At 57.0% G+C, this 46,589-nt stretch carries 61 protein-coding genes, 1 other RNA gene and 1 pseudogene; 15 read left to right on the top strand and 48 right to left on the bottom strand.

The features are described from left to right. Window positions 1-648 precede the first annotated feature (648 nt). From smpB to B5E67_RS11500, 4 genes are all read left to right on the top strand, one after another. Window positions 649-1,128: an SsrA-binding protein SmpB gene (gene smpB / locus B5E67_RS11485; protein ID WP_087249431.1), complete on the top strand. Its 480-nt coding sequence runs from the start codon at window positions 649-651 to the stop codon at window positions 1,126-1,128. Between the two features lie 122 nt (window positions 1,129-1,250). Beyond that, window positions 1,251-1,599: a transfer-messenger RNA gene (gene ssrA, locus B5E67_RS11490) on the top strand. A 333-nt stretch (window positions 1,600-1,932) separates the two neighbouring features. Next, window positions 1,933-3,324: an ATP-binding protein gene (locus B5E67_RS11495; protein WP_087385411.1), complete on the top strand. Its 1,392-nt coding sequence runs from the start codon at window positions 1,933-1,935 to the stop codon at window positions 3,322-3,324. Further along, complete coding sequence (locus tag B5E67_RS11500; protein ID WP_087385412.1) at window positions 3,317-3,889, top strand: hypothetical protein; 573 nt, start codon at window positions 3,317-3,319, stop codon at window positions 3,887-3,889. Before B5E67_RS11495 ends, B5E67_RS11500 begins: the two co-directional genes overlap by 8 nt. Window positions 3,890-4,065: 176 nt before the next feature. Here B5E67_RS11500 and B5E67_RS11505 read toward each other — a convergent pair whose 3' ends face one another. The 34 genes from B5E67_RS11505 to B5E67_RS11675 form a co-directional block, all read right to left on the bottom strand. Further along, window positions 4,066-4,311 carry a phage holin gene (locus B5E67_RS11505; protein WP_087385413.1) on the bottom strand — a complete coding sequence of 82 codons (246 nt, stop codon included), beginning with the start codon at window positions 4,309-4,311 and terminating at the stop codon, window positions 4,066-4,068. A gap of 15 nt (window positions 4,312-4,326) precedes the next feature. Next, on the bottom strand, window positions 4,327-4,560 hold the full coding sequence (locus tag B5E67_RS11510; protein ID WP_087385414.1) for a hypothetical protein: 234 nt from the start codon (window positions 4,558-4,560) through the stop codon (window positions 4,327-4,329). Next, window positions 4,560-5,189: a GH25 family lysozyme gene (locus B5E67_RS11515; RefSeq protein ID WP_158098889.1), complete on the bottom strand. Its 630-nt coding sequence runs from the start codon at window positions 5,187-5,189 to the stop codon at window positions 4,560-4,562. Before B5E67_RS11515 ends, B5E67_RS11510 begins: the two co-directional genes overlap by 1 nt. Further along, window positions 5,186-5,623 carry a hypothetical protein gene (locus B5E67_RS11520; RefSeq protein ID WP_343286523.1) on the bottom strand — a complete coding sequence of 146 codons (438 nt, stop codon included), beginning with the start codon at window positions 5,621-5,623 and terminating at the stop codon, window positions 5,186-5,188. Before B5E67_RS11520 ends, B5E67_RS11515 begins: the two co-directional genes overlap by 4 nt. Continuing rightward, window positions 5,620-6,237, bottom strand: a complete 618-nt coding sequence (locus tag B5E67_RS11525; protein WP_087385416.1) for a hypothetical protein — start codon at window positions 6,235-6,237, stop codon at window positions 5,620-5,622. The genes B5E67_RS11520 and B5E67_RS11525 overlap by 4 nt, the downstream gene beginning before the upstream one ends. A gap of 5 nt (window positions 6,238-6,242) precedes the next feature. Continuing rightward, on the bottom strand, window positions 6,243-7,028 hold the full coding sequence (locus B5E67_RS11530; protein WP_143405422.1) for a fibronectin type III domain-containing protein: 786 nt from the start codon (window positions 7,026-7,028) through the stop codon (window positions 6,243-6,245). A gap of 608 nt (window positions 7,029-7,636) precedes the next feature. Then, window positions 7,637-7,849: a hypothetical protein gene (locus tag B5E67_RS11535; RefSeq protein WP_087385418.1), complete on the bottom strand. Its 213-nt coding sequence runs from the start codon at window positions 7,847-7,849 to the stop codon at window positions 7,637-7,639. Between the two features lie 2 nt (window positions 7,850-7,851). After that, window positions 7,852-8,259, bottom strand: a complete 408-nt coding sequence (locus tag B5E67_RS11540; protein ID WP_087248996.1) for a hypothetical protein — start codon at window positions 8,257-8,259, stop codon at window positions 7,852-7,854. Window positions 8,260-8,279: 20 nt separating this feature from the next. After that, window positions 8,280-8,933 (bottom strand): hypothetical protein, encoded by a 654-nt coding sequence (locus B5E67_RS11545; RefSeq protein ID WP_087385419.1) that lies wholly within the window; start codon window positions 8,931-8,933, stop codon window positions 8,280-8,282. An 18-nt stretch (window positions 8,934-8,951) separates the two neighbouring features. Next, window positions 8,952-9,938 (bottom strand): hypothetical protein, encoded by a 987-nt coding sequence (locus B5E67_RS11550; protein ID WP_087385420.1) that lies wholly within the window; start codon window positions 9,936-9,938, stop codon window positions 8,952-8,954. Beyond that, complete coding sequence (locus B5E67_RS11555; protein WP_158098890.1) at window positions 9,931-10,599, bottom strand: phage tail protein I; 669 nt, start codon at window positions 10,597-10,599, stop codon at window positions 9,931-9,933. The genes B5E67_RS11550 and B5E67_RS11555 overlap by 8 nt, the downstream gene beginning before the upstream one ends. Continuing rightward, window positions 10,592-11,749 carry a baseplate J/gp47 family protein gene (locus tag B5E67_RS11560; RefSeq protein WP_087385422.1) on the bottom strand — a complete coding sequence of 386 codons (1,158 nt, stop codon included), beginning with the start codon at window positions 11,747-11,749 and terminating at the stop codon, window positions 10,592-10,594. Before B5E67_RS11560 ends, B5E67_RS11555 begins: the two co-directional genes overlap by 8 nt. Then, window positions 11,742-12,032 (bottom strand): hypothetical protein, encoded by a 291-nt coding sequence (locus B5E67_RS11565; protein ID WP_087248986.1) that lies wholly within the window; start codon window positions 12,030-12,032, stop codon window positions 11,742-11,744. The genes B5E67_RS11560 and B5E67_RS11565 overlap by 8 nt, the downstream gene beginning before the upstream one ends. After that, on the bottom strand, window positions 12,032-12,424 hold the full coding sequence (locus B5E67_RS11570) for a phage tail protein (RefSeq protein WP_087385423.1): 393 nt from the start codon (window positions 12,422-12,424) through the stop codon (window positions 12,032-12,034). The genes B5E67_RS11565 and B5E67_RS11570 overlap by 1 nt, the downstream gene beginning before the upstream one ends. Before the next feature lie 15 nt (window positions 12,425-12,439). Further along, window positions 12,440-13,213, bottom strand: coding sequence for a hypothetical protein (locus tag B5E67_RS11575; protein WP_087385424.1), 774 nt, complete (start codon window positions 13,211-13,213; stop codon window positions 12,440-12,442). Then, window positions 13,210-14,214 (bottom strand): hypothetical protein, encoded by a 1,005-nt coding sequence (locus B5E67_RS11580; RefSeq protein WP_087385425.1) that lies wholly within the window; start codon window positions 14,212-14,214, stop codon window positions 13,210-13,212. The genes B5E67_RS11575 and B5E67_RS11580 overlap by 4 nt, the downstream gene beginning before the upstream one ends. Continuing rightward, window positions 14,211-14,420 carry a tail protein X gene (locus B5E67_RS11585; protein ID WP_087385426.1) on the bottom strand — a complete coding sequence of 70 codons (210 nt, stop codon included), beginning with the start codon at window positions 14,418-14,420 and terminating at the stop codon, window positions 14,211-14,213. Before B5E67_RS11585 ends, B5E67_RS11580 begins: the two co-directional genes overlap by 4 nt. Before the next feature lie 12 nt (window positions 14,421-14,432). Then, complete coding sequence (locus B5E67_RS11590) at window positions 14,433-16,676, bottom strand: phage tail tape measure protein (RefSeq protein WP_087385427.1); 2,244 nt, start codon at window positions 16,674-16,676, stop codon at window positions 14,433-14,435. A 120-nt stretch (window positions 16,677-16,796) separates the two neighbouring features. Continuing rightward, entirely contained in the window at window positions 16,797-17,198 is a 402-nt protein-coding gene (locus B5E67_RS11595) for a phage tail assembly protein (protein WP_087385428.1), read from the bottom strand. Continuing rightward, window positions 17,198-17,722 carry a phage major tail tube protein gene (locus B5E67_RS11600; RefSeq protein WP_087385429.1) on the bottom strand — a complete coding sequence of 175 codons (525 nt, stop codon included), beginning with the start codon at window positions 17,720-17,722 and terminating at the stop codon, window positions 17,198-17,200. Before B5E67_RS11600 ends, B5E67_RS11595 begins: the two co-directional genes overlap by 1 nt. After that, complete coding sequence (locus B5E67_RS11605) at window positions 17,719-18,819, bottom strand: hypothetical protein (RefSeq protein ID WP_087385430.1); 1,101 nt, start codon at window positions 18,817-18,819, stop codon at window positions 17,719-17,721. The genes B5E67_RS11600 and B5E67_RS11605 overlap by 4 nt, the downstream gene beginning before the upstream one ends. 13 nt (window positions 18,820-18,832) lie before the next feature. Continuing rightward, on the bottom strand, window positions 18,833-19,153 hold the full coding sequence (locus B5E67_RS11610) for a DUF2190 family protein (RefSeq protein WP_087385431.1): 321 nt from the start codon (window positions 19,151-19,153) through the stop codon (window positions 18,833-18,835). A gap of 12 nt (window positions 19,154-19,165) precedes the next feature. Beyond that, a complete protein-coding gene (locus B5E67_RS11615) occupies window positions 19,166-20,674 on the bottom strand; it encodes a hypothetical protein (protein WP_087385432.1) in 1,509 nt (502 codons plus the stop codon). Between the two features lie 7 nt (window positions 20,675-20,681). Further along, window positions 20,682-21,302 carry an HK97 family phage prohead protease gene (locus tag B5E67_RS11620; RefSeq protein ID WP_343286524.1) on the bottom strand — a complete coding sequence of 207 codons (621 nt, stop codon included), beginning with the start codon at window positions 21,300-21,302 and terminating at the stop codon, window positions 20,682-20,684. Continuing rightward, complete coding sequence (locus B5E67_RS11625; protein WP_087385464.1) at window positions 21,241-22,737, bottom strand: phage portal protein; 1,497 nt, start codon at window positions 22,735-22,737, stop codon at window positions 21,241-21,243. The genes B5E67_RS11620 and B5E67_RS11625 overlap by 62 nt, the downstream gene beginning before the upstream one ends. A gap of 5 nt (window positions 22,738-22,742) precedes the next feature. Beyond that, window positions 22,743-22,964: a peptidylprolyl isomerase gene (locus B5E67_RS11630; RefSeq protein ID WP_204246551.1), complete on the bottom strand. Its 222-nt coding sequence runs from the start codon at window positions 22,962-22,964 to the stop codon at window positions 22,743-22,745. A gap of 15 nt (window positions 22,965-22,979) precedes the next feature. After that, window positions 22,980-24,812 carry a terminase gpA endonuclease subunit gene (locus B5E67_RS11635; protein WP_242956960.1) on the bottom strand — a complete coding sequence of 611 codons (1,833 nt, stop codon included), beginning with the start codon at window positions 24,810-24,812 and terminating at the stop codon, window positions 22,980-22,982. A 252-nt stretch (window positions 24,813-25,064) separates the two neighbouring features. Beyond that, window positions 25,065-25,472, bottom strand: a complete 408-nt coding sequence (locus tag B5E67_RS11640) for a hypothetical protein (protein ID WP_087385435.1) — start codon at window positions 25,470-25,472, stop codon at window positions 25,065-25,067. A gap of 70 nt (window positions 25,473-25,542) precedes the next feature. Then, complete coding sequence (locus tag B5E67_RS11645; RefSeq protein WP_087385436.1) at window positions 25,543-25,797, bottom strand: hypothetical protein; 255 nt, start codon at window positions 25,795-25,797, stop codon at window positions 25,543-25,545. A 204-nt stretch (window positions 25,798-26,001) separates the two neighbouring features. Further along, window positions 26,002-26,415, bottom strand: a complete 414-nt coding sequence (locus tag B5E67_RS11650) for a hypothetical protein (RefSeq protein WP_087385437.1) — start codon at window positions 26,413-26,415, stop codon at window positions 26,002-26,004. Next, entirely contained in the window at window positions 26,409-26,903 is a 495-nt protein-coding gene (locus B5E67_RS11655) for a type II toxin-antitoxin system HicB family antitoxin (RefSeq protein WP_087385438.1), read from the bottom strand. The genes B5E67_RS11650 and B5E67_RS11655 overlap by 7 nt, the downstream gene beginning before the upstream one ends. Continuing rightward, on the bottom strand, window positions 26,900-27,163 hold the full coding sequence (locus tag B5E67_RS11660; protein WP_087385439.1) for a type II toxin-antitoxin system HicA family toxin: 264 nt from the start codon (window positions 27,161-27,163) through the stop codon (window positions 26,900-26,902). Before B5E67_RS11660 ends, B5E67_RS11655 begins: the two co-directional genes overlap by 4 nt. A gap of 422 nt (window positions 27,164-27,585) precedes the next feature. Then, window positions 27,586-28,773, bottom strand: coding sequence for a DnaB-like helicase C-terminal domain-containing protein (locus tag B5E67_RS11670; protein ID WP_087385441.1), 1,188 nt, complete (start codon window positions 28,771-28,773; stop codon window positions 27,586-27,588). Next, window positions 28,770-29,501 (bottom strand): DUF6291 domain-containing protein, encoded by a 732-nt coding sequence (locus B5E67_RS11675; RefSeq protein WP_158098891.1) that lies wholly within the window; start codon window positions 29,499-29,501, stop codon window positions 28,770-28,772. Before B5E67_RS11675 ends, B5E67_RS11670 begins: the two co-directional genes overlap by 4 nt. 87 nt (window positions 29,502-29,588) lie before the next feature. On the opposite strand from B5E67_RS11675, the gene B5E67_RS15475 reads away from it, so the two are divergent. Continuing rightward, window positions 29,589-29,969 (top strand): hypothetical protein, encoded by a 381-nt coding sequence (locus B5E67_RS15475; protein ID WP_143405423.1) that lies wholly within the window; start codon window positions 29,589-29,591, stop codon window positions 29,967-29,969. A gap of 65 nt (window positions 29,970-30,034) precedes the next feature. Here B5E67_RS15475 and B5E67_RS11680 read toward each other — a convergent pair whose 3' ends face one another. From B5E67_RS11680 to B5E67_RS11705, 6 genes are all read right to left on the bottom strand, one after another. Further along, window positions 30,035-30,421 (bottom strand): hypothetical protein, encoded by a 387-nt coding sequence (locus B5E67_RS11680; RefSeq protein WP_087385443.1) that lies wholly within the window; start codon window positions 30,419-30,421, stop codon window positions 30,035-30,037. Continuing rightward, window positions 30,418-30,690: a hypothetical protein gene (locus B5E67_RS11685; protein ID WP_087368011.1), complete on the bottom strand. Its 273-nt coding sequence runs from the start codon at window positions 30,688-30,690 to the stop codon at window positions 30,418-30,420. The genes B5E67_RS11680 and B5E67_RS11685 overlap by 4 nt, the downstream gene beginning before the upstream one ends. 98 nt (window positions 30,691-30,788) lie before the next feature. Further along, window positions 30,789-31,109, bottom strand: coding sequence for a helix-turn-helix transcriptional regulator (locus B5E67_RS11690; RefSeq protein ID WP_143405424.1), 321 nt, complete (start codon window positions 31,107-31,109; stop codon window positions 30,789-30,791). Then, window positions 31,072-31,362: a hypothetical protein gene (locus B5E67_RS11695; protein WP_087385445.1), complete on the bottom strand. Its 291-nt coding sequence runs from the start codon at window positions 31,360-31,362 to the stop codon at window positions 31,072-31,074. The genes B5E67_RS11690 and B5E67_RS11695 overlap by 38 nt, the downstream gene beginning before the upstream one ends. A gap of 94 nt (window positions 31,363-31,456) precedes the next feature. Next, the gene (locus tag B5E67_RS11700; RefSeq protein WP_087385446.1) at window positions 31,457-32,161 is read right to left on the bottom strand and encodes a hypothetical protein; all 705 of its coding nucleotides are present in this window, start codon (window positions 32,159-32,161) and stop codon (window positions 31,457-31,459) included. Between the two features lie 814 nt (window positions 32,162-32,975). Beyond that, window positions 32,976-33,281 (bottom strand): hypothetical protein, encoded by a 306-nt coding sequence (locus B5E67_RS11705; protein WP_087385447.1) that lies wholly within the window; start codon window positions 33,279-33,281, stop codon window positions 32,976-32,978. Window positions 33,282-33,395: 114 nt separating this feature from the next. On the opposite strand from B5E67_RS11705, the gene B5E67_RS11710 reads away from it, so the two are divergent. Continuing rightward, the gene (locus B5E67_RS11710) at window positions 33,396-33,833 is read left to right on the top strand and encodes a DUF2513 domain-containing protein (protein WP_087385448.1); all 438 of its coding nucleotides are present in this window, start codon (window positions 33,396-33,398) and stop codon (window positions 33,831-33,833) included. Here the strand turns inward: B5E67_RS11710 and B5E67_RS11715 are convergent. Both B5E67_RS11715 and B5E67_RS11720 read right to left on the bottom strand, forming a co-directional pair. Continuing rightward, window positions 33,819-34,010 (bottom strand): hypothetical protein, encoded by a 192-nt coding sequence (locus B5E67_RS11715; RefSeq protein WP_087385449.1) that lies wholly within the window; start codon window positions 34,008-34,010, stop codon window positions 33,819-33,821. The two genes, B5E67_RS11710 and B5E67_RS11715, sit on opposite strands and share 15 nt — an antisense overlap. A 39-nt stretch (window positions 34,011-34,049) precedes the next feature. Further along, the gene (locus B5E67_RS11720) at window positions 34,050-34,256 is read right to left on the bottom strand and encodes a hypothetical protein (RefSeq protein ID WP_087385450.1); all 207 of its coding nucleotides are present in this window, start codon (window positions 34,254-34,256) and stop codon (window positions 34,050-34,052) included. Window positions 34,257-34,384: 128 nt separating this feature from the next. Between B5E67_RS11720 and B5E67_RS11725 the strand changes: the two genes are divergently transcribed. The 9 genes from B5E67_RS11725 (at window position 34,385) to B5E67_RS11765 (ending at window position 41,649) form a co-directional block, all read left to right on the top strand. Beyond that, complete coding sequence (locus B5E67_RS11725; protein ID WP_275539317.1) at window positions 34,385-35,041, top strand: LexA family transcriptional regulator; 657 nt, start codon at window positions 34,385-34,387, stop codon at window positions 35,039-35,041. A gap of 28 nt (window positions 35,042-35,069) precedes the next feature. Beyond that, the gene (locus tag B5E67_RS11730; protein ID WP_087385451.1) at window positions 35,070-35,495 is read left to right on the top strand and encodes a hypothetical protein; all 426 of its coding nucleotides are present in this window, start codon (window positions 35,070-35,072) and stop codon (window positions 35,493-35,495) included. 1 nt (window position 35,496) lies between these two features. Beyond that, window positions 35,497-35,919, top strand: a complete 423-nt coding sequence (locus tag B5E67_RS11735) for a hypothetical protein (RefSeq protein ID WP_087385452.1) — start codon at window positions 35,497-35,499, stop codon at window positions 35,917-35,919. Window positions 35,920-35,962: 43 nt separating this feature from the next. Further along, window positions 35,963-36,721, top strand: a complete 759-nt coding sequence (locus B5E67_RS11740; RefSeq protein ID WP_087385453.1) for an SHOCT domain-containing protein — start codon at window positions 35,963-35,965, stop codon at window positions 36,719-36,721. A gap of 53 nt (window positions 36,722-36,774) precedes the next feature. Continuing rightward, window positions 36,775-38,622, top strand: coding sequence for an NACHT domain-containing protein (locus tag B5E67_RS11745; protein ID WP_143405425.1), 1,848 nt, complete (start codon window positions 36,775-36,777; stop codon window positions 38,620-38,622). A gap of 26 nt (window positions 38,623-38,648) precedes the next feature. Then, the gene (locus B5E67_RS11750; protein ID WP_087385455.1) at window positions 38,649-39,401 is read left to right on the top strand and encodes a hypothetical protein; all 753 of its coding nucleotides are present in this window, start codon (window positions 38,649-38,651) and stop codon (window positions 39,399-39,401) included. Window positions 39,402-39,452: 51 nt separating this feature from the next. Next, window positions 39,453-39,761 carry a DUF898 family protein gene (locus tag B5E67_RS11755; protein WP_087385456.1) on the top strand — a complete coding sequence of 103 codons (309 nt, stop codon included), beginning with the start codon at window positions 39,453-39,455 and terminating at the stop codon, window positions 39,759-39,761. Window positions 39,762-39,984: 223 nt separating this feature from the next. Beyond that, on the top strand, window positions 39,985-41,052 hold the full coding sequence (locus tag B5E67_RS11760) for a site-specific integrase (RefSeq protein ID WP_087385457.1): 1,068 nt from the start codon (window positions 39,985-39,987) through the stop codon (window positions 41,050-41,052). A gap of 315 nt (window positions 41,053-41,367) precedes the next feature. Then, the gene (locus B5E67_RS11765; RefSeq protein ID WP_087385458.1) at window positions 41,368-41,649 is read left to right on the top strand and encodes a hypothetical protein; all 282 of its coding nucleotides are present in this window, start codon (window positions 41,368-41,370) and stop codon (window positions 41,647-41,649) included. 25 nt (window positions 41,650-41,674) lie between these two features. On the opposite strand, the gene B5E67_RS15645 is transcribed toward B5E67_RS11765, so the two are convergent. The 6 genes and pseudogenes from B5E67_RS15645 to B5E67_RS15650 form a co-directional block, all read right to left on the bottom strand. After that, window positions 41,675-41,827, bottom strand: a complete 153-nt coding sequence (locus B5E67_RS15645; RefSeq protein WP_158098892.1) for a hypothetical protein — start codon at window positions 41,825-41,827, stop codon at window positions 41,675-41,677. 222 nt (window positions 41,828-42,049) lie between these two features. Continuing rightward, a complete protein-coding gene (locus tag B5E67_RS11770; RefSeq protein WP_087385459.1) occupies window positions 42,050-42,727 on the bottom strand; it encodes an HAD hydrolase-like protein in 678 nt (225 codons plus the stop codon). Further along, window positions 42,709-43,983, bottom strand: coding sequence for a TIR domain-containing protein (locus B5E67_RS11775; protein ID WP_158098893.1), 1,275 nt, complete (start codon window positions 43,981-43,983; stop codon window positions 42,709-42,711). Before B5E67_RS11775 ends, B5E67_RS11770 begins: the two co-directional genes overlap by 19 nt. Beyond that, window positions 43,970-44,947, bottom strand: coding sequence for a carbohydrate kinase family protein (locus B5E67_RS11780; RefSeq protein WP_087385461.1), 978 nt, complete (start codon window positions 44,945-44,947; stop codon window positions 43,970-43,972). The genes B5E67_RS11775 and B5E67_RS11780 overlap by 14 nt, the downstream gene beginning before the upstream one ends. A 360-nt stretch (window positions 44,948-45,307) precedes the next feature. Further along, window positions 45,308-45,754 (bottom strand): hypothetical protein, encoded by a 447-nt coding sequence (locus B5E67_RS15735; protein WP_204246552.1) that lies wholly within the window; start codon window positions 45,752-45,754, stop codon window positions 45,308-45,310. Next, a pseudogene (locus B5E67_RS15650) lies at window positions 45,732-46,589 on the bottom strand (relaxase/mobilization nuclease domain-containing protein); the annotation flags it as partial. The pseudogene B5E67_RS15650 and the gene B5E67_RS15735, both read right to left, overlap by 23 nt.

The raw sequence follows: 46,589 nt of genomic DNA on the forward strand, positions 1-46,589 counted from the left end.
CTGACCCGTTTAAACTTTCAAGGCCTCAAACGGCGGCACGGGTGTTTTTCTTAACGGCTTTTGCCCGCCGCTCCGATTGAGACCACATGCCCGCCTCAGCGGGCTGGCGGTTCGGTGAGCCTTTAGCTGCTGTAGGGCGCAGACTTTGAAACCGCTGCGCTCTACCCTATTTACGATCTAAACCCACCCAACCACCCAATAGCGGAACCCCCAGCCCTGCGGGCTCACCCCCATGGGGCTCGAAGTATTTAACTTCCCCTTCTCCTGCGGGTTGCTTCTACTTCATTCACTGGACGCGCCGGGCCAAAGCTGCCTCGGACTCACCGGGGCGCAGCCCGGGAGCCTGATAAAGAGGCTGAAACCTTACCGCCGGCAGGACCTGGTGAAGATTACAGCAGTCAGTGGTACCAGGTGAAACCTCTTGCGCTTAGCCGATTTTTGCGGCGCGCCGCGGAGGGCGCTTGCAAAAACCGGAGCGCTGCGCCAGCGGCGGCTCCCTGTTTCGTCCACTGGACGCGGTCGCCGCCGCTGCCTTTGGTTCCTTTTTCTCGAAAAAGGAACTTGCACTTTTGCGTAATTGTGGTACAATAATTTACACGCCCCAGCCGGGGGCGGTTTCCCATTTCATCGAGAAAGGAGGCGCGCTGGATGCCCGCCAAGGAAAAACCGGCCACCAAAACCATCGCCACCAACCGGGAAGCGCGCCACGAATACTTTGTGATGGAAGCGCTGGAAACCGGCATCGAGCTGAAAGGCACCGAGGTCAAGAGCCTGCGTGCCGGCGGCGTCAACCTGAAAGACAGCTGGGTGGACATTGACGGCGGCGAACTGATCGTCAAGGGCATGCACATCACGCCCTACGACCACGGCAACATCTTCAACGCCGATCCCCGCCGTGAACGGCGGCTCCTGGCCCACAAGAGCGAGATTCGCCGTCTGGGCCAGCAGTGCAAGCTGCAGGGCTACACCCTGATTCCCCTGTCGCTGTACTTCAAGCACGGCCGGGTCAAGCTGGAACTGGGCCTGTGCAAGGGCAAAAAACTCTACGACAAGCGGGCCGACGCCGCCCAACGGGACGCCAAGCGTTCCATCGACCGGGCCCTCAAGTCCAACGGCCGCCTGTACTGAGTCCGCCGGGCCCTCCGGGCCCATGGCCGGAAACCAGCCGGTTTCCGATTCTTCGCATCACTTTTACCGGGCAGAAATGCCCCTCCGCATTCACCTTCCCCGCGCTTTCGGGCGCGTATCATGGGGGCGTAAAGGTTTCGACGGGGGGAGCGAGGCCTGGGCAGCGGGTAGCAGCGGGGGACCTGCTCTAAAATCCTCCAAAACAATAACTGACAACAACAAGTATCAGTTGCTCGCAGCCTGAGTGCTGCGCGTTCCGCCCACTCTTGTGTCGTGTGGGGCCGGGGCGTCCTTTAGACACAGCACGTGAACGGACCTAAGCTTTGCGGACCGTCATGAACTCATGAAGCTACTGAAGCGTTAGCCTGGCGACCGGCGTGACGCGGAGGGAATGTCGTTGATCGCCTGCACCCGGAGATACTCACGCTGAACTCCTTTCGGACATGGGTTCGACTCCCATCGCCTCCACCATTAAAAGGAACGTGTTTACGCGAAATATGGTCTGTCAAGCGCAGCCTGTAACACGTTTTATAACACAGTTCCGAAATGAAAAAGCCCCCGCGCTGCTGAAACGGCAGCGCGGGGGCTTTTGCATATTACAATCTTTTCAATTAACCCCATTATCTGCTTTTCATCTATAAGCAACACATTTCTGCTCACGCAACAAATATGCAATTCAGGCATTTTTATTACTATATTCCAATTTCTTGTACTAATTTTGTGTAATATTGTTTTAATTTTTCTCTTGACAATGTTTACTTATAACATTTTTGGGTATATAATATACCAAAAGGAGGCAATGCGATGATTTCTTATATTGAACTTCATAACTTTAAATCTTTTTCAAATATCACATTTGATCTACGAGGACCCCATGGCATACCTAAAAAATTGGCTTTTCTTTATGGTGAAAATGGATCTGGCAAATCCAATCTCTGCGGTTCCCTCTTTTTTATCAATCAGTCCTTTGAAACTGTGAAAAACCAGCTTTCTATGCCTAACCTTGATTTATCTCAGTTCGATCTTTTAAATGATCCAAAAATGAAAGAAGAGTTTATCTCCAAATTCATTCATACTAGATATTATTCTCTTGAAGATCTTATAAGCAAATACTGGACCATTGATGGAACTGATCCAATGGAAATCAAAATTGGATTTTATCACGATAAAAAGGATGGTTTTTATTATTGCAAGTTTAATAAAAATTCAGTGATAGAGGAGCGCCTCTACTATACTGTAAACGAGAGAGCCGGCGATATATTTCTTATCAACTCGGAATGCACAATATTAAGTCCTTCCGCTTTCTCTAATACCAAATACCGTCGTGAACTTCTGGAAAATATTGAAAAGTTTTGGGGAAAGCATACTTTTATGGCTATTCTCTTTGGTGAGTTTGATTCAAAAAACCATAAATATGTATCTGATCGCATCTCTCCGAATCTTGAATCTGTTTTAAAATCCTTAAAAAACTGCAGTATTCTTTATAAAAGTACTGAGAGTGACAACTACAAGCTGGCTATTCCATTCCGCTTTCTCAGGCAGCTGGATTCTGGAGTTATTAATTCGACAAAGGATCCTGAACTTCTAGCAGTTGAGGAACTGTTGAACACCTGTTTCACGCAGCTTTATTCTGACATTAAAAAGGTATATTATAAATTTCAGAAAACAGATAACGGCTATCAGTATGAATTGTTCTTCAATAAAGTCTGTGCAGGTAAAGAATGCTCGGTTCCCATTTCACTCGAATCGACAGGGACACAAAAAATATTGGATTTAATTCCTCTGCTTTTCACATGCACATTAAACACTACTGTTCTCGTTGATGAAGTGGATACCGGAATTCATGATTTGCTTATGCAGGATATTGTGAATATACTACAGGACGCACTAGATGAAACTGATGAGGGACAATTTATTGCTACAACACACAATACACTGCTTTTGGATTCTCTCAAACCAGAAAATGTATATATTTTGCGGTCCGACATTTTAGGACATAAACAAATATCCTGTGTAAGTGAATATACTTTACGAACTCATAAAAATAACAGCATACGGCATCGCTATTTAAACGGTATATATCAAGGCATCCCTGAAATTGCATATATTGATTTTACCGAGCTAGTAGCTGATACGATGGACAAGGTTAAAAGTTCAAAAAAGAACGCTCTAACGGGAGGGAATGAAAATGCCTAATCCTTCCTATCAGCGAATTATCACCATCGTTCATGGGAAATCCGAATATGTTATATGCAATAATATAAAGTCTAATTTACGCTTACCTCAAGAGATCATTTCTAATAATAAGGGTCGGTCTAGTATTCAAATAACTGGACTAATGAATATATTACAAGATAAAAGATTTAAAACGCTCAGTTCTTTTAAAGCAGCTTTTCCAAGAGTTGAAATTCGTAAAAAGATTCTCGTAGATTTCAATCTTTATATTATTATGGATACAGATGACTGTACAGAGGAACAGAAGAAATCTTTTATTGATCGTTCAATGTTTAAAGATCACTGGTTATATCCCTATATAGTTCCTATATATAACTCTCCCAATTTGGAACAAACCATGAAAGAAGCTCATATAGAAATAATTAAAAAGAAGGATTATGTCGAAATTTTTCCAACAAACCATGGTGATGCAGATCTACCTCAAATTCAAGAACTTCTAAACAAATTAAAGCTATGCCGTCACAGCAATATGTCTTCCTACATTGAGCGATGTGTAGAATTAGCCAATCAAAATATTTTCACTTAATCTTGCTTTTTCCCGATAATCCTTGTTAATCAGCCCTCGCCCGCCAAGCCCCACCCCTGGCCCATCGGGGGCTTTTTTCATCCCTTCAAAACAAAAGCTCCCCGCCCCTGCTGGATGCAGAGACGGGGAAAGGATGTTCGTACTGCGGGAGGATGGCGCCGCCGGGCGCGGGATGTTTACTTGTCGGCGCTGCGGTAGGTCTTCAGATCGGCGTCCGCCTTGATGGCCGCCGGAGTAAAGCTGTTGTTCTTCCACCAGGCGGCGAGGGACGCGGCCACGGTGAGGCCAGAGGTCAATAGCTGTTCCAGCTGGCTGTCCTCGATAGGAAGCATCGGCTTGCCGGCGGCCGACAGCAGCTGATTGGTCAGAGCCAGGGCCAGACAGGCGGTGCGGGCGATGGTGCCAATGGAAATTTCGTTCATGGTGTGCTCCTTTCTTCAGGTGAGGTTTTCCAGTTTATTTTCCAGGTCGCCGATCCGATGGTCGGCGACCTTCATTTTTTCTTCCAGCACCGGTACACGCTGGGCGAAGTTGTTGTGCTCCCGGACCTCCCGGGTCAGCTCCTCCAGCTTGGTGTCGGTGACAGCCTGGCTCTTGCTGTTGGCGATCAGGACGCCGATCAGGGTCACTGCACCGGACACGGCGGCCGCGATGATGCTTTCCACCGGCATCACCCCCGCAGACAGGTCAGGCCCGCCCGGGCGATGATGGCCGGATAGTCCTTATAGGCGTGGGAGATGTCCACATTGCCGGCGACGCCGTCCAGCCGGCCGGTGCTGGTGTACTGCCACATCCCATGCTTGCGGGTGGGGCGGTTGGCCCGGTAATCCGCAATCCACAGATCGTAGGCCGACAGGCGGTCCATATCCAGCTCGGTGTTGGCGTAGTAGGTGTAAGTGTACACCATGGCGTACAGGCCCCAGCTCTCGATGGCGTCCGCCGCGGCGATCACCAGGTCGGTGAGGGCGTCGGCGGAAAGCGGCTTCAGCTTGTTGTCCTCCACGTCCACCGCCACCGGCAGCTCCAAGCTTTTGCCGGTCAGGGCCTCATGGAGCTTGTCCAGCTCGGCCTGGACGGTGGCGGCGTCCTGGGCATAGGTGTAGTAGTACACACCCACCGGGATGCCCAGCCGCTTACAGGCGGCGTAGTTCGATTCAAACATGGGGTCGATGTAGATGCCGCCGAAACTCTTGTTGGTGCTCACTGTTTTCAGCATGGCGCCGCCGATCTTCCCGGCCAACTTGTCCCAGTCGATCGTCCCCTGGTACCGGCTCACGTCGATGATGTCTTTCATGGTCATTTCCCTTTCCCCCATCGGATCAGTGTATAATGCGGTTTTTCCTCGCCAAACCAGCGCCACCGCAGCCAGTCATCCAGGACGGCAGCCGCCATGGCCACCAAAACCCAGAACAAACTGAACGGCAGGCAGATCTGACCCAGCAGGCTGCAGGGCAGGTCCGAATAATCCCAGACGCCCCAGCCCAGCCACAGGTTCACCACGCAGCCGGTGACGAATTCCAGCGGCGTGACGATGCAGGCCGAGCCGATCACCCCCTGGAGCACCAGGGGCATCTCCCAGGGGATGCCCTCGTTCAAGAGGCCGATCAGGACAAAGCAGACCCCACCCAGGAGGGCCATGGTCCAGTGGCTGCGGCCCCGCCACAGCAGTTCCAGCACCACATACAGACAGCCCCCGCACACTGCGAGGGCTGCTTCTTTTGCGATTGCCTTCACGCCGTCTCACCTCCCGGCAGGGGGACCGAATCATAGTCCACCGGGATGGCCTCCAGATCCTCCAGCGTGGCGGCGGCCTGCATGGCCACCTCCTGGGCCTGCTGGTAGCTCACCAGGCCCGTGACCCGGGCATCGATGGCGAAGGCCAGGGCCGTCAGGTTCTCCAGGGTCCAGGACTGGCACTCCTGGCCGGTGGCGTTCCAGGTCAGACTGTACGGGGTGCTGGTCTGGGCCGCCAGGGTGGCGCTCATGATTTTGCCGGTGAGCTGCTGCTGTTTTTCGGCGGTGATGGCGTAATACTGGCCATCGGTCCACTGCATGGGGTGGGTCAGCAGGTAGTCGGCCAGCTGGGCCTTGCTCTCCGCGATCCGCTCCAGCTTCCGGGCGGCCAGCTGCGCCGCCTGCCAGGCCTCAAAGGCCGGCTGGTTGGGCGTACAGCTCACCACCGTACCGCGGGCCACTTCCAGGGTCACAAAGCCCGCGTACTGGTCAAAGGTGCTACGATCCAGGCTGTCCGGCCACCAGTAGAAGCCATCCGGAGCCGTCAGGCCGGGCCAGGACTGAATCTTCTGGTACTGGCCCGCCTCGGATTTTTCTTTGCTCAGAATATACATGGATGTCACCCCTCCAAAGTCTTGACCCGGGCAGCCAGGGCGTCCATCTGGGCCTGGATGTCCACGCCGTCCCGGCCGATGCACCGCTGGGCCAGGGTGGTGTGGTAAACAGCCCGGCCATCGGGGCCCTGGGCCAGTGCACCCACGCCGCCGTCCGGCAGAACCACCGCCGGGACGGTAAAGGTATACCGCTTGGATGCCGGCAGATAGTCATCCTTGCTGGCCTGCACCTCGACGGTGTGGGTGCCGGCCCCCAACAGATGGGTTTTGATGGGGATTGTGACCTGCTCCCCGGCGCTGAGGGTACCGCTGTAAACCTGCTCCCCGTCCAGGGCGGCAGAAACCGTGATGGCATCGGCATCCGGCTCTCCTGTAACAGACACCGAAAATACAAAATCAAAAGGAGTCGGTTTGCTGCCCATGGATTCAGCCGGGCCGCCGATGGTCACCCAGCCAACGTTTACCGTTTCGGTATTGCTGGTGATATACGGCCCCTGCAGCCCCAGGTTGTCCACGGCTGCGGCTCGGTAGGCCACGGTGCCCCATTCTTCGCCGATGGTGTCGGTCTGGGTCAGGCTGTTGGCCTGGGCCACCTGCTGCCACTGGCCGCCGTCCACCTGCCGCTCATAGATGTAGCTTTTCACCGTGCCGTCCGGGTCGGTGGCAGCCGTCAGGGTGATGGTGGCGCTGCCTCCGCTGACCACGTTGGTCACCTCAATGGAGCCGGGAGCGGTGGGGGGAATATTCGTTGTAAGCGTTCCATCATCAAGGACGTACAATGTGTCAGGCAATACAATAGCCTCGACACAACCGTAGGTCCCACCGGTAGAAGTCTCTCCAGAAAAAGTCCCGTTTTTGTTGACATTTGCAGCCCGTGCGTTATAGTGGCTGTTCTTGGACCTTGTCCACCATCCGTTCGATGTGTTTTGACCAAACCAGGCTCGTCTTTCTTCAGGCTGAGCGAAGACAAAATATTCAAAAACAAAGCCGTCTTCGCTGACATAATCATCGTCGCTAGAGCTCAGGTCAGAACGGTTTAACTCATTAACAGACGGATTGAAAGCTTTATGTGTTCCACTTACACCTGGAACCTGAATATCTCGAAGAACCGCCTGAATATCAGGATCAAGCTGCCCAGGAAATGTGTTGACTGTATATTTAAACATATCACCACCTTCATATCCATTGCGGTAGCTATCTCCATCCCAGTCATATTCTTCGCTTGTAGCTTGACGAAAGAGAACAGTAGCATTATCAAACCCTACATAGCCAGATGCACCGGCAGGTGCCCCATGATGAACGATCTTAAATTCTGATGGGTTTCCAGAAACATTCAGCTTCACAATCGTCCCTTCTGCGGCAATGCCAAGTTTTTGTGCCATATCTTATCCCTCCTTTCTCATTTCCCGGTGCCGAAATCCACTTCGATCAGGCTGTACAAAGTATTGGCCTGGCGGTTTTCCACCGGAATCTCCTCGGTCATCTGGACAAAACCGCCGCCCATTTCGGGGATCAGCTGGGCGGGGATTTTGCCGTCGCTGCCGATGCCGGCCACGCCGCCGGGCTGATTGATTTCTACCGGATAGCCGACATTGATTGAACCATAACCCATGGTCATGCCTCCTTACTGGCCGGGCCGCGCAGGATGCGGTATTGGCCGGTCATAGATGTTTTGGGTGCGGACATGGCCCGGAATCGCAGCACTCCGCTCAGGGTTTCCACCATTGGGCACAGGCCGCAGGCTCGGGCTGCCTCTATGCTCTGGGACGAAAGGGTCACCGTCACGCTGTCGGCCGCTGTCACGCCGGCCGCCGACACGTCGATGTAGACTGCGAACGCCCCGTCTGTGCCTGTTTTCCATCCCGAGGACGGGATGGTAAGGCTGGCAGCGGGAAATACCACTGCCTCCGCCAGGGCTGAAAGAGCATTGTACACCGCTTCGCCGTCCCTCTTGGTCATACAGAGGCCGCGCAGAAAATCCACGACAAACGCCATGGCCTCCTTATCGATATAATCCAGCATCGGGACACCTCACTGTCGGGTCAGGCGTCCCAGCCGTCAAACATGGCCTGGATTTCCTCGGTGGTGACCGGCACAAGATCGGCCGACTTGACGTAGTCTGCCAGCTTGCCGTCGGTGCTGCTGTTTGCAGAGCTGATGGCCTCACTCTTTGCCGTAGCAATCGCGCTGTTCATGGCAGAGGTGGTGGCATAGCCGCTCAGGTCCACAAAGCCGGCCAGCACGTCGAACTTATAGGAGCCGCTGCCTGCATCCACCACCACGACATTGGTGCCTGCCGGGTACTTCTTCCCCGAGCCATCCACAAAGTCCGTGGTGGTGGTGAAAGCGTCGGTCACATTGTAGACCATGCCCAGCACGCTTGCGGAAAGCTCAGGCAGGGATGCAAAGGCAATGGAGCCGCCAGGCTTATAAACCGAAGAAACCTTGGCATTAATGGCAGAGGTAACCTGGCTTTCGGTTTGGTACTTGCTGTCGTTTTCCAGCTGGCTGACCTTGGTGGGGACGCTGATACTGTCTACTTTCTGGGCTGCCTGGTCGTATTTTGCTTTCAGTTCATCGGTCAGGTCATTGGTGGACAGCCCTTTGCCTGCTTCAGGGCGGACCACCCGTGTTTTCAGCTCATCCAGAGCAACCTGCAGGTTTTCGGGTGTAATGATGGGTTTAGACTGTGCCATTGTGTCTGCCTCCTTGTCTTATACATCAAAGATACCGGCCACCATGTCCCGCATTTCCTGGTCAGTGGCCGGCTGAAAGTCTATAGGGTCTTCGGCCGAGAGCCGGCCCTCCGGGGTGATGTTCAGGTTATCCCCGACCATCACGCCGCCCAGGGTGGTCTGGGTGGCGGGCGGCAGGACGTAGTCGCCCCCGCCGGCAGCGCCGCCGCCCGACCGGCGCTGCAGCAGCACGGTGGCCATCAAATCCCGCCGGGGCCGGTTTCTTGCCCAGAACCGGAGAGTGCCGTCTTCCGCCCGCGCAGCAGGACACAGCCCCGCCGCAAAAGCAGCCCCCATGGATTCCGGGTGGATGGTCACCACCGGGTAATGGCTGGCCCGAATGGCATCAGACGCCACCTCGGCGCAGTAGGGAAAATCCGTTTCTTCCTCCCCTTCTGCATCCGCCAGCGCCCAGGCATCCGCCGGGACGGTAATCTCCAGGATGTCGGCCCCCGCCGTTTGCTGGACCATGCTTTCCAGCAGGGCCTGGGCTTCCTCGGCGGTGATGAAGGCATCGGCGTGGAAGCTGATCTGGACGTTGACCTCGCTGCTGATCTGGATGGTCACCGGGTAATCCCGGACGTCCGGGGCCACGCCGGGGCTGTAGGGGTAGACCCACTGGGGGTGATCCCCCAGGCAGCCGTAGAAAATCAGGGTTTCGGCGCTCTCGTCCGTCTTGGCGAACAGGCCGTATTCGTTGATGGCAAAGCCCTCCTGCAGCCCGCCATTCATGTCCGAGCGGTACTCCACCGTCAGAGAGATGGCGTCCTCAGTGCGGACGGGGGTGGTGGAGGTGGCCTGGGCCACCGGCGCCACCAGGTCGGTGAGGGCCGCCATGGCTGCCAGGCTGTCGGGCTTGCCGCTGCCCACCATGGCCCGGGTGATGATGAGGGTTTCGCCGGCCAGCAGGCTGGCAATCAGCCCCCGGCCGGCATTGGTGGGTGTAAAACCGTAAAGATCAGGCATCTTGTCCCTCCTTGATGCGGGGAAGCGTTGTTGTTGTGATGGTGCCGCCGGGAGCGGCTGCCAGCTGGACCACCGTGGGGATCAGCACAAACACCGGCGGCAGGGTGGTTCTGGCGTAGCTGCCGCAGGGAGCCGCAGCCACCCGGACGGGACGGCTCTCCATGGGGGTGATGGTGGCGATGCTGTCCAGCCAGGAGGACAGCCGCTTGACCGAGGACAGCACCCGGCGGAAGGCGTCCAGCTCTGCTGGACCGATGGTGACTCTGCTCGCCCCGATGGCGGCCCGGAAGTGGTGGGGCTCGCCCCCGTACTGGTACCATTCTTCAATCTGTCCGCTGCCGAAGATAGTCTGAATCAGCCGGTCCACCGCCCCAGGAGTGCCCATAGTGGCATAAAACAGCAGAGACTGACGCACCAGGGTGCGCTTGGTCTCTACCGGGTAGTCCGCACTGTAGGCCGGGGTGCGCAGCTCGGCCGCCAGGTAGTCCAGCAGCTGTTCCGGCACCCGGTCCAGGTCGGCCCAGATCACCATCCGTTCGGCCATAACCAGGAGTTTATCCACCTGGATGCCGATGGCGTAGGCCAGGGCCCGGGTCTGGGTCTGGCTGGACAGGTTATAGGGCAGAATCTGGGTGAACCGGCTGCCTTTCAGCTCAATCATCTTCCAGCCCTCCATACCGGACCACGGCCTCCCCTTCCAGGGCCGCGATCTTGATCTTGCTGACGGCGGTGTAGACCGGGGCGGCGATTTCCAGCCGCTTGGCCCCGGCTTTCATCATCATCTCGTGGAGCTTGGAAGGGTTGATGTCCCGGCCGATGGTCCGCTGCCAGGTCTTGTAATCCTCCACCGCCTGATTCACCGCCTGCTGGATGGCCACCGCCTGAGCGGCCTGGCTGCGGTTGATCCAATAGGTGACGTCGATGGTGTAGGCCACCTTTTGGGGCGCCGATACATGAACCAAGTCGGTCATGGGCCGGCGCAGCCGGGCGGACAGGTGGTCCAGCATTCCCTGGATCATCTCGGGGCCCGGGTCGGAGCCGTCGGCCAGAATGAAAACCAGGTCCACCGTGCCGGCGGCCTGGTTGCTCTGGGTTTCCACGTCCCCCACCGCTGAAGAATAACTCATGGCGTGGTAGCGGTATGCGTCCTCGGGGCCGGCGGTGGAGTAGGCACCGGGGGCCAGGTAGATCCGCTCCTTGAAGTCGGCGTCGTTCTCGGCATCGGTGCCCCCGGCGGTGGGGGTGATGTTCTGGACGCTGGCCACATAGGGCACCGGGTCCACCAGGATGGCCAGCTCTCCCGGCTGATAGCCGTTGCCGGCGGCGCCGGGGGTGGTACAGGTGGCGGTGACATCCGCCGTCCGGCTGCCGGCAGGGATTTCGGTGTAGACGTCGGTGGCGAAATAGACGCTGCCATCCATGGACACCCGTGTCCCCGCCGGGATGGATACCGCCGACACCCGCAGGGCCGACAAGGTAAACCGCACCGTGGTGGAAGCTGCGGCGGCAGGGTTCCGGGTGGGGCCCTTGATGAGGGCCAGGTTGTCCAGAAAACCGCCGTAGCTGTATTTCAAAAGATTCACCTTGCCGCCCCGGTCGATGTACTGCATGGCCTGATAAATCTGGGCCGCGGCAGCGTACAGCTCCATCCGGTGGGGCGCGGCCCGGCCCAGGGTGTAGGGTTTGCCCTCGGCGGCGGTCATGTAGGCCTCATAGTCGGCCACCATCTCAGCTTTCACGTCCTCGATGGTCCGGCCGTCGATGAAAGAGATGTCCGGCGTACTGGCCAGAGCGGTTTCCCAGTCAGGCACGGTCGATCACCACCTTTGCCAGGACGCGGCCGTCGGCGCCGGCCTGCCATTTCACCTCCCGCACCCGGATGGCCGGGAGGAAGGTGCTCACCTTTTCCACCAGCTCGGCCACATACAGGCTTTTGGCCACCGCGGCGGGCCGGTCCAGATAGTCCATGGACAGGCCGAAGGTCCGGTCCAGGGGCATGGTGCCCACCCGGGTGGTCAGCAGCAGATTCAGCTGCCGGTCGATGTCGGCCAGCTTGTCATCCGAAAAGGTGTATTCCAGCTTGAAATCGTACATCAGGCGTACTCCTCCAGTGTAAGGGTAAGCTTTGCCCGGGCCAGCTCCCCCCGGTTGTAGATCACGTCCCAGGTCTCGCTGGAGCCGGTAACCCGGAAGCGGTTCTTCCCCACCGGCCGGAACCCCAGGATTAAATACTCGGCGTCGCCGGTCTCCACCATCTGTTCCACCAGGTCCAGCATCCGCCGGGGCTTCACGCCCAGGCCGGCCGACAGGGTGATGGGCAGGCTGACGCTTTGCAGCCCGGGGCCCAAAAACTCGGCCCGGGGCTTGATGCCGGGGGTCTCGTGGGTGGCCCACCGGCCCGATACGTCCCGGGTCATCCCGCTAAAGGTCAAAACGTAGTCATCGCTCACCGTGAAAATGAGATTGGGACCCAGTGTCCCGATCATGCTGCATCCCTCCCATCAAAGCGGCGGCGTCGTGGGGCTGCCCGGCGCGGCACAGGTGTGGGTGTGGTTCACCAGGCTCTTGCCCGTGATGGCGCAATCCCCTGCCCCGCCGGTGATGTTGACGGTGGCGCCGCTGATCTGCACCGTGGTACCCTCCAGTTTGAGGGTGGGCCCCGACAGGCTCACCTCGCTGGCGGCGGTCACCGACACGCGGCTGCCGTCGATCTGGACGGTACAACCTCCCACCTGCAGGGTCAGCTTCCCCGAGACGGTGATCGTTGCGTCCCCCCGAATGGCGGTGGTCTGGCTGCCCTGGACGGTCTTGGAGCAGTCCCCCTTGACGGTGGTGTCTGCGCTGCCATCGATGGCGGCGGTGCGGTCGCCCTTGATCCGGGTGTCCTGGCTGCCCTCGATACGCTCGGTGCAGTCGCCCTTGATCTCCACCGCGCTGTCTCCCTCATTGTGAAAGAGACTTTCAGGCCCCGCGGCGTCGTAGCGGAAATAACACTGGCCCGGGGTCAGGTCAAAGTCCTTGCGATAGAGGCCCTCGAAGCCTTCCGGAGGCGTCAGTTTGGCCGACCAGGGCCGGCCCAGCACCACCCCGGCCTCGGCGCCGTTGGACAGATGCACCACCGCCACCAGCGCCCCCACCGGGGGCATGGCGTATTCCGATGAAAACAGAGGGATCAGCCGGGTGACGTCGTCGTCCATGTCGGGATAGGTCACCCGGATCATCCCGCTGGGGTAGTCGATGCTGGACACCTTGCCCACACGGATTTCTGCGCTCACAGGCTGCCTCCTTCCACTTTGGACAGCTCCAGCTCCATGGTGTAGCCGCTGCCGATATGGCTGGCGGCGCTGTCGATGTAGTACTTGCCGTCGATGGCGCCGCCCATCCCCTCCACCGTCACGCATTGGGTGGCCACCAGCCCCGGCCGGCCCTGGATGGTCACCGTCAGGGTGGTGGCGCCGTGGTTGGCCTTGTTCACCAGGGCGGTGATCTTCCGCTGGGCGTCGGCGGCATTGTCCGCCTTGCCCGATTCCTTCAGGATGCGGTCCCCGCCGCCGACGGTGGCCTTGATCTCCTCCTCGGTGGTGGGGTCGGTGTAGGTGTACTCCCCGCCGGTGTAGGTGCCTTCCAGCTTGGTGTGCCAGTTCCAGGTCTGGATATCCTCCTTGCGGATGGTGTGGGCGGGTTCTTTGGCCTTGTAGGCCTCCCGGTCATACACCACCAGCTTCTGGGCGTAGAGCTTGAGGCAGAGGCCGTAGGTCCCGCACAACTGGGTGTAAAATTCGCAGTCGTTCTGCTCGGTCTGCTCCACCGTCTCGATGGGGACATCCCCGCCCTCCACGTCCCACACCAGGGAAATCCCTGCCCGGGCGGTGATTTCCTGCCCGATGGCCTGGAGGGTGGCTTTTTCCCAGGTCTTGGTGCGTTTGGTGGTCTTGAACGACGTGTCCGCCGGCACCGACACCCCTGAGATGGTGCCGGTCCGGGGCCAGCCCGAAAAGTTGTAATCGTCCAGGGTGAAGGACCCGCAGTCAAAGCTGCGGTCATCCCCCTCGGCGTCCCAGTCATAAATCAAAATCTGGGCCGTCAGGGTGTCCCCCTTCTGGGGCAGCCAGTCCCCCGCCCACTGGGCGTCCCGGTCGTTGATGGTGATGTCAATGGTGTCCGACTCGCCGTCCGCCGGGTCGGTGTAGGTCACCTCCCCCTTGGAGCCGATCATGTCGGTGGTCACCGCCGCCCCGTTCCAGGTCAGGGCGGCCTCCGCCCGCCGAGGCCTCACCGGGTCCTCCAGGCGGGCAGGCTGGAGGCGGCCTGTTCTGCCGGCAGGGGCGGGGCGTTGAGGACCGTCCCGGCGTCAAACACAAACACATCCAGCAGGGGGAAATTGTGCGCCATCAGCCAGCCGGTGTACTTCACATCCCCATAGACCCGGTAGGCGATCAGGTCCCAGGCGTCTCCCGCCCGGGTGGTATAGGTTGCTTCCATGAAATCCCCTCCTTAGACCGGCTCGGTGCGGAAATTCTTCCGGCGCTCCTCGGCTTTCATCTGCTTATACAGCCGCTTGAACTCGGCAAAGCTGATGCGGCCGGCCTCCTGGGCCTCCTCCCGGGTGGGGGTACCGCCGTAGAAGTTGAACACCGGGGCAAAGGTGATGCTGTCGCCTCCGGCAGCGCCGCCCCGGCCGTTGGGGCCGGGTTTCGGCCGCCGGTCCAGAAGTTCGGCCAGCTTGGACAGGGGCATCACCGCTTCCGGTTCCCCGCCCTCGCCGATCTCGGCCAGGGTGGGCCGGGTGGCGATGCCGCCCGCCGCCAGCTGGGGGATGGTGGGAATGGAAAAGCCCAGGGTTTTGCCCCCCACCACCGGCACCCAGTCGGGGATATCCACCGACAGGCCGTTGATCCCCTCGATGGCTTTGTTGATAAGGGCGATGACCCCATTGACGGGGGCCTTGGCGATGTTGCCCAGCATCCCGAAAATGTTGCCGAAGATGTTGACCACATTCTGCCAGGCGGCGGACCAGTTGCCGGCAAAGACGTTGCCCACAAAATCCAAAAGGTTCTGGATGATGGCCTGGGCATTGGCTGCCCCGGCCTGGATGGACTGCCAGAAGGCCTGGAGGAAGGCCCCCGCCGCCGGGAAACGTTCGCTTACCATGGCGATGAAGGACTGGACCAGGGCATCCACCTGGCCCCAGTTCCGGTACAGCAGCACCAGGGCGGCGCCGATGGCCAGAATGACCCCCAGGGGCCCCGCCAGGGCTGTGCCGGCGGCTTTCAGGATGGTGACAAACTGGGTCAGCTTGCCGGAAGCCTGGAGCAATGCTAGGAATGTTTTTGCTTTGCCAAAGGCATCCATTGCCTTTCCATAGGCGGCCATGCCTTTTGTGACGGTATTCACCGCCGGGCCCACGGTGCGCAGGGCCACCGCAAAGGCGGCCACCGTCCCCTTGTGCTGCCACAGGAAGGACAGGAAGGGCTGGGCGGCGTCGTAGGCCCCGGGCAGCCAGGCCACAAAGTCACGCAGGCCCGCCACCAGCTGGGGCAGGGCCTGGGCAAAAGCACCGGTGGCCATCTCGCCGAAATCCCCCGCGATCTCCTGGATCACGGGGGACATGGCATCCAAGGCGCCGGTGACCTCGGGCATGTGTTCCATCAGGGATTGATACACCGCGTCGGCAGCGGGCAGCATGGCCACCTCCAGGTGGCGGCGCACCCCTTCCAGGGCGCTGTCCAGATCGTTGTACTGGACCTGGTTGATCTGCTCCAGGGCCTCGCCGGTGCTGTAGGCCGCCGAGGAGGCGTCGGCCATGGCCTGCAGGGCCCCGGCCCCCAGGTCCTCCCACATGGTGCCAAACAGTTTGACGCCCACGGCATCCCGCTGAACCTGGTCGTCCATGGCCAGCAGCCGGTCCAGCACCTCAAAAAAGGCCTGGTTTGCCTTTTCGCCGCCGGCGGCGAAGGTGGCCATCATTTCATCGGCGCTGTAGCCCAGGGCCTGGAAGGCGCTGATGGTGGTGTCGCTGCCGTCGATGGCCCGGATCGAGAACTCTTTCACCGCGTCGCCCACCTTGTCCAGGTTCCAGGCGGTGCCGCTGGCACCCGACTGGAGGATCTGGAACATATCGTCGGCGGACAGGCCCAGTTTGGCGAACTGGACCGAGTACTCGTTGATAGTGTCGATCAGTTCTCCCGAGAAGTCCAGGCCGTTCTGGGCGCCGGCGGCGATCAGGTCAAAAGCCTTTTCCACCGAGACGCCAAAGTTTTTGCGGATGGCCTCGGCGGCCCGGGTGGATTCGGCCACGTCATAGCCCATGGCGTCCCGCAGGGCAATGGCCCCCTGGACGGCCTGCACCATGCCGTTCTTGCTGAGGCCGGCCATGTTTTTGTCCACCAGGGCCACCGCCTCGGCCACGTCGTTGACGTCGGCGCCGAAGTTGTTGGCGTAGACTGTCTCCATGACGCTGCGGAGCTTTTCCAGCTGGGCGCCCGCCGCACCGGTGGAGGTGGCCACCTGGTTGGTGGCCTTTTGCCACGCCCCGCCCAGGTCGGACAGATACTTGGTGGCGGCCGCGGCGCCGGTGCCCATGGCAGCCAGGCCGGCGGCGGTGACGTTGGACAGCCGGTTGGCGGTCTGGATGATGGTGTTCAGCTGCTTGGAGGAGGTTTTGACGCTGGTGCCCAGGGACTTGTCCACCTTACCGGCGATTTTGATGGCCAGTTCCATGACCTTGCTTTTTGGCATACTCCATCACCACCTTTGCCAGATCGTTCAGGTCCTCCAGGGACATTTCCAGAAAATAGTCAATGCCGCTGTGGAGCTGCAGGGACAGGGCCACGCAGGCTTTGCGGATTTCCGGCGGGGTTATTCCTCCCCATCCCCGCCGTAGAGAAAACCCGCCACAAGGTTTTTCAGCTTGATGGCCTCCTGGGCGGGCAGCCGCTGGAAAAACTCCAGGGGCTTGCCGGTGACCCGGGCCGCCATGTAGATGGCGTAGGGCAGGGACATTTCGGCGATGGGGTCCACGCCGTCGGTCTTTTTGACCATCTTGCCCACCTTGCACAGGTCGGCGGCCGAGATGTTCTCCAGGCCGCTGAGGTCCACCTCGGTGTAGGTCTCCCCCTCGAAGGAATAGGGCTTCTTGAAGCGGAGGACCAGGTCCTCCTGGTCCTCTGTGTCGTGGGCAGCTGCGGGGGTGATCTCGAAATTCTGGGGATTCTGGGCCGCAGCGTCCAGGACATTGGGGTCAGAAATGTGTGCGTTCATCAGGTCATCTCCCTCACTTTCTGCAGGATGTCAACGCCGTTGATCTTGAAAATGCCGTTGAGCTTGTCCAGCTCCACCAGCTCTTTGTCGTTCACCTCAATCTTGATGTAGGTGATGTTCAGGGTGACGCTGGAACTCATGGCGGTAGCCGCCTTGACGGTGCCGGATTTCAGGGTGGCGCACTTGCCCCGCACCACCACCCGCATGGAGCGGAACACGGTGTCTCCCTCGTCGCTCAGGGTCTGCTGGGCGCCCCGCAGGGTCAGCTTGACCGCTTTGGTGGTGTCCATCAGGCTGACCGGTTCCTCGTCCAGCACCCGGAAGGGAATCTCCATCTGCATATTGGAGAAGTGGCCGGGGGCCGGGTCGTCCAGCTCTCCCAGGATGCCGGCGCCGCTGAGGGTCTCGGTCAGGGCCTCGAAGTCGGGCAGGGTGCATTCATCACCCACGCCGAAAAACCGGCCCCCCCAGTCGTCGTTGTAGAGGTTATAGCTGTGGATTTTGCTGGGGATGTTGGTGTTCACGCTGCATCACCTCCAGTGAGCGCTGCCTCCAGGGCGTCGGTGTCGTATTCGTTGATGTTCTCGATGTACTCCGCCGGGACATAGGGCGCCAGGAAGGTGTGGGTGGTCAGGTGGCCGTTCAGCAGGTCGGTGACCGGGTTTTCCTCCGAACGGAACTCGCACCGGTACCCCGCCACATAGTCCTTGGCCACATAGCCGTTCCCCTTGATGTTCTGGCTGTCCACAATGGATCGGATCAGGCGGGTGTTGGCGGGGTTGTCCACCTTCTGGAAATAGGTCAGGATGAAGTTGTTGGCGTCCCAGTTGAAGAACCGCCGCACCGCCAAAAACCGGTCCTTGGGGTCGGTGGTGGAGGGATAGGCGGCGGTGTTGTTGCCCCAGGCCTTCCAGCCGTTGGCATTGATGGCGGTGATGACACCGTTGGCGTTGAGCAGGTCATTGGCCTGCTGCTGGTCCAGCAGCACCTCGGTGCCGTCGTGGAGGACGGTGCCGGTGATCCGCAGGTCCTTGTTGGAGGGGCCGTCGTAGGGCACGTCTCCATGGCTGGCGTCCACATAGGCGGTAAGGGGTGCCAGCATGGCCGAGAAGGCATAGATCTTGCTGCCCACCGCCACCATGGGCCAGAGGGCCGCTGCAAAGGCAGAGGCAACCCCCTGCTTTTCCTTGGCGGCCTTGACCTCGGTGTAGACGGCTGCGCCGCCGCTGGCCTTGTCGGTGGAGATGTCGATGTAGGTCTGGGCCCGGAACACTCCGCAGATGCCCTCGGTCTTGGCCTGGAGGGCGGCGGTGACCACCGGGTCCTGGCTCCAGCCGGGGGCCAGCAGGATGCCGGCGGTCAGGCCGAACTTGGGATAAATCCGGCGGACCATCTCGATGCCGGTTTCGGCGCCGGTCTCCACGTCCACGCCGCCCACGATGTCGGCATTGGTCACCCCGGCGGGGTTGAGGCTCTTGCTGGCGATCTTCACCGTCTCGGCCTCGGCGGCCTCATCCAGCAGGGTGATGGTCACCGAGCCGTCGGCGGCGGGCAAAGCCTCGCCGGGGGCGTACATCCGGTTCTGGTAGAGGATGGAGCGCTTTGCAATCAGCTGTTTCACGGCCCTCACCCCCTTACCCGATCTTCACCAGGACGTCGGGGTCCTCGCTCTCGGCGGGGGCCACCGCCCAGCCCGCCGGGGTGTTGCTGTCGGCGGTGGTGGTGAGGTTTTTGGCGGACTTGGCCCAGTAGAGGGCCTGGCCCACCGTCACGGCCCCGGTGGCCTTGGGAATCCGGTAGACGCCGGTCACCTGCACCGGGCCGGCGGCGTCCCTTGCGATGGCGGCACCGGCCACGCCGATGCGGGTGGACAAATCCACCACGTCCCCAAAGGACAGATCTTCGGCGGCGGTGTAGTCGATCACATCGCCCACCTGAACAAAAATCGCTGCCATAGCTGTACCTCCTTACTGCTTTGCGCCGGGGTTCTTGGCGATGCCCCGCCAGTCCACTACGCTGACGCCCCAGTCCATCCACAGGTCCCACACATAGCCCAGCCGGCCTGCGGGCTGGCTGCGGCGGATGGAGGGGGTTTTCATGCCGTTCAGGTAGTCCACCTGGATGGAGCGGCCGGTGGCGGGGTCGCCCGCCATGAACCAGGGCAGGGCCTCACCCTTGGCCAGGGTGTTGATGGTGCCCTCCTCCACCACCTGCAGGCGGTTGCGGTACTGATAGAGGGCGTTGGCGGTGTGGCTGCCGATGCCCTCCACGTCAATCTGGGGGCTCTCCAGGATCTGGGCCATCTTGAAGCCGTAGCCCACCGGCACGATCACAAACCGGGGCTGCACCATGATGCTCTCCCCAAAGGGGTCGGTCTGTCTCAGCAGCTTGAGCATGATGGCCTGCATGGTGTCGATGGAGGGGGCGCCGCCGGTCTCCATCAGGTTGCCGTGGGCGTTGTCGAACAGGGCCGCGCCATCAAAGATGGCGGGGTTGGTCATGAGGATGGTATAAACCTGCTTGTTGATGGTGCGCTTGGCCGCCGCGGCGTACTTGCCGGGCATCTCGGTGATAAGGCCGATGTCGTCGTTGACGAATGCCTCCCGGGTCATGGAGAACTGGCGGCCATAGGTGGACAGCTTGCGCTGGGGCAGCAGCTCGGTTTTCAGGGTGTCGTGCTTCAGCTCGCCGCCCTCGGGGACCTCCAGGAACTCCCCGGCGCCGCCCAGCAGGTACTCGTGGTCCTTGGAGGGCTTGAAGTCGTTCAGGGTGCCCTCGGTGGTCCAGACCTGGAAGGTGGTGGGGGCGGCCTGATACCGCTGGACGATGCTCTTGCGGATGGTGTTGTCCAGGATGGCGGGGAAAGCTGCGGTGGGGCTGAGGAACTGGCGCTGCAGCTGATCCCACAGGTCGTCCCGGCTCATCCGCAGCAGCTCGGTGGTGGTGCCCGCACCCTCCCGGGCCAGGCACTCGATGGCCATATCCCGCAGGGACAGCCGCTGCATCTGGTAGGCCTCCTCGGTGGGGCTGCTCACGGCAAAGCCGCTGCGCATCAGCAGGGCATCCGAGGCCGCCTGGCGGAAGTCCTGCTGCTGGTCCTGGTCGCTGAAACGGGCCCCCACCGGGCCGTGGTGTTGAATCATAAAGTTCACGGCGGCAGCCCGGACGGTGTTCATGTCCGAGCCGTCCCGGAGGTAGGGGGCGGCGTCCATCCCCACCTGACGGCACAGGCTGGTGATGTCGGCCGTCCGCTGGCGCTCGGCGGCCAGGGCCTGCTGGATGGCGTCCGGCCCGGCGGGTTCTGCGCCCCGCTGGCCCTCCGCTGCGCCCTGGCTGCCCTGGCCGGCGGGCTCGGCGTCGATGATCTGCTGGCAGCGGTCGAACTCGGCCTGTTCCTCGGCGGTGAGGCCGCGGTTCTCGGTGCGGGCCTGGTTCACCAGGGCCTGCTGACGGGCAAGTGCTTCGGTTTTGTTCATGCTGTTGTCACCTCATTTTGTTCTGGTTGATCTGGATCTGCCGCTCCCACAGGTCGAGAGGCAGGGCCTCCTCCCCTTCCGAGCGGCCCACCCCGACGGTGGGGTCCGCCGGGACGGATGCAATGGTGATCTCCACCGGCGTCCACTTGCGGGCGATGGAGCAGGGCCCGGTGAACCGGCCGTCGCCGGAGGTCTTGCCGGCCTCCACCACCTCCCACCGGTCCACCCGGTAGCGGACCGAGGTGGTTTTCAGGGTGCCGGACCGGACTTTCTGGAAAATGACCTCAGACTCGGCGTCGGTGTCAAACTCCACCTCCGCCATGCCGCGGCCGTTTTCCACCCAGGCTTTGAGAATCCGGCCCACCACCTTGTCCGGGTCGTGGTTGAAAAGCAGGACGCCGATCTCGTTCAGGCGCTGCAGGTTCACGGCGTCGCCGGCGTGGTCCAGGATTTCGGGGCCGAAATACCGGTCCACCGGCTCCTCGCTGGAAAAGCTGAGAATCCGCCGGCGGCCGGTGTCCTCCTCCCCTTCCCGGGCCAGGATCTGGCCCATGGAACGGGTGCCGTCATTCTTCTTCGGGTTTGCCCTGGTCTGCGTCGGGGTCCAGGGCTGCTGCTTTGCTGCCAAACAGTACACCTCCCATGTCTACGCCGCGTTCCCGGCCATACGCCAGAACCGCGGCTGTCTCATCAATGGCCTGCCGCCAGTCTTTGCCCCCTTCGGCGCAGACGTCCTGATAGGTTTTCTGCCCGGACTGGAGGGCGGTCTGGACGGCCCCCGCCTCTTTGGCGGGGTCGATCCACTTTTTCGGGGCTTTCACCCAGGTGTGGGCCATGTATTTCTTCCTGTCCTCCCAGAATCCCGCCGGGGCGATCCGCCCCGCCAGGACACAGGAGATCACAAACTGCTCATAAATCTCCGACATCATCCGCTGCAACAGCTCGATGTCGGCGGCGTAGGTATATTCATCCTCCACCGCGTTCTGCCGGGCGCTGGAATAGGTGGAACCCTTCATGTCCCGGGAGACGGCCTCATAGCTGAGGCCCTGCCCCGCCCCCACCAGGGCCTGCTGGGTCCGCAGGAAAGAGGCGGCATCGGTGGCGGCGCTGCCGGGGTTGACGGCGTCCACGCTGTCCCCGGGGTTCAGCTCCATAATCATGCCGGGGGTCAGCTTTTTCCCGGCGTAGTCGATCCGGCCGTCCTCGACCTGGACCGCCGACCGGCCGAGGCCTCCCGAGGGCAATGCCTTGCGGATGAACACCGCCATGCAGGCGGCGATCCGCTCCTTGACCGACACGGCGTTGATGTACTCGTTGACGTCCCGGATGCGGGTCAGGGTGTGGGTCAGGTCGGACATCTCCCGCAGCTGGCTGGGGCGGCGCTTGGACTTGAGGAAAAAGGCGTCTTTGGCGTCGATGTAGACCGACTCCAGCTGCCGCCAGCCCTCAATGTCGTACTGCTGAATCCAGTAGCCCTGGGGCTGCCGCCAGCTGTTGTACTCCACGCCGCCCACCACCCGGTTGCCCTTGCGGCGGGGCTGGGTGCGGCTGGTATCCAGTTCGTCCACGTCGATGGCCTGGAGCTTGAAGGGCACCAGGCCCCCGGCGGTGTGGCGGAACAAAAACAGAATGCCGCCGTCCACCTTTTTCCGTTCCTCGGCCATCCGCAGCAGTTCCGTGAAGGACTGCTCCCCGGTGACGTCACAGTTCCGCGCCTCGCACCACTGCCGCCAGAGCTCTTCCAGCTGCCGGTCCAGAGTGCTGTCCCCGGTGTTGGCCCGGAGGGTGTAGCCCCTGCCCACCACGTTCCGGTCGTAGGCCAGGATCACCGACTGCAAAATATCGCTGTTGCGCTCCAGGTCCCGGGCTCGGGCCCGGATGATGTCCCGGCTGTAGCGGTCGGTGGTCTCGGCGCTCTCGTTGAGGGCCGCCCAGTGGCCGTTGATCCGGCCCTGGCCAGCGGCGTCATAGTGCCGCAGCACCTGATAGCTCTGGCGCCAGGCTTCCCGCTCATAGGCCCACCGGGGGGACACCGCTGCGATCAGGCCATCCAAAATGCCCACAGGCATCACCTCCCGTCAAAAAAGGCCACGCAGGTGTGGCTCAGCAGGGGGCCGCTCTGGTCGGTGTCCAGCTGGGCTTCCAGGTCCTCCCGCATAGATTTCAGCATCCCCAGGTCGGCCCGGGTCAAAGACCGGCTGCCGATCTTGTAGGACTGGCCGCCCACCAGGATGGTCTCGATGGCCTTGTTGATCTGTTCCAGCCGCTGGCGCTTGTCGTTGTCCGCCACGGCGTTCACCTCCTGTCAAATCCAGTTTTCATGCTGCCCGATCCAGTCCTCCTCGGGGGTGGGCTGGGACGCGGGCCGGGGTTTGGGCGCTGCCGCCGGGGCCTGCAAAGCCAGGCTGCGGACGTTTTTCAGGTCGGCCGCGCAGGCGGCGTAGACCTCGCAGTCCAGGTAGTGGTTGTCGGCGTGGGTGGATTTCACCACCCACCGCTGCACCTGCCGGCTGCCTGACCGCTCGGTGATCTTGTGCTCGGAGGTCACCTGCTGGGCATAGTCCAGGTCACAGTCCTTGTGGACCATCCAGGAGCCGCTGCCATTGGGCCGGCGCATCCGGGCCGCGATCATATCCTTGTATTTGCCGGTGTCTATGATAATCAGCTGCATCCCGTTGGCCCGGCTGTCCGGCTTGTCCACCGTCGAGATCTTGTAATAACCTGGCAGCGGCTTGGAGGAGCCTTTGCCGGCGGCCACCCAGTCCAGATTCATCAGGCAAAACTCATAGACTGTGTCGGTCTGGTCGCCCGAATCCATCAGGGCCAGCTCCACCATCAGAGAGCCCCCCGACGGCAGCGGAAAGACGGTGCCCATCACCTGTTCCAGCTCCTCCCCCGAAAGGGCCTGGCCGTGGGCCACGTTCTGGCTGGTCATGTGGTCGCCCCAGGCCCGGATGGTCCAGTAGATGGAATTCTCCTGGACGTCGATGCCGCCGGTCAGGAGCTTGGTCCAGGGCGGCAGCTGCCAGGCCGGGGTCTCGGTCTGGCGCTCCAGCACCAGCTCGGCGCTGGTTTTCAGTTTGGTGTCCTCCCAGGGCTCGGCCAGCCAGCTGTTCACGAAGTTGTGGAGCATCTCGGGGTCGTCTTTGACCTTCAAAAACTCCCGGGCTACTTCCTCGAAGGTGGTAAAGGGCGAATACAGGGTATTCATCCAGAAGGCCACGCTGCGAGGGGTCTGGCTGTCCCTGCGGACAAACTGCCACCGGCCCGCCCGCAGCATGGCGGGCTTGTCCCGGTCGGTGAGGATGCAGCCGCATTCCTGGCAGACGTACCGCGCCCGCCGGGCCCGCTGGATGAGGTCCGGCTCTTCCTCCTTGCCGGGCCATTTCAGCTGGGCAAACTTCAGCTCGATGAACGCCCCGCAGTGGGGGCAGGGCACGAAATAGTGTTTCTCAGCCTCGGCGGCCTCCTTGGCCCGCCAGATCAGCCCCGTTTTCAGGGTGGGGGTGGAGGCCATGAAAATTTTCCGGTTCAGCCGGTAGCTCTTGGTGCGCTCCACCGCCAGGGACACGGGGTCGGATTCCTTCTTGGTGGAGCCGGGGTACTTGTCCACCTCATCCAGGAACAAATACCGGATGGGGGTGGAGGACAGGTCCGCCGGGGAGTTTGCGCCGGTGAGGTAGACGGTCATCCCGTCAAACCGCTGGGCCAGGTCCTCGCTCTCGTGGGCGCGGTACTTGGCCGCCAGCGCCGGGCAGCTCTTGAACATGGGCTCCAGCTTGGACTCCACCGTCCGCTTGGCCAGCTGATCGGAGGGATACACCACCATAGTGGGGCCCGGGTCCTGGTCGATCAGACTGCCCAGGGCGTTCTCCATGGCCGAGGTGCCGCCCACCTGGGTGGGCTTCACAAAGACGATCTGTTCGGTGGTGTCGTCCGAAAAGGCGTCCATGATCTCCACCAGGTAAGGGGTCAGGGCGTTCCGCCAGGGGCCCGCCACCGCGTTGGTGTCGGGCAAAATCCGGTTGGCCTCGGCCCAGGCCGACACGGTTAGCCGCTTTTTGGGCCGCAGCACCTGGAGGGCCGGGGCCATCCACCGGGGGACGGCGTAGGGTTCCACCCTGCTCCGGCGCTTCACGGCGGGTCAGCGTCCTCCCTGTCCTGAATCCGGGCCGCCGCCACAAAGGCCTCGAACAGGCCGTCCAGCTCCTGCTGCAGGTCCTTTTTCATGCTCCGGGCCGCTGCCGGGGGACTCGCCCGCCTCCGGCTGCGGGGTGTTCTCTGGCCCGCATGGCAGCCAAAGAAAAAGCCGCCGGCAGGGATTGTTCCCCGCCTGCGGCTTTCACAGGTACACTATACCATGCCCGGAATATGACATTCAATGACATCTTTACAGGTCCAGCCCGTCCACCGCCTGGTGATGCAGCCGGAACACCTGCCGCAGCACCAGATGGTGGTCGGCGGCGATCTTCTCCCACCGCTGGCCCAGGATGTACCGCCGGGTGAGGATGTCCCGGCGCAGAGGGTGGACCTCCCGCTGGATGGCTGCCTCGATCTCGGCCCGCCGGGCCTGGCCCTGTTCCAGCTGGGCGGCCAGCTTTTGGCGGGCTTCTTCCAGCCGCTCCACCGCCCGGGGAATGGCCTGGCCGTCCCCTCCCCCGCCGGGCATCCCCGAGATGGCCCGGGTCACCCGCCGGGCCTGAGCTTCCAGCTGGCCGATCTCCTCGGTCAGCAGCTGTTCCCGCCGCAGGCTCTCCCGATACCGCCGCAGCCAGGCCACCTTTTCGCTGTATTCCATAGGGTTCACCTCGTAATGCTTTTTCCTCTTGCTGTTTTTCACATTCTGAAAACCTGCCCCACCGGGGCGGTCAGGGGGCCGGGGATGCCTTCGTCCCATCGGGCTCCAGGGTCTGGATTTTGACCCCGGCATAGCTCCGGTTCCGCATCCCGCAGGCCTCCCAGTCCCCTGACCAGTCGGTGGCTGCGCCGGGGGCTACCCCGTAAATGGCGCACTTGCACACCGTCTGCCCGCCGGCGTGAATCCATTCCAGGCGGCTGCATTCGCTGCACCTGCGGCCCGGGTCGAGGCCATAGAGCCAGTGCATCCGTTCGATCTTTTCCATGGATATTCCTCCCCTTCTCATGCTGGGCCGGCACAAAAGCGCCGACTGAATTCTATGCGGCAGTGCCCTTTTTTGCCACTGTCTGAGGCCGGCAGCTGGACGAACGATGAAGACTCCCTCTGTTTGTCGCATAAAAAAATCCGTATTCTCTGGCCATTATACCAAAGAATACGGATGAAAAACGGGACAGGTTTTAAATACAAGTCACTGGACTTCCGGCGAATAACTGGGTGGCGTAATCAACGGCGCCCCTCCAAAAGAGGCTGTAATCTGTGAAATCAACATGGAGATCCGTCCAACAAACCCCTGGTTTTCCTGTATATAAAACCCGGGCTCGTTTCTTATCTCCTCATCAATCTGTTCTTGCGACACTTCTGCCAAAGAGCCTTCTTGTTTCAGATCATGTTCAACAAAATATGTGGCTGTAATATCGAAGACAGAAGCCGGTTCAAACCAAACATGACGCGTAAACTCGATTCGGAGAAACTTGTCTGCAGCTTTACCAGTAATCGTGTCTTCAAAATGCACTTCAATCTGTGCATCAGCATCTGGAATTTCACACATTTTGATTTGAGCCAGTCCAACACGGATACGGTTTCCCAACAAATCTTTCAGCATATCTTAGACCCCTCTTTCTTCACATTATAGAAGTAGCCTGAACAATAGCCCGGATTGCTGTAATTTTGCTTTCCCGTATCTTGTCTCGATGTGGTCGACAGAGCAAAAGACTCTACAATCTCTTTCGGCGCAACAATGACATATCTTTCTTTTTCTTGATCCAAATATTCTCTCAATGCTGCATCAACGACCTTATTGAGGGAAACGCCATCATTTTGCGCACGAATCGATGCCTGCTTATGCAGCTCGGGAGAAATGCGAACATTGAAAGATCCGCTGTAAGCACGCTGGGTTTCTTTCCCAATTTCCTTGCAAAATGCAATATAATCGTCTACAGCTTGATGAAATTCGCTTTCAATTTTTTTCGCATTTTCGGTGTAAAAGTCGACTAAATCCGAAATTCCCAAAACTTTGCCATAAAAAATCTGATCATCTGCAGAGTACTCGGGCTTTGCGGAATAGCCTTTGTAGTGCAATACGCTATTCATATATGACCATGCTCCTTTAAAAAAACAACCACACTTTCGACAGAACCTTTTACCATGATATCTCCAGGATGAGGCTTATGAAGCTGAATAGCATCTCCTGTTATAGGATGATAAAACTTTACTCTCGACCCTGAAGTTGCTCCCTTTGTGGACTCCACATATCCAAAATGGTTCATAATCTTTTTTAGGTCAGAGTAGCGGAAGTCAGCAGGTGTAGGCTTTCTGCATAGTTTTGCCAAGAGGGTTTCCGTCTTACTCATATTCTATGCATCTCACCTACCAATCTGTAACTAAAAAGTAGTTGCAATGCAAGCATACTGGTTTTTATCCAAAGCGTCAATGGTTAAAATGCACAAATATTTCTTTTATTTTTCGAAGTTTATCCCGTTAAGCCTGTACATTTTGATCAAAGCACTTGATCATTCTCACCGTTCGCTTCCGAATGCTTTCCGGGCTGTTTCCCCCTCCAATTCTACATGCAACCTGTGCCCAGCTAATCCGGCCATCACCGAGAAAGGCAATTTCCAGGATCCTGCGAGTAAGAAAATCATCCACCTGCTGGATCATTTTTTGACGGACATCCCAGGGCAGCTCTCTAAACGCTCGAATCGTCATCGCACACCTGCTTTCTCTGTTTTCAATGCCAAATCGCCAATTTCCGGTCAAGCAATATCCGCCCCACTCACGGCACCACCTCCAAAAACCGCTGGCGCTCCTTGTCGAAGGCCAGGGGGATTTCCCCCACCCGGCCCTCCTTGTTCTTGGACAGGATGCAGACGCTGCGGCCATCATCGGCATTGCCCAGCAGGAGGACCGCGTCGGCGTCCTGTTCCAGCTGGCCCGACTCCTTCAGGTCGGCGTTGCTGGGCATGGCGTGGGCGGCGTTGCGGCTCAGCTGGGCCGCGCCGATCACCACCATTCCGGTGGTCTGGGCCAGCTCATGGAGGGCAATCGAAATCTGGGTGATGGCCTGATACCGGTCCCCCGACCGGTCGGGCCGGATGATCTGGACATAGTCGATCACCGCCACCTGGGCCTTCATCCGCTGGGCCTGGGCCCGGATCCAGGCCACATTCCGCCCCGAGGCCGACCGGATGTACAGGGGCAGCTGCCGCAGTTTGGACAGGCCGTCCAGCTCAGCGGCGGGGACCTTCTTGGTTTTCACCTGTTCCAGCGGGGCATAGAGCTGGTTTGCAATGATTCGCTGGGTCAGAATCTGGGGGCTGGTCTCCAGGCTGAAATAACAGACCCGGCGGCCCTGCTTGGCCATCTCCACCGCGATCTGGAGACTGAGGGCGGTTTTGCCCGCCGAGGGCCGGCCGCCGATCAGGATGAAATTCCCCGGCAGGATGTGGAGGTTCCGGTCCAGAGGACCGATGCCGGTGGGGATGTAGTTTGGCTGCTGGTCCAGGCTGCGGATGTAGTCGTCGATCAAATCGCCGATGGGGGTGAAGTCCTCGCCGGGATGGTCGGTGTCCAGGGCCTGTCCCATCCGGCCATACAGGCCAGCCAGGTCCTCATAGCTGGTGGAGGGGGATGCCGCCTGCACCGCCAGGGTCTGGAACCGTTCCAGCGCCCGCCGTTCCAGCAGGGCCGTCACCCATTCCCGCACCCGGCTGCGGGTCACCTGTACCGGGGCGGTGTCCAGGGCGTCAATGCAGGCCGCCACCGTCTCTTTCAGGTTGGGGTAATGGTGGAGGACGTCCACCACATCCATCTCCCCTTTGGCGCTCCATGTGCCGTCTACGGCGGCGTACAGGTCGCTGAGGCCCTCGGGGAAGTCGTCCGGGGTCAGGCGGCCCACCGCCTCGGGAATGTACTGCGGGAAGCCCAGCAAAGCCGCCAGCAGCATCTTGGGCAGGTCGATCATGTTAGCACCTCATACCGGGGCTCGGGCGGCTGGGGCGTCCGCGGCTGCTGCCGGCTGCGCATCTTCTCCCGGCGGGCTTCCACGTCGCCGGGGGTTTTGACCCCCTCTTTCCGCCAGCTGTCCAGCACCCCGTCCACATAGCTCCAGCTGCGGGCGTTGTGCTGGGCCGCCTCCTGGATGGCCAGACGCACCATCCCATCCCCCACCGCGGCCCGGTAGGCCTGCAGCTTGTCCAGCGCGCTGCGGGGAAAGCTGCCGATCTCCTGCTGATAGTCCTGGATCAGCCCCGCCAGGGCTGTGTCGGTGCGGCTGTCGGGGTCTTTTGAGAATACAGCTTCAGCAGCAGTTACAGCTTCAGCTTCAGTTACAGTGCTTTCGGGTTCCGAAAACCTCCGGCTTTCCTGGTTTTCGGATGAAAAACCTTGTTCGGGAAGGTTTTTATCTTCAAAACCTATGGTTTCCGGTTTTGAAACAGTGGTTTTCTCGTTTTTCGCTTTTGGACGTCCGCCGCGCTTTCCGCCCTCCCGTTTGGCGATGTTGGTGTCGATGCTGGGCCGGATCACAGCAAACACCGCCCGCTGGATGGCGGACTGCAGCACCGGCTCCTCACCCGTCAAGGCATAATTGCAGATGGCCCAGAACATGGCCAGCTGGTCTGCCTCCTCCATCTCCTGAATGGCGCTCAGAAACGACCGGTAAAACACAAAGGACTCCCGGGTCTCTTCCATCAAATCCTCCTTATTTTGCAAAGTGTCCATTCTCCTTTTCTTTTATTTGGTCGCATGCTATACTTTTGATAAAAGGAGGCGATTACTTTGGACAAAAAATCTCGTCAAATTCTTGCCTATATGCGTGATATCAATTCCATTGGCCGTGCTGAGTTACTCCGTCATTTTGACTTAAGCTATACAGCATCATTCGAATATTTGTTAGCAGAAAAATTCATCGCACAAGCTTTAAATCCAACCTCCAGTCCTCGCATTGTAAATGGCAGAACAGTTTATGATCAAGTTCTTAATCCTACTGACTCTTACCATATCACCGGTCTGGGTTTGGATTTTCTTGAACATTACACGCAAAATCAGCTTCTGCGTTGGTTACCTTTGATACTCAGCATTTACGCCGCATTTTTATCTACCATGACATCAATCTTCATGCCGCTTTTACGGCACTTTTTTCCACATATTTTTCCCTGAGGCTCTTACGCTGGTATCTGCACCATTCCCGCAGTTCATCCAAAGAACTCTTTCATTTTTGTTCTTTACATTTGTTTCTTCTTTTGTCTTTTCTGCTTTTCACGGGCCGATGGCGCCAGAGTGCTGTCCACCCCATATACCCGGGCGGATGAAATGACATTCCTGGCCAGGTCGGTGAGGATGGTCCGGCCGTTGGCCCGGTCCGCCGCCGGCAGGGCGTCCAGGGCGGCGTGGGCCTTGGCGGCCAGACCGTTCAGGGCCGACCGCAGGCCGATCAGGGCCTCATGGTCATCCGCTGCGTCGGCAGCCATCCAGAGGGCGGCAGACAGATCCTCGGCCTGCTCCTTTTCCCGCAGGTGGCGGGCTGCTCCGCTGTCCTGGTAGCGGACCTCTGCCCGCTGGGCGGCTGCCTCCCACTTTTCGGCCAGGGCGATGATTTCCACCTTGGTCATGACCGCTGCGCCCCTCTCAGACCCGACAGGTCAATCCGGGCGCTTTCCTTCACGCGGGACGCCGCCGCATTCTGCACAATCTCCAAAGCGTCCGCTTTGGCCCCGGCGGGATCGCCGGTTTTGCGGCCCCATTCCTCTGCCACCTGACGCAGCAAAGCCCCCAGCAGGACGCACAAATCCGCGTTGCCGCCCCGGACCAGCGCCTGGACCATCTTGGTGTTGGGGTCATATTCGGCGCGGATACTGACTTTTTCCCGATTGTGTTGCATTTTTGGAACACCTCCTGTATACTTGAGGTGAGCACTTGCATCAGCTCACCATGGCTCTGCCCGATCTCGACCATCGGGCGGGGCCTTTTTGTTTTGGTTCACGGGGCAGCCTTCCGGCTGCCGAAAAAGTGGACAAACTCCGCCAGGTCCGCCCCCAGCAGGCTGCAGGCCCCGGTGGCCTCGGGCAGGCTCCAGGGAGTGCGGCCCCGCACCCGGGCCGACAGGCCCGACGGGGCCAGGCCCACCGCGGCGGCCACGTCCTCGCTGTGGAGGCCGGCGGCCTTCAGCTTGGAGCGGAACCAGGTCACCGGGTCATCCGGCAGCGGGGGCTCCGGGGGCGTGGTCTCCACACAGCCCAGCCCTGCCAGCACCGGCGCGAAATCATCCGGCGCACCGTCCAGCGTGATGGTCATTTTCACAGCAGTTTTCCTCCTTTCCTTCGCTTCTCTCCAGCCAGTCCTCATACCGCCGGATCACCGGCAGCAGGGCGGTTCCCGTCATGCTGGCAACCACCGCCGCCACCGCATACAGCGACCAAAATGCGGGATATTCCGCGATCCCCATGACGATCCACAGGGCGGTCAGCTCCAGGGCCAGATACCCAGTCTGCAAAGCCAGAAGCCCAGCCCGGGCCAGCCAAAGGCCCCGCCGGGCGGATTCTTTCTTTTTCACAACGTCACCCCCTCAAGTGTAGAATCACGGCCGCCGCTGCAACCAGCACCAGCAGCCAGTCCAGCCGGGTGGAATGGTAGTCCATGGGCCCCTCCTATCTGTACCGCCAGCTGTTGGCGGTTTCAGCAGCGCAGCGGGCGAATATCTCGCCCTGCTCGGCGTCGGTGTGGACGATGCCCGGCACCGCCAGTGCCCGGGACGCCCGGATCCGGTCGGCCACCGCCTGGGTGGCCCGCAGATCCTGTTCCATGGCGGCGGCATCCGCCCGGTAATGGGAGGACCGCTCGTCCACCACCCGAACCTCCTCCCGAAGGGCAGCGTGGACGCACCGGCGCAGCCGCTCCATGGCCACCTCCAGGCCGTCCTCCTTGGCCCATTCGTTGAACTGGCGGTAATTGTCCCGGCCAGCCTGCCGCAGCCGTTCCAGCCGGTCGGGGCCAAAACCGAATTCCTCCATCACCCCGGCGGCGTAAATCTGCCAGGCGATGGCTGCCGCCTCATCCCCGGCCATCCGCAGCTGCTTTTCCCGGCGGGTGCGGGGCGCCCGCAGCAGCGGCACCGGAAAATCCAGCTGCGCCTTACCCCGGATCCAGCCTTTCCGCTGGCGGGCCGCGGCCTGTTCGCCCTGGCTGAGGACGGCGGCCACGTTTTCATCCTGGAGCCGGCGCAGCACCTTGGCCAGTTTTTCCAGCCGGCCGGCGCCCCGTCCGAATTCCTGATGAAGGGCCACCGTCAAACACCAGGACGCCAGCTGCGCCACCGAGGTTTTGGTCTCGGCCATTTCCTGTTCAAAACCCATCTGTATGTACTCCTTTCGCGTATTTGCGGCCCGCCGGGATCGAACCGGCGTAAAGGACCACTCACCGCACATAAACCCCCATCCCCGCGCACCGTGATGGATGGGGGGCCCTTGGGCCGGGCCACCTCTGGTGAACTTACCCGGCTCCAGATCCGGGAATCAGTCCATACTGTCGGGAGGTCGGACAGGGAATCCCGAACAGTTGGACCGGGCCTTTCGGCCCACATAGAGCCCTCTGCCAGATTGCGGCCCGGCAGAGGGAGCGCCCACAAGCAGGGCTGCTCCTGGCGAACTTACCCGCCGCCAGGCACGGGATAAAATCCACTCCCGCCAGAGAGGTCTCTCCAGACAGGAATCCGGGCCTTTCGGCCCACATGAAGCCCTCTGCCAGGGCGCACCAGACAGAGGGGGCGGAGGGACTCTCCCCCGCCTGCCGCACAGGCTGCGGTCGGCCTGCCCGGATGCCGCCGGGCGGGGTCTGGATTATGGAACCAGCCCCTTTTGAGCCTATAGCGAGGACGGCTTTCACGCCCTTGCCCACGCCGGAGTTTGAGCGCTGCCGTTTTTCACGGCCGCCATAGGGTCTGCCATCATTCATGCAAACCATGTCTGGGTGCGCCGGGCTCGGACCGGCCGGCAGCCTGCTGCGGCACCCCCTGGAGCGGCCTCAGAGGGCCGCCGTGTTCCTCTGTTTCTGCCGGTGTCTGTTTGGTATCCGGGGCCGGCTCATACTCCGGGCAGCCGGTATTCCGTCCCGTGCAGGCCCGGCATTCGGCCCGGTCCAAGTGAAAGGTGCGGCGGCACGGACGAGAGTTCATCCCTTCCCCTCCCGCCGCCGGGCCTCCATCTCGAAATCCCGCGCCAGGGTGTCGGGGTCGTAATACTGGACCATGCGCTGGTCGGTCGCCCCGTCGCAGATGCTGAGCCGGATTCTTCCGCAGCCGTCCTTCCAGTCGTTTTCACAGACCAGGATCAGCCCTTCCGGGCCGGTCCTGCCTCCGTAAATATCGGTGCCGGGCACCATCCACCGGGATTTCTCCAATTTCGCCCGGGGGAACATCCGCTTTGTCAGTTTGCGGACGGTTCGGGGGGTGAGTGAAAAGGTGTGTTTGGGTTCCATACAATCGCCTCCTGTCTTTGTTTATATGAACCTTGCGTTCTCATCTATTTGTCCTTATACTGAAAGTGCCAGCTGTTGCAGCAGCTGAGACTTTCAGGAAAGGAGGCACATCGTATGAGAATCAATATGGATTGCATCCGGGATATCCTGTTGTGTGTTGAGGAAAACACCGGACTGCATCAAATGTGTTTCTTCATCAGTTATGCGGACGCAGGCATTCAGGCAGCTTTGGGAGAAGATACCATTCCGCCTAAATCCTATCAGGTGGAACTTGAAAGCCGGTACGACAACGACGACATCATCTATAACCTCAAATATTGTGTGGAGTCTAAACTTGTCGCCACTTCCGGCCATTTTCCGACCTACCAAAACTGGATTACTGATCTAACTCCCAAGGGCCATGAATTTTTGGCCGAAATCCGGGATGAAGGGAACTGGAAGAAGATCAAACAGGCCTGCTCCAAAATCGGAGCTGTAAGTATGGATATCATTCTTGAAGTTTCAAAAAGTGTTCTGCTTGCCGGGTTTAACTCTTTCTTAAAGATGTCCTGAGTTTTTCATCCTTGCAGCTTTTTCGATACACGCATCGATCTCCTGTTTGGTCGGTGTCGTGTATCCTTTTTCTTTGTAGTGAAGCAGCAGCCCTCTCAGCGCGAAAGCTGTCGCCCGCCACATCACGCCACAGAAAATCGCCGTCGCTGCCAATGCAGCCTCAAAAAGAATTCTCATGGCGCCTCCTTTCTCATTCAAAAGTGTAATTTAATTCCACTATTTTGCGAAAAAAATAGCGTCTTTCTCCCTCAGCGAAAGCCCCAGGAGCGTGGACAGCGTATCCACCTCACTCACTTTGAACTCGTTGTCGTTGTCAATTTTCAGCTGCAAAGTGTAAGCACTGATGCCAAGTTGCTGGGCAATATGCTTGTACTTCAGCCCGGCGGCTTCAATGCGGCGGCGTAATTCTTTGGTATCGGTCATGGAATCACCTCACTTCCTTGTGGAATTTAGTTCCACAACATCACTATACCATCTTGTGGAAAGAAAGTCAACTATTTTTTACTTTTCATCAAGATTACTTGAATCTGCTTCCACTCTATGATATTATGATGGAGAAAGCAGGTGATTTTGTGTCTGAACTTTACAACAGGATCAAAACCAGACGCCAAGAGTTAGGTCTTACCGTAGAAGAACTAGCCAACCGCATGGGATATAAAGACAAATCGTCTATCAGTAAGATCGAGAACGGAAAAGCAGATATTCCACAGTCCAAGGTGGAAGCTTTCGCCAAAGCTCTTGAAACCACCACTGCCTATTTGATCGGCATAGACGAAGAAAAAGAACGTGCTGTAAAAGTTCCGCCGGGCTTTGAGCCCCTGCCCGAAATGGTGCAGGTGCCCCTGATCGGCAACATTGCCTGCGGCACTCCCATTACCGCCGAGGAAAACATCAAGCAGTATATTGGCATCCCGGCGGCATGGCGGGCAGACTTCGCCCTGGAATGCCACGGGGACAGCATGGCTCCCCGGATCTGTGACGGAGACATCGTCTGCATCCGCAAGCAGTGTGAGGTGGAAACCGGACAGATTGCGGCTGTCCGGATCGGCGAGGAAGCCACCCTCAAACACTTCTACAAGTCCGGGGAGATGGTCCAGCTGATCGCCGAGAACTCGGCGGTCTGCCCGCCCATGATCTTCTCAGGCACACAGCTGGCTGATATCAAAATCGAGGGCCTGGCCGTCGGGTTCTGCCGGGGGCTGTTGTAAAAACATCTTTTCCGGAGGAGGAATTCAAATGGACTGGCAGGATGTTCTTGCTATTTTATCGTTTATCATCGGCGCAGTCTCTCTCGTTTTCAGCTATGTCTCCATGCAAAGAACCGGCAAGATCCAGGACGCCTTGAAAGAACAGGCCGAGCACAGATTCCAGCGGGACAATGCCCGCAATTTACGGCCCCAAGTAGAAGCCCTTCTGGAACAGGTTCAAAAGGACTATGAAGATCTGACACAAGTGGAGCGGGATATCAAACAGTCACAATTTGTATTGTCCCAGCTCCAGTATTCAGTGGATGTTTCCAAGCCCCATGTGGAAAAAGTTCTCAAAATGCTCAGTGAAAACACCGACAATCGATACAATACCAATCCCCTATCTCACACATCCCAAAACTATATTGACACATTGAGCGCCTTGGTGATTGCTTTAAAGAAGGAGGCCGACTGATATGTTTGCTGAACAAGTAAATCACTTTGTTTCGGAACTAACCGCTCTGACCCGGAAAGATCTCATCACATGGGAACGCTTTCCTCAGCATTATCCCTTCCAGAACAATCTCTTTGTCCAGAACTTCATTCAGGAGCACCCTGAAATGGACAAGAACCGCTCCTATTTCTTTTCCCACAAAAATGGACTGGTGCTGTTCATCCGCTCTACTTCTGGCAAAATCACCGAGGGTGTCCACATTCAAAAGCATTTCGGCGACCCCATTATCGATCTGACACAGGGGTATGATATGGGTTCTGCCGTCCCAAACCTGGGCAAAGCCATTGATTACGCCATTGAAGTAGATGAAGCTCTGCCCGCTGGCGTCTATCATTTCATGGGGGATATTGAAAAGCTGAATCCTTCACCCGGTGCAGAAGGGTGAAAGGCTGTCCATCGAAGTTTATCAAATCACAGGAGGTTGAACTATGGGACTATTCGGAGGAAATACCGTCTGCTCTCTTTGCGGTGAGAAGGCAGGCATCACAGCCTTGAAGCTTCCCGACGGGGTAATCTGCCACAAATGTCTGAGCAAATGCAGCCCGCTGTACAGCCGGGCCGGCAAGAGCTTCCAGGAGATCACCGATCACATCCACGCCCGGGAGGAAAACGCCCGGCGCTATCAGGCAATGCACTGGACCAACACCGTCAGCGGGTGGATCTTTGCAGACACTGAAAGCCAGACCTGGTGCTGTCCGGTAATCTGCCCCAAAAATCCGGACCTGTTGCGCTTTGCGGATCTGATCGACTTTGAACTGCTGGAGGACGGGATATCCATCACTAAGGGCGGCCTCGGGTCCGCCGTGGTGGGCGGGGTGCTGTTCGGCGGGGTCGGCGCCATCGTGGGCGGCGGCCTAGGCAAAAAGCAGAAGGATGTCTGCCAGAAAATGACCATCTCTATCCACCTGCGCAACAGCTTCACCCCCGGCTTTGAGATCCCGCTGGTGACGGCTGAGACCAAAAAGTCCGGTTTCATCTACCGAAACGCAAAGGACAGCGCTGCAAAAATCATCACAATCCTCACCATGATTGCTGACAGCCAGAACGCTCCCGCCCCGGCGGCCCAGCCGGCCGGGTCATCCTCCTTTTCCCTGGATGAGATCGTCAAGCTGAAACAGCTGCTGGACATGGGCGCCATCACCCAGGAGGAATTTGACGCCAAGAAAAAACAGCTGCTGGCGCTGTAAGTTTGAGGGATGTTCAAATACTGTTCATGCGTGTTGATTTGGGGGAATAGAAAATGGATCCTTTGGCTACAGTTTTGCTTAGCAACCCAGAATTGATTATCCAACCTGCAAAATTGGGCTGGAATACGGTCAAAAAGTTTTTTGATGATTGTGATGCGAAAGATTCCATCCATTATGGAGACGCATACTTTGATTATCTAGAAAATACAGTTCATAGCATCAGCCAAATCAAAACGCTGATTTATCGCCATGTTCCCAAGTTTCTTTACTTGTTTTATGAGTATCCCAACATACAATATAAAGATCAAGCCATAAGCACATTCAACGCGCAAGATATTTTGGACCTCAACAATAAATTGCTTGTCACGGGGATCGGCGGTATTGGAAAATCTCTTCTGCTAAAGCACTTTTTCTTAAATATTGCCCAATATGGCTGCTATATTCCTGTCCTAATTGAATTAAGAAAATTCAATCAGATGGACAGCAAAGAAATATCTTTGTATGATGCCATCTACCAAAACTTATCCAACAATGGCTTTAAACTAGAGGATAAATACTATAAATATAGCCTTGAGGCAGGCGGATACGTCATTCTTTTGGATGGTTTTGATGAGGTCAATCGGGACAAAGCACAAAAAGTTTTTGATCAAATCCAAAACTTCAGCCAGCGATACAATAAGAATCACTTTATCGTTTCTTCCCGGCCTTCGGATCGTTTTGTGGGCTGGAATGATTTTCATGGGATCACTCTTTGTAACCTAACAAAAACACAAGCTCTCAATTTGATACAAAAAATCGACTTTGACGAAGCTATAAAAAAACCATTTTCCGACGCTCTTGATTCCAAGTTATTTGACACCTATGAATCTTTTGCTTCCAATCCCCTTTTGCTCACCATCATGCTGCTTACCTTCAGCAATCATGCAGCACTTCCCGATAATCCAAATGATTTTTACGAGCAAGCTTTTTCTACTTTGTTTAATGGCCATGATGCAACAAAGGATTATTTTGTCCGCGACATCCGAAGCCACCTGAGCTATGAAAATTTCAAAACCATTTTTGCCTATATTTGCTTTAAATCCTTTTTTAAAGACGACTTTGAATTTTCGGATGTTTCTCTGCGCCACTATATCGAACTGGCAAAAATCAAATATCCCGGTCTGTCTTTTACTGCTGAAGAATTCCAGGAAGATTTGACGCTGTCCGTCTGTATGCTGATAAAAGACGGCCTCACTTATCATTTTATTCATCGATCGTTTCAAGAATACTTTGCAGCATGGTATACGTGCAAACTCACCGACCATGAACAAATTAAACTCTTAACAGCTTATTTGTCCGAAACGGCTCATCTATCCAACATCAATTCCACCGACAAATACTTTGAAATCTTGTTTGATCTGCAACCCGATAAAGTGAATAAAATCCTCTTGTGTCCCGGGATCAAAAAACTCAAAGCGCTCTATCAAAACGAAGGGTTTTCAATCCATCTTCTTTCTTCTCTCTTTTATGGATTCTTTCTGGAAAAAATTTATCTCTATCGTAACAATACATGGCTGCCTTTTCGTGTTTTGTCGTTTTGTTCTCTTGATCGTTATTTATGCAATATTCTGAATCTAACCTGTAACTTCAATTACGGTTCTTGTTTATTGTATGTAATAGATGATCCAGAAGAAATAGAATGTATCCATAAACTTTTCAAGGCAAAGAATTCTTCCAATCATTCCAATCAGTCGTTGTGGTCGTTCAAAGAAGCTTTATCCATTGTTTCCTCCGACGAATTACTAAATTGTTTGGATTGGTGCGACAGCCGCTTTCAGCAGTGTTTTGAAATTTATGATCGGTATAATCAAGATCCCATCTCAAATAAAAATACCGTATCTTCCATCATAGACGAGCTTTAATCAACCATTAGGAAGGAGTCCCACCCATGCACCTTTCATCCCGTATTTTCTCGGCGGCCCTGGCCGCCGTCCTGGCGGTGTCGGCCCTGTGCCTGCCGGCATCCGCCGCCAAGTATGACATCCTGACCTTTCCGGATGCGGCCGGCAACCAGGTCACCTACCTGGACCAGCAGTACCAGGATATCGCGGAACTGCCCATCGGCACCCAGATCATCCTGACCGGCATGCCCGACTACAACGCGGCCTACAATGACGGCCAGTACAATTATGTGGGCTTCAATACCGACAAGGGCACCTGGTACATTCGGCTGGGCAGTTCCAGCGTGGATGCCCTGAAGAAGATCGTCCCGGACGATGGAAGCATTACCGAGTTCACCGCCTGCGGCGTCTATGTGGGTCTGCTGGCCGCCAACGGTCTGCCAGTGGTAGATCTGGCCCAGGGTCAGGCCTTGGTGTACAGCGCTCAGGCCGGCGGCGACGCCGTTCACCCTCTGGCATCCGAACTGCCCCAGTATCAGCAGCAGATCGACGCGGCCAAAGCCGCCCAGGCTGCCGCCGAGGCCGCTGCAGCCCAGCAGGCTGCCAAAGAAGCCGAATTCACCAGCCGGGGCCTGCCCTATGTGGAATACACCCCCACCGGCAGGATGGTCTGGATTCCCACCCACGGCGGCACCAAGTACCACAGCCACTCCGGCTGCAGCAACATGAAAGGCCCCCAGAAGGTGGATCTGGGCTATGCCGAGGCCCGGGGCTTCACTGCCTGCAAGCGGTGCTACTGATTGTCCCCAATCATTGCAAGCAAGTTTAAAATCCATTGGAGAGAAAATTTTATGGAAAACAATTCGTATTTTGACGGCGGCCTGCTCCAGCTGATTGGCTGGCGGATTCTGGGCTTTGTGGTCACATTCTGCACCCTGGGCATCTGCTACCCCTGGGCTGTCTGCATGATTTACGGCTGGGAGACCCGGCACACGGTGGTCAATGGTCGCCGCCTTGCCTTTGACGGCACCGCCCTGCAGCTGTTCGGCAACTGGATCATCTGGCTGCTGCTGTGCATCATCACCCTGGGGATTTACAGCTTCTGGGTGGGGATCGCCCTGCGGAAGTGGAAAGCGTCCCACACCCACTTTGCCTATTAAGGCAAGGCTTTCTCTGCGCCGCCATGGCGAGGCTGTTATCGGCCGGGCCTGAGTGGGACGCAGTAAAAAGAAAACCAAACAAAAAATCCCGCCCACCTGCTGGAACAGGTGAACGGGACAGGCAACCGGCTCCCCTCAGAGAGGATCATCGCGCAGCTAGCACAATGCGATTATACCTCTTTTGGGTGGGGTCTGTCAAACCATACCCAAAGGAGGTTTTTGTATGGGCAGACGTACCAACACGGCGGTCTGGTCGGACAAATACGGCCGCTGGCAGATCAATGTCCAGAAAGACGGCAAGCGGCGCAGCTTCTACAGCTTCAAGCCCGGCCGGACCGGCCAGCGGGAGGCCAACAAAAAGGCCGACGACTGGCTGGACAAGGGCGTCAGCTCCCGGCGCAAGACGGTGGCGGATGTCTGGCCGGAATACCTGGAGCAGCGGCAGATCACCACATCCGAAAGCAACTGGAAGCCCATGGAAAGCCGCTGGCGCACCTGGATCGCCCCCAACCTGGGCCGGAAAAAGCTAGAGGCCCTGACGGATCAGGACCTCCAGCACGTGCTGGACCTGGCTTGCGCCGCAGGCCGCAGCAAAAAGACCCTGCAAAATCTCTATGCCGACCTGACCGGCCTGTTGAAATTTGCCCGCAAGAGCGGCTACACCGCCTACAATCCCGAGGACCTGGCCATCCCGGCCAGCGCCCGCTATAAGGGCAAGCGGATTCTGCAGCCGGACGGCCTGTCCATCCTGATGCGCAGCGACGAAACCGTCCTGCGAGGCAAACCGGTCCATGATTCCTTTATCCACTACTACCGCCTGGCGGTCCTCACCGGAATGCGTCCCGGCGAGCTGCTGGGCCTGGAATGGGGCGACATCGACGGCGCCGTCCTGCGGCTGTACCGTGCCCGGAACGTTCGCGGCGCCATCACCGAGGGCAAAAACCAGAATGCCCTGCGGACGGTCGCCCTCTCTTCCCTGGCCATCCAGGAGCTGGAAGCCCAGCGGGCCCTGACCGGCGGTGCCCGGCGGGTGTTTGCGGATGCCTCGGAAAGCACCATCCGCCATCGGTGGCAGACCTACTGCGACCACAACGGCATCCCCTACTGCAGCCTGTACGAGCTGCGGCATACTTTCGTCAGCATCGCCCAGAACCTGCCCGAGGGCCAGCTGAAAGCCCTTGTGGGCCACAGCCGCAGCATGGACACCTACGGCATTTATGCCCACCCTGTTCAGGGTCAAACGGAACAAATTTCCACCGCCCTGGACCAGCTTTTCTCCCCCTACGGGTAACACACTTTATAACACACTTTTTCTGCTACACAGGCCAAAAGCCGCCTGCGTTCTGTCTATGAACATCAAATTTTATCAGGAAACACGCAGATTTTTACTGCTTTCCCAAGCCTTTTCTGGGTTCGACTCCCATCGCCTCCACCAAATCAGAAAAATCCGAACCTTTTTCCTGTGGGAGAAGGTTCGGATTTTTTGTTTTCCTGGGTGAACTGAATCAGGGCATCCCTCAGGAAGCGCAGTTGGCCTGATTGATTCTATTTCTGCTTTAGTGCATAACAGAAAATAATGGCAAATTTCCATGGGGATTAAGATGAGATGATAAATGGAAGTGCAAACGAATTTGTAGATAGAATTTATACATGCCAGGATACCGTGTTTATCTATAAAGGTAGAAAGTATTGGTTTCAGGGATATATGCCCAATGAAAACACTGTCCATATGGAAATTGTCCAAACCGATCCTGATGCGGAAGACTATGTTTGGGAATACAACGGTTCGTCTATCAAGGAAGGCGAGGAAGCATTTCAAACTGCCCCTATTTTCGATGGGAAGACTTTTTGGGAAGTCGAGCAGGAAATGGAATGGGCGGATTGCTGATCGTACGGACACATCGAAAGCTAGATTAGGCTGGTTCATCTTCTTGGTTAAAAATAAAAAAGGTGCGCCCCGAAGGACGCACCCAACTTGAAAAAAGCTGTGTTTGGATGGCAGGGCGTTCCCCGTCGGGAACGTCCTGTTTTTCTTTTGCCAACAGCGGACCTGCTTTGCCCGCCATGCGGCAAATGCCTTCTGGTCCTCCTTATTAAGAATGAATTGGCCCGTCGGATCCATCGACGAGAAAAAGATTTAAATGAAACTTCCGATAGAGAATATGGTTATATACAGCGGATGTGGCTTTGAGAGAACACTCCAAACTATCTGTTTGTACAAAGGCAAGAAGCACCAGTAGCTCAAGTAAAAGCAAAACCATTCTCCTACATATATGGACAAGTTCTGATTATAAAATTGTATCAGGGATCCACAACATATCGTAACTTTTTATCAAAGGAATGGAAATCTGCTGCGTCTCAAACCTTTTTTGCTTTTTCTCTGTTGCGGTGATTCCAAGAAAATCCACCTGAGCCCTTACCGCACATTCATAGTCAGTCGGGCTATCGCCGATAAAAAGTATATCATTTTTGGGAGTATGAAGGGTCTCGATCACTTTGTTTAAAGACCAGGGATCTGGTTTAAGGTGCTCAATGTGGGAAATATCTCTTCCAACAATCGGCGGAAGATCGGTCAATCCCTTCCTTTTCCAGTACTTCAGCACACATTTGGGAGAATTGTTTGTGGCAATCCCCAGCTGGATGTGATGCAGGCCGCAACGCTTTAAAAAGTTGTCCAGGCCGGGAATATCCGTGCAGGTATCAATGGCCTCACATTCCGCCTGCTCAATGATCCGGTCAGCCGCAGACAACGCGTCGATTCTCTGAGCCGGATTGGACAGCTGGCTGCGTATGGCATGGTAAACATCAAAACAGTCATCGTACTCGTTGAAATCAACGCCATATGCGGGCAATATTTGTTCAAGTGTCCGCTTAGTGTGCTGCAAATCATAATGAGCAAACAGCCGGCATACCGTGCCGTCAAAATCTAGGACAATCGTTTTGTAGGTCAGTTTTTTATAATCCATTTGGCCGCCTCGTTCGGATTTTTTATATCGGATAGTAAATCGAGAATTTTTGCTTCTACCGCAACCTTTTCTGTTGTAAGAATGTACGCATTGGGATGATTCCGCAATAGAGTTGCAGGGATGCCCGCCGTCATTGGTCCGTTCAACAGACGGCTTACAATACTTGCTTTTTGAATATCAAATGCAACAATTAACAGAATTTCTGATTGAAGAGCAGTCCCCAAACCAATCGTAAGAATGGATTTCGACGGCTGATTGGGGTCGATATATTTTTTGCTGTGTTCGCCTACTTCCACGATTCTTGGCGCATCATCAATGATCTCGTCCATATCATGGTAGGTGCCTACTTCATACGCCAAGATCTCTCCCAGAGGGGACAGTGAGACAGCATGAACCATAGGAGGAAACAGTCGGATTATTCTTTGCGCAGACTTGACAGGATCGTTATCTGTGTAAACACCGGACAATAAATGAAGGTTTTCTTCTGAGGGCTCTTTGTGCTTTCTTTTCAGAGGCATGATCAGCATATCTTTGATATGTTTTGTACGGCTGGTTTCGTGTTCACTCCAAACGCCAAATGTTTCGGTGTCGGAAATAATATGTGCTTCGCCAAACGGACAGCCCTCATATTCATCAACAATTTTGTTCATTGCGCGGAAAATCATAGTTGCGCTTCTTCCCGTTGGCAAAATAACCGAAGAATCCGGATGTGTTTGAGCCATTTCAAAATAGACCCTTGCTGCGCATTCTGCAGCGTCTCTGTCCGACAGAAACCCAAACACTCCTTTTACCCAGGAGCTTTCCTGCTTGGGAATACATCCTTCCGCCACCGAGCTGGCAGCTGTGCCGGGCGTTTTTTCGATGGCATAGATGTCTGTCACAAGCTGATCGAGTGTATCATCGCGATTATCCAGCCAGTTCAACCACTGCGTTGCCGTAAGAAAATATCCAAGATTGTTGGGTTCAACATTTTCGATTTTGACCCAGAATACCGGTTTATGGTATTTATCAGCCAGCGCCAGTTCCCGCTTGACCTGTTGACTCGAGTCCGCCTTTGCACAGAACAGAAGAATGAACGCAGAGCAGCTTTTGATGGCACCCTCAATTTCGTTTGGCCAATCGGCTCCGGCCGGAATATCCCGCGGTGCATACCATGTTTCAATTCCGTTCTTTTCCAAGTACCTGGAAAGATGCCGAACGAGTTCAGCCTTACTGGAGTGATGGCTTAGGAAAGCCTTTTGCTCATTTTTCTCCATTTTGCTTCCCCCCAACCAAATTGTGCAGGATTTCATATCGTCTCATGGGCTCTTCAATGGAAAGAATCCCATCTACAGCGCCAATGTGCTCCACACAACAGGATGCCGTTGCATTTGCAAACTGAGCACATTCAGTCAGCGACTTTCCCTTCAGCAATCCGTAAATAAAACCAGCGGCAAAGCTGTCTCCAGCGCCGGTTGTGTCTACGGCGCAGTCTGTGGGAAAAGCTGCTACAGGAATGGTATTTTCTTGTGTAAATACTGTGCATCCATTTTTTCCTCTTTTTACAATGACACAACCTGTACCCAGACGAAGAAACTCTTTTGCATTTTCTTCTATGCAGCCGCAGCCCAATTTATTGATTTCTTCTTCATTGGGTAAAAGGTAATCCACATAGGGAAGCAGCGGCTGCAAATCCTGAATGGTTTCTCCATTCTTTGCCTTTGTCATATCGACGATGAGAACTCGCTGCTTGTTTTCCTTTATTTTGCGAAACAGGCGCTCCATAGCAGGAATATCCAACAAGGGAGAAATAAACATACACGAAAAGCATACAACAGATGGGCAGTCTGCAACCGTGTCGCTGATGTCTTTTTCAGAAAGAGCACGTTGGCTGCTTTTGGGGCTTGTCAGGAAACGCCGCTCCCCCTGAGCGTCAAACAAAACAATGTTGATGCTGGTAGATAATCCTTTTTCTATCTTCACATGGGCGGTGCTGATCCCCAAACTGTGGATTTTCTGAAGGATTCTGTTGCCGGCCTCATCATTGCCCACCTTTGAGATCAGATCCACATCCACTCCAAAATGGCTGAGAATGCAAGCTTCGTTATAGGCATTTCCTCCAAATGACATTTTGATCTCATTCATTGGGAGGCTTCCCAATGTAAAGAGTTTTTCATCGATGGGGCCAGCTAAAATATCCATAACAGCGGGTCCTATAATTGTCACATGGTTCTTTTTCATACTCTCACCGTATTGCCTGATTGGTTTCTTGTTTTGTGTTGTGTGGCCACCAAGTCTGTGCTTTGTAATTCATTTACGCTGTAAAACAGTATTTATTAAAACTTATAATTTATATTTATAGCAGCATTCAATTCTTATAAAGCGTAGAGCTTTGCTGTTTTATAAAAAGTATAACAGAAAGGCGACATTAGATCAACAGCTTTCAAGATTTGTATTATTATGAATTAAGTAAACCCATTTGCCGAGGAATACATGGAGAAAATGAATTGTTACAACGGAAGAAAAAGACGGTTGCTTTTGTTTTGACCGGTAAGTATATCCAGAAGATAGATGCCTGGTTCGCCGCCCATTTCTAGGATGTTAGTCTGGACCAACACCTGGATCAGGCAGCAATGAATCGATCAGTCTGAGTGAGTCGGTCCACCAAATTAGAAAATTTGAATCATGGTACCTTTCCAAGAAAGGCTTTTCCATGATTCCTATCTTCGATTTTGATGAGAAAAATAAAAAGGTGCGCCCCAAAGGACGCACCCAACTTGAAAAAAGCTGTGTATGGATGTCAGAGCGTTCCCCGTCGGGAACGTCCTGCTTTTCTTTTGCCGAACAGTGGGCCTGCTCTGCCTGCCATGCGGCAAATGCTTTCTGGTCCTCCTCATTGTTGAAGCTTTCCAGAATCGCCGGATAAAAACATCGGGCCAGCAGCTCCCCTTCTGCCAAAATGTTTTCTTCCAGCTGCTTGCGTTCATCTTGGGTCAGGGGCGGAATCTGTGCCTTGAATTCGGGGTCAATGTGCAATGTCTGTGTCATGCAGCCCTCCTTCCTGTACCTGGTGGCGTTCGTCCTGTCGAAGCATGGACGCCAGGTTTTGCTGTGCGGTGCTGAGTTCCATCCACGCCTTTTTCGCTTCGCGGTACGCCTCATAGAACCGGGCCTTTTCCGAGATTAGCTGTTCGCGCTCGGCTTCGAGCTGTTTCAGGCTGGGCAGTTTAGTGATTTTTTGGGCCTTGAAATAGGCGGCTGCCGCCTGATACGCTGTCAGTTCAGCGCGGTGCTGTTCCCGAAACGTCTCCGGGTTCTTGGCAGTCTTGACCTGCTGGGCAAACTTCTTGTTCTGGACGTAGGCCAAAACATGACGGCTCAATTCCTGGTTGGCTTTGATGCGGCCCTCCAGGTCTTTCACTACCTTGAGGGCTTCGTCGCGCTTTTCCTGAAGTTCAGCAACCCGAGCGTTTAGTTCTTCCTCGCTGTTCAGATTGTACCGGGTGAAAAGCGCCATGGACTTGGCCAGCTGTTTGAGATTGAAAATCTTAGCCCAGTGCTCGTAGCCTACGCCCTTGCCCGCGGCCAGCTTGGCCTGAATGTCAATCAAGTGGCTGATGCGGTCAGGGCGAGGATCAGAGCTGTAGAGTTTGGCGGTTTTCTTTCGCTCGGCGTTTTCAGCAAGAGCAGCCAGAACTTTCTCTTTGGAAAAATCGTCGCCCAGCTTGCGGGAGGAGATGGGCTTGGTCCGGTCGGCAGTTCGATAGCTGAACCGCCCCCGGCTCTCACTGACGGTGACGCCATGCTCCTGCAAAAGCTGAGCGGAAAATTCCTCAAGACTCGTAGCCTTAGCCAGAACAGAACGGATTTGCCTCCGAAGGGC

The sequence above is a fragment of the Faecalibacterium sp. An122 genome (assembly GCF_002160895.1).
GTDB lineage: Bacteria > Bacillota > Clostridia > Oscillospirales > Ruminococcaceae > Faecalibacterium.

What these genes read in the sequence shown, in the direction of transcription:
- B5E67_RS11555 (WP_158098890.1), bottom strand. Translation starts at nt 10,599, where the DNA reads ATGATTGAGCTGAAAGGCAGCCGGTTCACCCAGATTCTGCCCTATAAC.
- B5E67_RS11515 (WP_158098889.1), bottom strand. Translation starts at nt 5,189, where the DNA reads ATGACCATGAAAGACATCATCGACGTGAGCCGGTACCAGGGGACGATC.
- B5E67_RS11510 (WP_087385414.1), bottom strand. Translation starts at nt 4,560, where the DNA reads ATGCCGGTGGAAAGCATCATCGCGGCCGCCGTGTCCGGTGCAGTGACC.
- B5E67_RS11715 (WP_087385449.1), bottom strand. Translation starts at nt 34,010, where the DNA reads ATGAGAATTCTTTTTGAGGCTGCATTGGCAGCGACGGCGATTTTCTGT.
- B5E67_RS11745 (WP_143405425.1), top strand. Translation starts at nt 36,775, where the DNA reads ATGGATCCTTTGGCTACAGTTTTGCTTAGCAACCCAGAATTGATTATC.
- B5E67_RS11770 (WP_087385459.1), bottom strand. Translation starts at nt 42,727, where the DNA reads ATGGATTATAAAAAACTGACCTACAAAACGATTGTCCTAGATTTTGAC.
- B5E67_RS11750 (WP_087385455.1), top strand. Translation starts at nt 38,649, where the DNA reads ATGCACCTTTCATCCCGTATTTTCTCGGCGGCCCTGGCCGCCGTCCTG.
- B5E67_RS11505 (WP_087385413.1), bottom strand. Translation starts at nt 4,311, where the DNA reads ATGAACGAAATTTCCATTGGCACCATCGCCCGCACCGCCTGTCTGGCC.
- B5E67_RS11640 (WP_087385435.1), bottom strand. Translation starts at nt 25,472, where the DNA reads ATGGAATACAGCGAAAAGGTGGCCTGGCTGCGGCGGTATCGGGAGAGC.
- B5E67_RS11730 (WP_087385451.1), top strand. Translation starts at nt 35,070, where the DNA reads ATGGACTGGCAGGATGTTCTTGCTATTTTATCGTTTATCATCGGCGCA.
- B5E67_RS11760 (WP_087385457.1), top strand. Translation starts at nt 39,985, where the DNA reads ATGGGCAGACGTACCAACACGGCGGTCTGGTCGGACAAATACGGCCGC.
- B5E67_RS11650 (WP_087385437.1), bottom strand. Translation starts at nt 26,415, where the DNA reads ATGCTGAAAGATTTGTTGGGAAACCGTATCCGTGTTGGACTGGCTCAA.
- B5E67_RS11500 (WP_087385412.1), top strand. Translation starts at nt 3,317, where the DNA reads ATGCCTAATCCTTCCTATCAGCGAATTATCACCATCGTTCATGGGAAA.
- B5E67_RS11615 (WP_087385432.1), bottom strand. Translation starts at nt 20,674, where the DNA reads ATGAACAAAACCGAAGCACTTGCCCGTCAGCAGGCCCTGGTGAACCAG.
- B5E67_RS11655 (WP_087385438.1), bottom strand. Translation starts at nt 26,903, where the DNA reads ATGAATAGCGTATTGCACTACAAAGGCTATTCCGCAAAGCCCGAGTAC.
- B5E67_RS15735 (WP_204246552.1), bottom strand. Translation starts at nt 45,754, where the DNA reads ATGACACAGACATTGCACATTGACCCCGAATTCAAGGCACAGATTCCG.
- B5E67_RS11585 (WP_087385426.1), bottom strand. Translation starts at nt 14,420, where the DNA reads ATGGAAGCAACCTATACCACCCGGGCGGGAGACGCCTGGGACCTGATC.
- B5E67_RS11765 (WP_087385458.1), top strand. Translation starts at nt 41,368, where the DNA reads ATGATAAATGGAAGTGCAAACGAATTTGTAGATAGAATTTATACATGC.
- B5E67_RS11645 (WP_087385436.1), bottom strand. Translation starts at nt 25,797, where the DNA reads ATGGAAAAGATCGAACGGATGCACTGGCTCTATGGCCTCGACCCGGGC.
- B5E67_RS11535 (WP_087385418.1), bottom strand. Translation starts at nt 7,849, where the DNA reads ATGGGTTATGGTTCAATCAATGTCGGCTATCCGGTAGAAATCAATCAG.
- B5E67_RS11550 (WP_087385420.1), bottom strand. Translation starts at nt 9,938, where the DNA reads ATGCCTGATCTTTACGGTTTTACACCCACCAATGCCGGCCGGGGGCTG.
- B5E67_RS11705 (WP_087385447.1), bottom strand. Translation starts at nt 33,281, where the DNA reads ATGGAACCCAAACACACCTTTTCACTCACCCCCCGAACCGTCCGCAAA.
- B5E67_RS11670 (WP_087385441.1), bottom strand. Translation starts at nt 28,773, where the DNA reads ATGATCGACCTGCCCAAGATGCTGCTGGCGGCTTTGCTGGGCTTCCCG.
- B5E67_RS11685 (WP_087368011.1), bottom strand. Translation starts at nt 30,690, where the DNA reads ATGCAACACAATCGGGAAAAAGTCAGTATCCGCGCCGAATATGACCCC.
- B5E67_RS11680 (WP_087385443.1), bottom strand. Translation starts at nt 30,421, where the DNA reads ATGACCAAGGTGGAAATCATCGCCCTGGCCGAAAAGTGGGAGGCAGCC.
- B5E67_RS11570 (WP_087385423.1), bottom strand. Translation starts at nt 12,424, where the DNA reads ATGATCGGGACACTGGGTCCCAATCTCATTTTCACGGTGAGCGATGAC.
- B5E67_RS11610 (WP_087385431.1), bottom strand. Translation starts at nt 19,153, where the DNA reads ATGGCAGCGATTTTTGTTCAGGTGGGCGATGTGATCGACTACACCGCC.
- B5E67_RS15645 (WP_158098892.1), bottom strand. Translation starts at nt 41,827, where the DNA reads ATGGCGGGCAAAGCAGGTCCGCTGTTGGCAAAAGAAAAACAGGACGTT.
- B5E67_RS11495 (WP_087385411.1), top strand. Translation starts at nt 1,933, where the DNA reads ATGATTTCTTATATTGAACTTCATAACTTTAAATCTTTTTCAAATATC.
- B5E67_RS11565 (WP_087248986.1), bottom strand. Translation starts at nt 12,032, where the DNA reads ATGTACGATTTCAAGCTGGAATACACCTTTTCGGATGACAAGCTGGCC.
- B5E67_RS11525 (WP_087385416.1), bottom strand. Translation starts at nt 6,237, where the DNA reads ATGTATATTCTGAGCAAAGAAAAATCCGAGGCGGGCCAGTACCAGAAG.
- B5E67_RS11735 (WP_087385452.1), top strand. Translation starts at nt 35,497, where the DNA reads ATGTTTGCTGAACAAGTAAATCACTTTGTTTCGGAACTAACCGCTCTG.
- B5E67_RS11675 (WP_158098891.1), bottom strand. Translation starts at nt 29,501, where the DNA reads ATGGAAGAGACCCGGGAGTCCTTTGTGTTTTACCGGTCGTTTCTGAGC.
- B5E67_RS11540 (WP_087248996.1), bottom strand. Translation starts at nt 8,259, where the DNA reads ATGCTGGATTATATCGATAAGGAGGCCATGGCGTTTGTCGTGGATTTT.
- B5E67_RS11780 (WP_087385461.1), bottom strand. Translation starts at nt 44,947, where the DNA reads ATGAAAAAGAACCATGTGACAATTATAGGACCCGCTGTTATGGATATT.
- B5E67_RS11545 (WP_087385419.1), bottom strand. Translation starts at nt 8,933, where the DNA reads ATGGCACAGTCTAAACCCATCATTACACCCGAAAACCTGCAGGTTGCT.
- B5E67_RS11590 (WP_087385427.1), bottom strand. Translation starts at nt 16,676, where the DNA reads ATGCCAAAAAGCAAGGTCATGGAACTGGCCATCAAAATCGCCGGTAAG.
- B5E67_RS11700 (WP_087385446.1), bottom strand. Translation starts at nt 32,161, where the DNA reads ATGGGTTTTGAACAGGAAATGGCCGAGACCAAAACCTCGGTGGCGCAG.
- B5E67_RS11725 (WP_275539317.1), top strand. Translation starts at nt 34,385, where the DNA reads ATGGAGAAAGCAGGTGATTTTGTGTCTGAACTTTACAACAGGATCAAA.
- smpB (WP_087249431.1), top strand. Translation starts at nt 649, where the DNA reads ATGCCCGCCAAGGAAAAACCGGCCACCAAAACCATCGCCACCAACCGG.
- B5E67_RS11775 (WP_158098893.1), bottom strand. Translation starts at nt 43,983, where the DNA reads ATGGAGAAAAATGAGCAAAAGGCTTTCCTAAGCCATCACTCCAGTAAG.
- B5E67_RS11595 (WP_087385428.1), bottom strand. Translation starts at nt 17,198, where the DNA reads ATGAACGCACACATTTCTGACCCCAATGTCCTGGACGCTGCGGCCCAG.
- B5E67_RS11720 (WP_087385450.1), bottom strand. Translation starts at nt 34,256, where the DNA reads ATGACCGATACCAAAGAATTACGCCGCCGCATTGAAGCCGCCGGGCTG.
- B5E67_RS11710 (WP_087385448.1), top strand. Translation starts at nt 33,396, where the DNA reads ATGAGAATCAATATGGATTGCATCCGGGATATCCTGTTGTGTGTTGAG.
- B5E67_RS11740 (WP_087385453.1), top strand. Translation starts at nt 35,963, where the DNA reads ATGGGACTATTCGGAGGAAATACCGTCTGCTCTCTTTGCGGTGAGAAG.
- B5E67_RS11755 (WP_087385456.1), top strand. Translation starts at nt 39,453, where the DNA reads ATGGAAAACAATTCGTATTTTGACGGCGGCCTGCTCCAGCTGATTGGC.
- B5E67_RS11660 (WP_087385439.1), bottom strand. Translation starts at nt 27,163, where the DNA reads ATGAGTAAGACGGAAACCCTCTTGGCAAAACTATGCAGAAAGCCTACA.